Raw genomic sequence first — 57671 nt, 5'->3', positions numbered from 1 at the left:
TACGATAGACCATATCCCGTCGGGCACGATTACCGGAATCGAACAACGTGGTAAAAAAACGACCGGATACCAGAAATTGAAACGGTACCCGCCACAAATAGTTGACAGCCGGATTAGAAGTCGCGGTTGTTTCCTTCCAAGTGACCGTTGTCTCCAAACGACTGAATTTCACGTATGCTTTCTGCAAACTATAACTTACCGCCCGCAACAGGTTATCGTCCAAATCCTGCCCGGCGTATGATCGCATGAACAAAGACTTCTGCCCGATCAATACCGGAGAATCCGTGATTACCCGATCCCCTCTCCACAATGCCACATCCATAAAACCGAACCATAATTTCCGTTTTTGTCCCGACACGTAATACAAGTGATCTTTCCGGCATAACTTACGATATGCCTGCACAAAAGTTGACAAAGTATTTACCGCCACCCGGTCAAGATCGACCAACATGACCTCGTCAGCATCCACGTTCTGAAGTGTCTTCAAGAACTCTTCATGACTACATCCCGACCTCAACAAAACAAAGTTACTCCGAAAGTCATTACCCGAATCCAAGGGGGATTCAAGAAAATCTGTATTTCCGCTAAAACCAATCACTTGGATAGCTTTGTTCACGTTCTCTTCCACTATAATTTCTTTTACACAACAAGTTATATTATCTTCTAGCCTGATTGAATCTCTTCTAAGGGGATAAATATAATAAAAAACTTTATAGCAAACATCATTCTTAAAAAGTATTTAATATGCATATTTTTATCACCTTCCAAAAACATGACAAGCATCTAATACCTAGGCATTTCCGATATACTGCCCATGTATAAGTATCTCTATTTCAATGCATCTTCAGATTAAAGACGTTTCAAAGACGTTCGTGAACGTCTTTGAAACGTCTTTGTATCGAAGGTGTAACGTCTTTGATCCCTTATTACATCGGAACTACATCGAATATTGTATTGGGATTCAACACAATAACATTTTAAGGGAATGACAAAAAACCGAGAAAGTTTACTTTCCGGTAAGAAAACAGCTTCCCGCAAGCCTCAGATTGCATCGTCATAAAGATAACATGACAAACCGGACAGAACGTTACAAGGATCAATTCTATATCCAAGCCTCATCTATGACAAATCGTGACGTTCTGTCAGTAATCATGTCATTAAATATTCCAATTTTCCGGCTGGCACACCGTTTGATAAAAGATTAATGTTCTTGAAACTATTCGAGGACAAAGAACGAAAAACAAGTATTGAAAATAATAACATTATAATATTAAACAATATGGGAAAGATAATTGGTATAGATTTGGGAACCACGAACTCTTGCGTTGCCGTAATGGAAGGTAACGAACCCGTGGTGATCCCTAACAGTGAGGGAAGGAGAACGACACCGTCTATCGTCGCTTTCGTTGACAATGGCGAAAGAAAAGTAGGTGACCCCGCGAAACGTCAGGCGATCACGAACCCGACGAGAACAATATATTCTATCAAACGGTTCATGGGTGAAACCTATGATCAAGTAGCAAAAGAAATTAACCGGGTAGCTTACAAAGTGGTACGCGGTGACAATAACACCCCGCGTGTCGAAATCGGTGACCGGAAATATTCTCCGCAAGAGATTTCCGCGATGATTCTTCAGAAAATGAAGAAAACCGCCGAGGACTATTTGGGGCAGGAAGTTACGGAAGCGGTAATCACCGTACCCGCGTATTTCAATGACGCTCAACGTCAAGCCACAAAAGAAGCCGGAGAGATTGCCGGATTAACGGTTAAGCGTATTATCAACGAGCCGACGGCTGCCGCTTTGGCCTACGGGTTGGATAAACAAGACAAAGACATGAAAATCGCTGTCTTCGACTTGGGTGGTGGTACTTTCGATATTTCTATCCTTGAATTGGGTGACGGAGTATTTGAAGTAAAATCAACCGACGGTGATACTCACTTGGGTGGTGATGACTTCGACGACGTAATCATCAACTGGCTTGCCGACGAATTCAAGAAAGACGAAGGCGTGGATATCCGGAAAGACCCGATGGCTCACCAACGCCTGAAAGAAGCGGCAGAAAAAGCGAAAATAGAGTTGTCAAGTTCCACGTCAACGGAAATCAACTTGCCGTATATTTTCCCGGTAGACGGAATGCCCAAACACTTGGTAAGAACATTGACAAGAGCTCAATTCGAGCAACTGACCGACCAACTGGTGCAAAACACGATCGAACCATGTCGCCGTGCCTTGAAAAACGCTAACATCAGCGCTTCCGAGATTAGCGAAGTGATTCTGGTAGGTGGTTCTACCCGTATCCCGGCTGTCCAGAAAAAGGTACAGGAGTTCTTCGGCAAAGCCCCGTCAAAGGGTGTAAACCCGGACGAAGTGGTGGCAGTAGGTGCCGCTATCCAAGGTGGTGTATTGACCGGAGAGGTAAAAGACGTGCTGTTACTTGACGTAACCCCGCTTTCTTTGGGTATCGAAACGTTAGGTGGCGTGATGACCAAATTGATCGAGTCCAACACGACCATTCCGACCAAGAAATCAGAGGTATTCTCAACGGCTGCCGATAACCAACCGTCAGTAGAGATCCACGTATTGCAGGGAGAGCGTCCCATGGCAAAAGACAACAAGACAATCGGACGTTTCCACTTGGACGGTCTACCACCAGCCCCGCGCGGTGTACCACAGATCGAGGTAAGTTTCGATATCGACGCCAACGGTATATTGAAAGTATCTGCCAAGGATAAAGCTACCGGAAAAGAACAATCTATCCGTATCGAAGCATCATCCGGTCTTTCGGACGCTGATATCAAGAGAATGAAAGACGAGGCTTCCGCTAATGCCGAAGCTGACCGGATTGAAAAGGAACGTATCGACACGATCAATAAAGCCGACAGTATGATCTTCCAAACCGAAAAGCAATTGAAAGAGTTTGGAGATAAATTGCCCGCGGACAAGAAACAACCGATTGAAGCCGCTTTGCAGAAACTGAAAGACGCTCACAAGGCTCAAGACGTTGCCGCAATCAACTCGTCAATCGATGAATTGAACAACGTGTTCCAAGCTGCATCACAAGAGATGTATAACGCCCAACAACAAGCCGGCGGACAACAACAAGGTGCACCTCACGCGGAACAACAACCGAACAATGGTGGTAAAGATCAAGAAGTAACCGACGTTGATTTCGAGGAAGTGAAATAAGAAAAAAGGGGCTGAAAAACAGTCCCTTTTTTAGTCCATAAAATTCGTAAGATTTATAAAGTCTATAAGGTAATAATGCCACTTTATAAACCTTACGAATTTTATGGACTATTTATTTAAGATATTTCGCTATCGTTTCTTTTAACAAGTTAGCTGATAATGGTTTTGTCAGATAATCATTACATCCGGCTTCCAATGCTTTCACCCGGTCGTCATCAAAAGCGAAAGCGGTTAAGGCTATGATTGGTACCTCTTTAGATTCCGCCCGAATCACACGGGTTGCAGCCAAACCATCCAGTACCGGCATTTTTATATCCATGAGGATAAGGTCGGGGTTTGATTGTTTGAATAAATCTATTGCTTCTTGCCCATCCCACGCGTGAACCAATGTGTAAATTTTTCCGATAATAGCTTTCAATAAAAGGTAATTACTCTCAACATCTTCCGCGACCAGAATTGTTCTACCGGCACTTACGCTTTCTTTTGTTTCATTATTTTCCATATCGTTCATTCCTGTTTCGATTGCAATTTCTTGATAAGGAATTGTAAATTTAAAAATAGAACCTTTATCCTCTTCGGATTCGACAGATATATCTCCGCCCATTTTTTCAACCAGCATCTTACATATCGCCAATCCTAATCCCGAACCTTGGACAAAGGTATTCAATTTTGTGAAACGATCAAAGATTGTGGTTACTTTTATCTTTCTACCGTTCAAGTGTAAAAACTTTATAAGAATATAGCAAAAAACTTTTGCAGAACATTCAATTTTTATACTTTTGCGCCATATTTAGCATGTGTGCTAAACGTGGAATAATATTCATTCAAACTATAAATGTTTAATTAAAAATTCAAAATTATGGTCGGATTAATTTATCTGCTTATTGTCGTTTTGATGTTGGTTTCCATGTGGAAAATCTTCGAAAAAGCCGGCAGACAAGGTTGGGAAGGTATTATCCCTATTTACAACATTTACGTGATGCTTCAAATTATCAACAGACCGTAGTGGTGGCTTTTGATCATCATTTTCGTGCCGATTGCAAACCTCGTGTTTTCTATCATCATGTTACACGAGTTCCTTGCCAAATTCGGTAAAGGCGTCGGATTCACGATTGCAACCATTTTCTTCGGTTTCATCACGTTACCGATGTTGGCGTTCGGAGATGCCACTTTCAAAAACGAATAAACGAATTTATAAAGTTCATAAGGTGCATGCATCTTATGAACTTTACTAACTGTTTGCCAGTTCTCGCAAAAAATCCCGTATAGTTTCTTGAATTTTCACCGAGTCTCCCGTGTAGTTATTCACGAATATGGTGAATGCCAATGTTTCTCCATTCCGTGTTGACAAATATCCGGCCAAGGCACGCACTCCAAACATAGAACCCGTTTTCGCTCTTAAATTACCGCCTAATACCGGATCGGCTGAATATACACGCAGCCCCCTGTCAATACCGCCTCGGGGTAAGGAAGCAAAAAAAGAATCTCCCAAATGACTTTTCGCCCATAATAGCAAATCCGTGATTACCTCTGCAGGCAAGGCATTGGACGGAGAAAGCCCGCAAGCATCCTTTATCGTGATTCCCGTTGAATCAATGCCGATAACACTTAATTCTTGTTTCACCGTAGTTTCAAAATCCGAAGGGTTTACCAGCGCACCCAATGCTTCGGCAAAGAGATTCACGCTATTTTTATTCGTGTAGAAAACGATTTCTTTTAGTAACGGAGATTCAACAGTAAACCATTCGCGACATTCGGTAGAAACACCTTTTTTCTTTTCCACGATAATGTTTTTCGCTTTCAATTCTTTCTCTATCTCTGCCCGAAAAACCGATGCCGGTTTATGCATAGCTCCTTTCACGGCAAAAGAAGAACGGTTGGCAGGTATAGTTCCTCGCACCAACAGCACGGAAGCCTCCGGACCACCATATATCCACGCGTCATCCTGTTGCTTCACGGAGGCTAAAACCTCATTTTGTAATTTCACTCCCGGTACTGACGGGATGACAGATACGACACGGGTACGTGTTCCCGGTTTCCCGGATGCCAAAGTGACCGTGTACGTGTTATCCCGATAATTGAACGGGTGATACAAAGCCCCGTAGTAATTGGCAATATCCTCCCAAGGCCACGAACCCGGAATATAGGGTTGTTCCCCCTCGCCCTGAATAATAACGGCTCCTTCGATACGTCTTATACCCAGTCCGACGATCGAATCCACCAAACGTTTCGTAAAGACAGCATCTTTGAAATACTTCGAATCAAGACAGGGATCACCCCCGGCTTCTATAACGATATTTCCTTGAAGGAGCCCTTCTTTTATCTCTCCCGTGTAAAATACTTTAGTTTGATAGGTCAACGAGTCACCTTTCAACTTCAAAGCCAACGAGGTGGGCAATAGCTTCAACACGGAAGCCGGACGCAAAGCCATTCCGGGGTTATGTTCATACACGACTTCGCCGCCAGCGACATTCTTCACGCTCACGCCGATCGCCGCATGTTTCAGTCCCTCCTGCTGCCACAAGGCTTGCAATTTATCGGGATTCTGCGCTATTCCTTGACCAAGTGTCAACAAGAGAACAATAACGGTTCCCCAGAAGTTCATCATTCGGCAATGGATTTCAACACCTTGTTTACTTCTTCCTCCGTACTGTGTAATTTCTCTTTACAAAATTCGACAAGCACGGCTATCCGCTTTACTTTTTCTCGTAACTCGTCTACATCCAACTTATTTTCTTCCAAGAGTTTTACCAAGTTCTCAATCTCCTCCATCGCTGATTTATAGGTCAAATTCTCTTCCATAATAATTCCTTTATTTATCTATATCTTTAACTTCACTTCGTATCACACCCTTAAACAATTCCGTTTCCAGAATATCTCCATCCCGCACGAGAACACTGTCCCGCACGGCTTTCCCGTTTACACGGGTAATAGAGAATCCCTTCTCCAGTATATTTTTCGGATCGGCGTATTTCATCTTGGTTTCCGCCAGTTCCAGAAAATAACGGTTTGCTGTCAGTATCTCCGCGACTTTCACCCCGAATTGTGTTTTCAATCGTTCCAAATAATTCATTTGATTCCCCAGAAACAATTCCGAGGCATGATTGGCACGTCGGGAGCCCAGAATCAAACGGTTTTCCTGTCCCTCCAAAAATAAACGGGTGAACTGTTTTAATTCGGTAATCTTTACCACTTGCCGAGTTTTCTCGTCCTGCAACAATCGTTTAGCTCCCCGCATCAAACTCTCTTTGGCTATTTCCAAGCGTCCCTCCGCTTCATTGAATCGTTCGATCAGGAATGCTGCTGCCGCCGTGGGAGTCTTTACACTACGGTACGCCACCCGATCGACAATAGTTTCATCCCGTTCATGCCCGATGCCCGCAAGTACAGGAATCGGGAATTGTGCTACATTTGCCGCCAAGTCATACGAATCAAAACTTCCCAAATCCGTTTGAGAACCACCACCGCGAATAATAACCACCACGTCGAAAAGCGACTCGTACTCATATATCCTTTCCAGAGCGGCAATCACCGATTCCGTTGTTTTCTCCCCTTGCATAACGGCAGGGAATAACTTGGTATGAAAGGCGTAACCGTACACGTTCCGATGCAATTGATCCGTGAAATCCCCGTACCCCGCCGCTGTCGGAGAGGATATCACTGCTATCGTTTTCGGAAGCATGGGTAACTCCAACTCCCGATTCATGTCAATCACACCCTCTTGTGTCAAGCGGTCGATAATTTCTTTTCGCTTACGCTCCAAATCACCTACCGTGAAAGTAGGATCAATATTTTTTATATTCAGTGAATAGCCGTACAGCTCGTGAAAAACGATCTCCACGCTGACAAGGACTTTTATCCCTCTTTGCAGGGATTTGCCTGTCGTTGTTTCGAAATACGGTTTCAACATCCGATAGGTGAAAGCCCATATCGTTGCTCTTGCCGTGGCAATAACGGCATCATCCCCCTCCCGCTTCTCCACGAGTTCTAGGTAACAATGCCCCGAACGATTCTCTTTCACGTCCGCGATCTCGGCAATCACCAAGAAAGTATCCGGGAAACGGTTTTTCAACTCTTGTTTCACCAGACTGTTTAATTGATATAAACCGATAGGAGTCATTGAAATTTTAGAGTTTAGATTGTCGATTTTAGATTTCTACCCGCTTATTTACGCTTCTTTTCTTCTAAATTAAATCTCACTCCATTGGTTCCAGCTCCAACTGATTCAGCTCATCAATATAAGATAACAATTCTACCCGTCCCAACTTGGTTTCGGCAGAAGTCATAAAGGTTATAGGCATACTCTCCCACGTGTCCTTCATCCCCTCGTGATATTTGGCGATGCAATTCATACGTTCCGTGGTGGATAATTTGTCTGCTTTCGTGAATACCATCACGAAAGGTACTCCGTTTTCCCCCAACCATTCCATAAATTCCAAATCGATTTTTAACGGTTCATGGCGGCTGTCTATCAACACGAATAGACAAACCATATTTTCCCGTTTCAAAATATAATTCTTGATCATGGCACTAAATTGCGACCTTTGTGTTTTTGATGTACGGGCATACCCGTATCCCGGTAAATCGACCAAATACCATTTGTCATCAATCAAAAAATGGTTTATTAACTGTGTCTTTCCGGGACTGGCGGATGTTTTGGCCAGTTTACTGTGGTTCGTCAGCATATTAATCAACGAGGATTTTCCCACGTTTGATCGCCCGATAAACGCGTACTCGTGTCTGTCAGGTTCCGGACATTTACTCACATCCGTGTTACTTGTCACAAATTTTGCACTGTAAACTTCCATAATGTCTTATTTAAAAATGAAGAAAATTGAAGATGTAGTTTATGTCTCTACATCTTCAAATTTACAAATTATTTAGCTCCGAGAAGAAGATCTGTTGAAATTTCTAGGCTTTTTCGGGTCACTTCCCGGTCTGCCTCTACGTTTTCCGCCGTTACCGCTTCCGCCGCGGTCTTCACGGCGTCCGCCACGGTCACGAGAATCACCGCCACGGTCATTGGAACGCCGATCTCTTCTACCGGAGAAATTACCTCTACCCCGATCATCCCGACGACGTCCGCGGTCACGGGTAGGAATAGCCTTGATTTCCAATGGTATTCCGTTGAAAAGCACCTTACTGAAATCAACTTCAAAATCAGATGCACTTTCCTCATCAATCTCGAACTTCGTGTCCGTATCGAAAATGCGGATTCCTCCGACACCGATACCCCGACGACGGGAATATTTGTTAATCAAGGACATCAGATCTTTCGGCGTCAAACCGTCTTCCCGACCGACATTCAACGTGAAAGTGCTGTACACGGTATCCCCGTCACGTCCTCTACGATCACGGCGATCTCCTCTTTCCGAACGTCCTCCGCGATCATCATCCTCGATATTCAGATCATTGGTATTCTTGTATTTCTGCAACAACCGTCCGAACTCGTAAGACACCAGATGGCGGAGTAATTCTTCTTTCGTAAATTCGGCAAATTTATCATATACATCCTGTGCATACACATCCATATCCTCGTATTCCTCTGAAGTAAGGATCTTATCGGCATAGAACGCCAACTGTGCCCGACAAATCTCTTCTCCACCCGGCACGGACATGTATTTAAATTCTTTTTTAAGCATATTCTCTACCCGACGCAATTTTCCTTTCTCTTTCGAGTGGATGATCGCTATCGAAATTCCCTCTTTTCCGGCACGCCCGGTTCTACCGCTACGATGTGTATAACTCTCTACATCTTCCGGCAAATTATAGTTGATCACATGTGTCAATGTATCCACGTCCAATCCGCGTGCCGCCACATCCGTGGCTACCAGCACTTTCAAACGTTTTGCCCGGAAAGCATTCATCACGCTGTCGCGTTGTGCCTGACTCAAATCACCATGCAATGCATCGCAATCAATCCCGTCCCGTTGCAAGTGCTTGGCAATTTCTTGCGCGTCATTTTTCGTGCGGGTAAAGATAATGGCATACATACTCGGCGCACAGTCTATGATACGACGCAATGTTTCGTAACAATCCTTGGCACGCACCATATAATACTGATGTGATACGGTGTCGGCTCCCTGATTCTTTTTACCGACAGATATCTCCTGTTGGTTTACCAGATAATTGCGGGCAATCCGTTCCACCTCTTTTGGCATGGTTGCCGAGAAAAGATACGTGTTCTTTTCCTTGGGCGTATTACTCAAGATAAAATCCAAATCTTCTTGGAATCCCATGTTCAGCATCTCGTCTGCCTCGTCCAGCACGACGGCAAACACGCTCTCGATGTTAATAGCCTTACGATTCAGCAAATCGACCAAACGCCCCGGTGTAGCCACGACCACGTGTACACCTCTCTGCAAATCTTTGATTTGTCTTTTAATATCCGTACCTCCATACACACACGTCACACGGATATCTTTACGATACTTGGAGTAGTTTTTCAAGTCATTCCCAATCTGCACGCACAATTCACGCGTGGGGCTTAAAATCAAGACTTGAACATTATTCCACTCCGGCTCAATTTTCTGTAACAGCGGCAACCCGAATGCGGCCGTTTTTCCCGTCCCGGTCTGAGCCAATACTACTAAATCGTTCTCTTCTCCTAAAATAACGGGGATTGCTTTTTCCTGTACCGGACTCGGTGTTTCAAACCCTAAATCCGCGATTCCTTTAAGCATCTCCTCGCTTACTCCTAATTCTCTAAATTTTTCCATTAAACTGTTTTAATTTACCCTCTCGATTCTCGATTTTCGATTACAATTAAAAGTTGACGGGCAACTTTTCCAAAGCTTCTTCAATTTTCACTGAAACCATCGTGTGGTTTCCAATCTAAAATCTAAAATCTAAAATCGTAAAATCCGAAATCGCTAGGTTCTGTCTATTTTAATATGTCTCCGCGTATAGGCCGGAGTTTCCTCTAATTCTTTTATCTGTTCCCGCGACAAATCAGCCCGAAGCACCACGTCTGTTTCTTTTAGCAGTTCCTCCACGTAATTGATCGCTCCTTTCTCCAATTCTTTTTTCCTGCCGGGTTCCGTCACTTCCTCTGTCGCCACCGCATTCTTCGGACCGGGAATCGGTATCGTATCCACGTCGTCCATGGGGAATCCCGTGGCTATAATCGTCACGGATATGGCATCACCCAACGATTCGTCGGTTCCCACACCCCATATTATAGCAGCATTATCCCCGACCTCCCGTATGACATACGAGGTGATCTCGTTCATCTCGTCCATCGTGATCTCGTCCGTACCCGACGTGATGTTCAACAATATATCCTTTGCTCCTGCCAAATCATTCTTGTTCAACAAGGGGCTATTCAAAGCATCCGCTATAACCCGGTGCGCCCGTTCTTCTCCGGCTGCCTGCGCCGCCCCCATGATAGCGATACCGCTATCGGTCATCACGGTACGCACATCCGCGAAGTCCACGTTAATGTATCCCGGCAAAGTAATAATCTCGGCAATACCTTTTGCCGCAATATTCAATACATCGTTCGCCTTGCCAAAAGCACAGGACAAAGGTTGCGGTCCGTATATTCTCTGTATTTTCTCGTTATCGATAATGATAAGAGAATCCACGTAATCTTTCATTTTACTCACCCCGACACGGGCTTGTTCCAACCGTTTCGGTCCCTCGAAACGTGCCGGTATCGTCACGATCCCTACCGTCAGGATACCCATTTCCTTGGCAAGTTTGGCTATCACGGGAGCCGCTCCCGTTCCGGTTCCGCCTCCCATGGCTGCCGTGATGAATACCATTTTCGTGTTCACGCTCAACAACCCCCGAATTTCATCCACACTTTCGAGAGCTGCCGCTTCACCGACTTCCGCACGGTTGCCCGCACCCAGTCCGGTTCCCAATTGAATGCGAGTTTTTATCGGGCTCTGGTTCAATGCCTGCGAATCCGTGTTACAAAGCACGAAGTCCACATCACATATTCCTTGCCGGTACATGTATTCGACAGCATTACCGCCACCTCCCCCGACACCGATCACTTTAATAATTGGTGTCGTTATCTCGTACTGATTAAAATTGATCAATCCATCTACCATGACAATACATTTTACATTTCAGAATCCCTGCTCATATCTTCATTGAACATATTTCCTAACTTACGCTTGAACCAGCTATCCACGTCGGGCACCTCGTTCAATCCTCTCTTACGTCCTCTCTCCCGCTCGAACTCCCGGTCATATTCCTCGTTATGCTCACGTATATTCCGTTTCCGTTTGAACAACGGTTCATCATCCGAATCTTCAAATTCCCTCATCTCTTCATCATCCCGCCACGTCTTTCGCTCCCGTTCCTCTCGCTCTCGTGCGGCACGACGTTGTTGGTCTTCCTGTTCCCGACGCATGCGACGATTTTCTTCTACCTGTTGTTTCCGGCGACGTTGTTCTTCCTCGACCTCTTTCGCACTCTCCAATTTCATCTCCAGATCATCTACCCGTTCCACCTTGAATGTAGGCGCCTTCCGTCTAGTGTCCACCGGAGAATTATTAAACCCGGTAGCGATAACCGCCACGTGCAGCTCCTCGTTCAACGACTCGTCTTTTCCGGCTCCCCAGATGACATCTACATCCCGTCCGACCAGTTCTTTCACGTAATCGGTGATTAACGTGATCTCGTCCATCGTGATTTCTTTCGAGCCGTACAACATATTCAGCAATATATTGGAAGCTCCCCGGATATCGTTACTATTCAGCAGAGGGGATTCCAAAGCCATCTGCACGGCTTCCATGGCACGATTCTCTCCTGCCGATTCCCCGGCTCCCATCAGCGCCACCCCGCTATTCCGCATCACGACTTCCACGTCTGCAAAGTCGACGTTCACGAACCCTTTCAAGGTAATGATCTCCGCGATACTCTTTGCCGCTATGGTCAACACGTTATCCGCCATCTCGAAAGCCTTTGACAGCTTCAAGTTACCGTACATATCCCGTAATTTCTCGTTACAGATGATTAACAAGGCATCCACGTATTCCGACAGTTCGTCAACTCCTTCCATGGCTTGTTCCACACGCCTGCGTCCCTCGAAACTAAAAGGAATGGTCACGATACCTATCGTCAGTATCCCCAACTCTCTAGCCTGTTTGGCTATCACCGGGGCTGCCCCCGTTCCGGTTCCTCCCCCCATACCTGCCGTGATGAATACCATTTTCGTGTTCCGTTCGAGTATGGTCTTGATATAATCCAGACTCTCTATCGCCGACTGTTTACCGCGTTCCGGCAAACTGCCCGCTCCACGTCCCTCAGTAAGTTCCTTTCCGATCTGTATTCTATTCTTCACGGGACTGATCCGCAGAGCTTGTATATCCGTGTTGCACACGACGAACTCCACCCCCCGGATACCCTGTCGGCACATGTGATTGACGGCATTGCTTCCGCCTCCCCCGACACCGATTACTTTGATAATCGACTCATCCTGCTCCGGAATCCTCAAATCCAATAACGCATCTTCATTCCACATAGCTGAAACGTGTTATATCATTATTCTTTAAAAAAACTATCAAACCAACCTCTTTTCTTCGTTTCCTTGCGTTCGCAACGCAACAACCCCAGAACTGTCAGATTCTCCGGTGCTTTCAAGGGTGTTTCTTTGGCAGATTTTACCGTCACCACGCTTGCCATACTTATCGGATGTTTTGACAAACGATTCAACAGAGTATCAATTCCTTGCACCCGACTACCTCCTCCTGTCAACAATATACCGTCTTCCAATTCCTTGTAGTAACCGCTTTTCAATATCTGCCAGATCGCCCCTTCCAACAACTCCTCCAAACGGCATTGCTCCACGTGTACCATATCCTGCAAATCAATACAATATTTTGTATCCGGTATCATTATCTTACGACTTTTACACTCGGCTTGTAATGCCATTCCGTATTCGTGTTTCAATTTCTTGGCACTCGCCATGCTCTCGATTGAAAAAGCCGTATTTATATCCCGCTCCACGGTATTGCACCCCAATGGCAATACTTCGTCGTACGCGATCATTCCATCCCGGAACACGTGTATTTTCACGCTTTCAGCACCCAGATCGATCAAGGCGAAATCTCTCGCGCCTTTCCGCCCCCGTACTACCAGTGCTTTCTGGGCTGCAGTCGCCGCCGAGTAAAAATTAATTTTCTCTATCCCGGACTCGTTCAATGCTTGGCGTAATCCTTCCAGCATACGCTTTCTCGCCACGTAAACATGAAAATCTATCTCCAACCGCCGCGCTTCGCAACCGATCGGGTCGCTCTCCGCCTCCCCGTCCAACCAATAACCGAAGGGTACCACGTCCACGATCTCTTCCATATCCAAATTGACATTACCGCGGCATTTCTTTTCCAGCTCCAGTAAATCACTCTCTTCTATTCTTCTCATCCGAGAGAATTTCGACACTTCCCGCTCCTCTACCTGTTGCACCCATTCCCCCGCCAAGGCGATATTCAACGCATCGATATGCATCTCGTGTTCCTGCTTGAATTTATCAAGTAAACGTTGTACACAAGACTTCACCCGAAGCCTATCGACCACCATTCCCCGGTGGATACCTTGAGAAGCAACACTCTCTATTCCGACCAAACGGCATTCTCCCCCGGATGTTTCCCCGAGAGCCATTACCATTTTTTCAGAGCCCATATCTAAAGAAGCTACAAATCCCATAATATCTATTTTTTATTTTCTAACACAAACTACTTGGTTATCAAATTTTAAATTGACTTCCTTGTAATGATTCCAACCTTTTTTAGCGATACCGTTCTTCAAGAACAATATCAGTTTATCCAAGCGCTCCCGGCTATTTTCGACCTTACCGAGTATGATTCTGAAATCACCTACTTTGGGAATCATCACAATATCCTCGTTCGATCTCACGATCAATTGCTCGATGTAGGCATCCAAAAACGAATCGTCCCTCAAGGACATCACGAACGGAGCTAACTTCTCGCACGCGTATTTCTTACTAATATCACCGGTTGCAACAACAACCCTGGAAGTAAACTTAGAAGACAACGGCATTACTTTCCCGTCACTATCAACGTAGTAACCCTCACCCGTCATTACTCTCAAAACAGGTTCACGTTGCTTGATACTCACATGGATATAGCCGTCTAAACTGTAGTAAACCTGAGCCGATTTTATCATCGGATTTTTGACAAGTATCCTTTCCAAACTATCTTTATTTACTGCCATAATACTTTTGTTCATTATGTCCCCATACCCCTTCTTTATCGCTTTCATGATATCCTCCTCGTCCACGAACATATTAACATCCGTATTCTTGACAGCAATCCGCACCCCTCTACATGTTACCTCCCCCAATTTTGTCGCCACAAAGGTAAGCACAATTATCAGGTAAACAAGCAAAATGCAAGATAATATGTATGGTAGTACGCGTTTCATTCAATAATTTCAGTTACAAGTTACAGGTTACAAGTTACAAGTTATTATTCTCATTCCGCAAATCAAACCTGTAACCTGCAACTTGCAGAGCCACAGGCTCAACTTGCAACAGCAAATCAATGATTTGCTGTATTAAACATATCAGTAAATACCGGAATAAAGCGGTCTATATCCCCGGCTCCCATGGTCACGAAGAGTCCGTCCGTCACGTGTTCTCTCACGTATGCCGGAAAGTCTTCTTTCGTCACCCGAACACAAGGCACGGACAAACGATCGGCTATCAGAGCCGAAGTTACCCCCGGTATAGGTTGTTCCCGTGCCGGATATATATCCAACAATATCACTAAATCCGCCAGACTCAAACTCTTCGCGAAATCCGGATAGAAATCGTTCGTCCGCGAATACAGGTGAGGCTGAAAAGCAACAATCAACTTCTTCTCCGGCCACATCTCCCGTACAGACGAAAGCGATGCCTCAATCTCCCGCGGGTGATGGGCATAATCATCCATGTACAGAACTCGATTCGTTTTCGCGTGTATATCAAATCGTCTTGACACTCCTTTGAACAAAGGTAAAGCATCCCGAATTTCCTCGGCAGTCACCCCCGCGTGCAAAGCCACCGTGATTGCCGCCGTAGCGTTCTCCACGTTCACACGTCCCGGGAAACACAATCGCAAATCCCGAATTTCGATATCTTTCCCGATATAATCAAATAAAAAACTACCGTTATCTACCCGTAAACGGTCGGCATAATAATCCGTTTTCTCTCCTGCCGCGTAGTGTCCGGTAATTTCCCGCCTTTTCAATTCCAAACCTTTTCTCAAGAAAAGTTGCCCCCGAGTTTGTAAGGCAAACTCCTCGAAGGCTTTCAACAATTCCTCGTGAGTCCCGTATATATCCAGATGATCGGCATCCATGGCTGTAATCACCGCTATTTCCGGATGCAGATGCAAAAACGACCGATCATACTCGTCCGCCTCGATCACCACGTAATCCGATTCCTTGTCAATCAACAAGTTCGTTCCATAATTAGAAGATATTCCCCCTAAAAAAGCACTACATCCGACATGTGAATTTTTCAGCAAAAACGCCAACATCGTCGTCGTCGTCGTTTTCCCGTGCGTCCCCGCTATACAAAGAGCTTTTTTGCTTCGGGAAAGAAACCCCAACACCTCCGCACGTTTGTGCAAAGCGTAGCCATTATCCCGGAAGAAACTCAATATTCGGTTCTCTTTCGGCACGGCAGGCGTGTACACCACAAGCGTGTGCGTCTTATCCCGAAATACCTCCTCGATTCTTGCCTCATCATCCTCGTACGTGATATCAAATTCCTCCTCATCGGTCATCTTTCTCGTCAGAGGCGATTCTGTCTTATCGTACCCGGCCACGTGATATCCCATAATCTTGAAATAACGCGCCAAAGCACTCATACCTATCCCCCCGATTCCCACGAAATATATTGCTTTTACATTATCAATATCCATAATTTTAGATTTTAGCTTGCCCACTATTTATAATCTTCAAGATTTCGTTCGCGATAATCTCATCCGAATCTTTCATTGCTAACGCCGAGATATGATCGGACAAAGCCTTGCGTTCGGTATCGTTCTTTAATAAATCTTCCATCACATCACCCAGACGTTCGACGACCTCGTTATCTTTTACCATAACGGCAGCTTGTTTATGTACCAGAGCCATCGCATTCTTGGTTTGGTGATCTTCCGCCACGTTCGGCGAAGGCACCAGAACAACAGCTTTTCCCAGCAAACACAATTCTGAAATCGTTCCGGCTCCCGCCCTTGCCACCACAAGATCAGCGCAAGCATACGCCAAATCCATACGTTTCAAGAAAGGCATAAACTTCACGTTCTCCGGCAAACGCTCTTTTAACTCCGCTTCCAGTTGCTTGTGGTAATAACTACCGCACTGCCAGATTACCTGCACGTCTTCCCATCCGGCAATACGTTCCAACCATCGCACCATAGCCTTATTAATCGATCCGGCACCAAGGCTACCCCCGGTTACAAGCACAGTCTTTTTCTTCGGGTTCAAACCGTAAAAAACAATACCTTCTTCCCGTTCTCCCAAGGCATTCAACAAATCCTTCCGCACGGGATTACCCGTGAATATAATTTTCTCTTTCGGGAAAAAACGTTCCATCCCCTCGTAAGCCACACAAATCTTCTCGGCTTTCTTCGCCAATAGTTTATTGGTCACCCCGGCATAAGAGTTTTGTTCCTGCAATACCAAAGGCACTCCCGCATTCGCCGCCACCCGACCGATAGGCCCACTGGCATATCCCCCGACTCCTACCACGACATCCGGCTTGAATTCTTTCACGATTCGTTTGGCTTTCCGCAGACTTCGCCAAAGGTTCCACGCCACTTTCAAGTTATTCAACGTCAATTTCCGTTGCAACCCGCGAACAGGCAAACCCACAATTCGGTATCCCGCCTCAGGTACTTTCTCCATCTCCATCTTACCCTCTGCCCCCACGAACAGAATATCAATATCTTTATCCAAACGCCTTAAAGCATTTGCTATCGAGAGTGCCGGGAATATATGCCCTCCTGTTCCTCCTCCGCTGATAATCACCTTTTTCATAATATTCTATTTCTTTATATTTCTTCTTCCGTCGTTGCCACTTTCAGCTTCTCTTTCGCTTCCCGCTCCCCCTCTTCAGAGAAGGTATGACTGACACTCAATATCATCCCGAATGCCGCACTCGTGAATAACAGGGAAGTTCCCCCCATACTTACCAGCGGCAAAGGCTGTCCGGTCACGGGGAACAAGCCCACGCAAACCCCCATGTTTATTAAGGCCTGCAACACAATACACAAACCCAACCCGGTCACCAGCATTGCCGGGAACATTCTCGTGCATCGTCGCACGATCACCCCCACACGATAGAGTATGATCAAGTATAATAGCATAACCACCCCGGCACCCCCCAATCCGTATTCTTCTACAATTATCGCGAAAATAAAATCAGAATAGGGATGCGGCAGAAAATTACGCTGTACACTGGTTCCCGGAGCCACCTTGAACAATCCGCCTCGTGCCACGGCTATTTTCGCTTGATCCGATTGGTAAGAATCATCTTTATTCGCTTTCGAGGGAACAAAAAATGCCTCCAATCGGCTTTTCACCGTCAACAGACGCCCGACCTTGCCCAATTGTTTCTCCGGCACAATAAAAAGTGCCGCCACAAGCAATACGACAAGCAATACAAGTCCCCCGATAATCTTACTGAATGTCTTCAAACTCAACCGTCCCACGAATAGCATAAACAAACAGACTCCTCCCAACAATGCCGAAGTAGAAAAGTTCTCCATAAAAATCAAGAAAAGTATCGGGACTACCCACAACATCCGCAATAACACATTGTCATCGCATCCTTTTTCGGTCTGTTCAAACGCGATTGCACGGGCACAAAATATGATTACCGCCAATTTCGCGAACTCCGACGGCTGGAATGAAATTCCGAATATCTTTATCCACCGCTCCGTGTCGTTCAACGTGGCTCCCATTACTTTTGCCAATACCAAAAAACCAAAAGAAGCCAATAGAATAAACGTGGCAAAAGACAATAAATATTTATAATGGCAAGATTGCGTGAGCAAGATAACCCCATAACAGCCCACCAACAAGAAAAGCTGTTTTAACAGGTAAAAGCTGGTATCTCCCCCGCGCACACGGAAAGCAAGACTTCCCGTGGAAGAATACACGACCAATAACGAGATCAGCATTAAAGCTATAACCACGATTCCCAATATCCTGTCGCCCTTCAAACTCAGCTTGTTAATTATCCTGCCCATTACAATTTACGATTTATGATTCACAACTTCTTCAATCACAGAACTCCTTGAGTTCTCTCACTTTTTCTTTAAACAGTTCCCCCCGGTTCTCGTAATTCTTGAATAAATCAAAACTAGCACAACAAGGAGAAAGTAACACGACATCGCCACTCACGGCACGGGTTGATGCTACTTTCATGGTATCCTCCAAGCTATGCGTATCCACCACCTCACAAATCGGAGAAAAGGAGTCTATCAATTTCTTATTATCTACCCCCATGCAGATTAATAATTTTACTTTTTCCCGTACAAGGTCAAACAACACGCTATAATCATTTCCTTTATCCGTTCCCCCGGCAATCCATACCACGGGGGCATGCATACTATCCAACGCGTACCACGTCGAATCCACGTTTGTTGCCTTCGAATCATTTATATAAGTCACCCCCTCGATGACTTCAACCGTTTCCAAACGGTGTTCCACCTGCGGGAATGTCGTCAATCCCTTTCTCAAATTCGCATCACAGACACCCGCCTTCAAGGCTGCCAATATAGCAGCCATCGCATTATACACGTTATGCCGTCCCTGTATCGTAATTTCTTTCTTGTCAATGCAGAAAGTCCGTTCCCCCCATCGGGCAATCACGGTATCCCCGTCCATATACGCGTTCAATCGATTATCTGCCGAATAAGTAAACCCAGCTGCCTCCGGTACGATGTTTTCCTGTTCGACACATTCCCGTACCACGTCACAGTCATACCCGTAGATAAACAAATCTTCCGCCCTCATGTTATTCAAGATACGGAATTTAGAACGAGCATAGTTCTCGAACTTATAATCATAACGGTCTAAATGATCGGGAGTAATATTCGTCAATATCGCTGTATCACACCGGAAGCGGAACATCCCGTCCAACTGGAAACTGGACAACTCCACCACGTACACGCGATGCAGATTATCCGCCACCTGTGCCGCCAGACTATTCCCGACATTCCCTGCCAACCCCACGTCATACCCGGCTTCTTTCAATATATGATACAACAACAACGTGGTCGTCGTCTTTCCGTTGCTTCCCGTGATGCAATACATTTTTGCATCCGTGTGCCGTCCGGCAAACTCGATTTCCGAGATCACCTCGATCCCCCGTTCCCGCAAACCGACTATCATCGGTAATTTATCCGGTATCCCCGGACTCTTTACCACGATATCGGCAGTAAATATCTTTGTTTCGGTATGTTGCCCCTCCTCGTACTCTACACCCAACTCTTCCAACACTTTCTTGTACTTGTCAGCCAATTTCCCTTTATCTGATAAGAAAACCTCGTATCCCAACTTTTTCCCTAACCGGGCAGCCCCCGCTCCGCTTTCTCCTCCCCCTAAAATAACCAAGCGTTTCATATATTTATGATTTACGATTTATGATTTACGATTCTTCAATCTAAAATCATAAATCCGAAATTATTAAACTTACCGAATCTTTAATGTCACTATTGTTATCACAGCCAACGCTATTCCCACTATCCAGAAACGAGTCACGATCTTCGGCTCCGGAATACCCTTCTTCTGGAAATGATGATGCAGAGGCGACATCAGAAATATTCTCCGTCCCTCTCCGAACTTTCTCTTCGTGTACTTGAAATAACTTACCTGCATGGCTACCGACAAATTCTCCACGAGGAATATACCACAAAGGATCGGAATCAATAATTCTTTATGAATCATGATAGCGAATACCGCGATAATACCTCCCAATGACAAACTTCCCGTGTCGCCCATAAAGACTTGTGCCGGATACGAATTGTACCACAAGAATCCGATCGTGGCACCGATAAAGGCAGCAATAAATACCACCAGTTCCCCGGAATGTGGGATATACATGATATTCAGGTAATCGGCATACACCATGTTACCCGAAACATACGCCAGTATCCCCAACGTGGCTCCGACTATCGCGGACGTTCCCGTCGCAAGCCCGTCAAGCCCGTCCGTCAAGTTTGCCCCGTTCGATACGGCTGTCACGATAAATATCGTGATCAAGATAAACACGATCCATCCGATCGGTTCGGCATATTTCCCGAAAAGAGCCCCGAACCAAGCGTAATCGAACTCGTTATTCTTGAAGAATGGAATAGTTGTTCTGGTCGATTTCACGTCTTTCGTCAACAAGGTTTTACTATTCTCCTCGGAGAATCCCTCATCTACCGTACTTGTCACTACACCCACTTCCGACAACATAGCTTTCTCGCGAATCACCACGTCATCGCTCACGTACAAGGTCACCCCCACGATCAATCCCAAACCGACCTGCCCGATCACCTTGAAACGTCCTTTCAATCCCTCCTTGTGCTTTCTAAATACTTTGATATAATCATCCAGAAAACCGATCAACCCGAGCCACACCGTAGCCACAAGCATCAATTGGATATACACGTTATCCAACCGCGCAAACAAAATCACGGGTATTAATATCGCCAACAGGATAATAATCCCTCCCATCGTCGGGGTTCCTTTCTTCTGCATCTGCCCTTCCAGTCCGAGATCGCGAATCTCCTCTCCAACCTGCTGTTTTTGCAAAATACGGATAATCCGCTTTCCAACCACCGTGGCTATCAACAAAGACAAAATCACGGCACAAGCCGATCGGAATGTGATATACTGGAACATTCCGGCCCCGGGAAAATCAAACTGCTCTAAATAATCGAAAATGTGGTAAAACATGACACTACAACTTAAATATTTCCTTTATAATCTCTTTATCATCAAAATGATGTTTCACTCCTTTTATTTCCTGATAATCCTCATGTCCTTTACCGGCAACCAGCACAATATCGTCCGGTTTTGCCAGCATCAGTGCCGTACGTATCGCCTCCTTCCGGTCGGTTATCGCCAACACCCAATCACGGGCATCCTCCGGTACTCCCGCACGCATATCCTCTATAATCGCCGTGGGTTCCTCGCTTCGAGGATTGTCGGAAGTCAACACAACCCGGTCGCTCAATCGACAAGCCACCTCCGCCATCTCCGGACGCTTCGTCCGGTCACGGTCACCACCGGCACCGACCACGGTAATCACCTTACCGTCTTTTTTCAACCCGCTGATTGTCGATAACACATTCTCCAAAGCATCCGGCGTGTGGGCATAATCCACGATCGCCATAATTCCATCCCGGGACAGAATTGTTTCAAATCGTCCCGACACCGGAACCAACATACTCATCACGGGCAACAACTCTTCTTTCTCGAAGCCTAACAAGCGAGCCGCAGAATACACGGCAAGCAAATTATATGCGTTAAAATCTCCCGTAAACTTTGTCCAAACCTCACTCCCGTCCAGCAATAATAACATGCTGTCCAAATGGCGTTCCAATATTTTACAATTAAAATCCGCCATACGCTTGCAGGAGTAAGTATATTTACATGCTTTCGTGTTCTGCAACATGACCATACCATTCTTGTCATCCGCATTCGTCAACGCGAAAGCCTTCGCGGACAAACGATCGAAAAATCCCTTCTTCGCCTCGATATACGCCCGAAACGTTTTGTGGTAATCTAAATGATCGTGTGTAATATTTGAAAATATAGCACCGTCAAAATCCAAACCGCTAACACGTCGCTGATCTGCCGCATGGGAACTCACCTCCATAAAACAATATTCGCACCCCTCGTCCACCATACGCCGCATCAGTGAATTAATCTCCAATGCATCTGGTGTCGTATGTGTAGCATGTACTTTCTCGTCCCCCACGTAATTACAAACCGTCGATAACAAACCGGCTTGTTTGCCCGCCAACCGTGCCACCTCGTACAGCAATGTCGCCGTTGTCGTCTTCCCGTTCGTTCCGGTCACCCCGACAAGTTTCATTTCCCGCGACGGATGCCCGTAATAAGCGGATGCCATCCATCCCAACGCATCCGATGAATTCGCCACCTTTACCACGGTTACCCCGTCCGGTAGGCTTTCCGGCACATCTTCACAAATCACGCCAACCGCACCCAAGGCAACCGCCTTGCCGATAAATGCATGCCCGTCAACACTAACACCCCGCTGGGCAACAAATACATCCCCTTTACCAACCTTCCGGGAATCGAAATGAATCGCATGTATCTCTACACCCGAATCCCCTTGCACAATCTCACAAGCTATCCCTTCTAACAAATCCCTTAATTTCATTGCTCTAAATTATTATCTTTTCAATCTAAAATCTAAAATTTTAAATCTAAAATTACTTCAGTACTATCCCTACATAACTTCCCTTCTGCACCCGCTGCCCCGGTGTCAACGATTGACTGCTTACGGTACCCGCTCCGCTCACCCCGACTTTCAGCCCGCTATTCTCCAGCAAGTATAACGCATCCCGTAAACCCATCCCTTTCACGTTCGGCACCACGGAGAAATCCACGCTCCGGGCTTTCAGTTCAAACTCCTTCCCCTCTTTATCCCGTGACGTCATCACCCAATCGGCATTCCCCGCCTCGTCCGTCACGTCAATACCCAACTCGTCATATATAGCCAAAAAATCATCCTTCAACCCGTTCTGACTGATAGGCAGAGTCCGGTCTATTTCTTCCTCCTGCTCATCGTGCCTCATCAATGACGCCATTGAATATACCTTGTCGGCAATCTCCCGGAACACATTTCCCGAAACCACATTACCGTAATATCCCACCGACGTGGAAGGATTATCCACCACGACAATACACGAGTACAGAGGTTTGTCAGCCGGAAAATATCCCACGAAACTTGCCCGATACTTCGGCTCCGCCTTGTACCCCTTTTTCCCTGCCGCCACTTTTGCCGTTCCTGTTTTACCCGCTATCTTACAAGCTGCATTTTTCAGATTTTTGGCAGTTCCGTTCTCCACGACACCCTCCATCATCTGTCGCATATAAGCCAGCGTCTGCTTGCTGCATATTTTATTCATAGCCACCTCAGGCTCAAAACGCTCTATCACCCGGCTACCCTCCCGGATTTCTTTCACGATACGGGGTTTCATTTTCTTGCCGTCATTTGCCAAAGCATTGTAAAACGCCAACACTTGCAACGGAGTCACCTGCAACTCGTACCCGAAACTCATCCACCGCAAAGAAGTACCGCTCCACGACTTATCCGTGGGATACTTGATATAAGGCTCCGCTTCCCCCACGATATCAATACCCACCTTTCGGTTCAACCCCATCGCGTACAAACGGTTCACGAATTTTTCCGGTTGCTCGCGATAATGTTCATATACCAGTTCCGTAATTCCATTCAGAGAACGCTCGAAAATAGACTGTACGGTTACTTTCCCGATAGGAGTTCTGGACTCCCGTAAAGTTACCCCGTTATGCGTGTATATCCCTTTACCCAAATCTATCGTGTCCGTGGGCAGTACGTACCCGTCCTCCAACAGGGCTACCATAGTAGCCGCCTTGATTACCGACCCCGGTTCGGCAGCATCACCGATCGCGTTATTCAACACCTCACGGTAACCCGTTGCCGTTTTCGACACATTTGCGATTGCTTTGATATCCCCCGTCTTCACGTCCATTAAAATAGCCGTACCGGCATTCGCCTTATAATATTCCAACTGGCGAGTCAATGCCCCTTGCACGATATCTTGACAATCCACGTTTATAGTCGTCACCACGTCATTCCCGTCTATCGGTTCATCTACCGTCACGGAAATCCACCTTCCGGACATCATTTGCCGGTAACTCCTTCCCGGCACCCCGCGCAATTGTTTCTCGAAAGCTCCCTCAAGCCCCACGCGCCCCTCGAAAGTTCCATCTTCCGCCTCATTCAGATATCCCACGGTACGATACGCCAAATCTCTATGCGGCTGCAACCGCACATTCTCCCGCTCGAGAATCAAACCGCTTCGGGTACCTCTCTCCCGAAAAATAGGAAATTTCTTAACCTTCATCAATTCGGTGTAAGAAATTTTCTTCTTGTTAATCAACAGATAACGATTAGCCTTCGCCCCGTATTTCCCTTTCCACAACTTTTGCCTGTATTCTGAAGCGGGAGCATCCCCGAAAAACCGCGACAGGCAAATTGCCAGACTATCCACTTTTCTTTTAAACAATGTATCCGCCACCGCCACGCAATCAAACCTTAACGAATAATACGGCACAGAACTCGCCAGAATACGTCCGTCATCGGCATATATATTTCCCCGAATCGGGGCTACCGTAAAATCTTTCCTTGAAACATTCTGCACCTGCTTCCTCAACTCATCCCCTTTCCACACCTGAACGTACAAAGCCTGCACCACGATCAACACCGCAATCCCGATCACCACCAGGTAAACAAGCCCCAGTCGTCCAGCCAACTCATGTTTCATCGAAGATGCCATATTCCTAAATTAGTCTATAAAGTTCATAAAGTCTATAAGGTCAAAGGTCCATACCTTCCTATCAATCACTTTAACCACGGCAGTTCTGCCGCCGATACATTCCGTCCGAAGGACACCCGTGACCTTACAGACTTTACTGACCTTATGGACTTTATGGACTCTTTTCATTTCTCTATCTTTATTGGCGGTTCCTTACTCTGCACCAGATCCAACCCGGCTTCTTTCACCCGTCTTTCCACTTCCGACGGCACACTGATGCGCATCAATTCCGACGAGGTTGTTACCGATTCAAAGCGCAGGTCGCTCAACTCTTTCTCCAACGCCACCTTTTTCATAAACAATTTCTCTGTATTATACCCGTTCGCTATGTATAAAATACCAAGCAATGTCAGAAAAAGAATAAAAACCATATTTCGGCGCAACACGGTATCGGCAAGCAACCGTCCGTCCAACACCTCTTTCATGGACTCGGCAAGTACCTCCTTCTGTTCCTGCGAAGGAGATACAAAATCCTTTACTTTCTTCTTCTTGAACCACTTCATACCCTTACTATATTTTTTCCGCGATTCTCAATTTAGCACTTCTGGCCCTCGGATTACGTTCGATCTCTTCATCCGATGGCACGATCACTTTACGGTTCACCAACTCGAAATTCCGTTTCACGTGTCCGTAAAAATCTTTCTCGATCTTTCCCTCGAAATTCCCACTCTTCAAGAAATTTTTCACGATCCGGTCTTCCAGTGAATGATAGGTAATCACTACCAATCGTCCCCCCGGACGCAATGCCAACTCCGCTTGCTGCAACATCTCTTTCAATGCATCCAATTCCCCGTTTACCTCTATACGCAACGCTTGATACACTTGTGCCAAATACTTCTTTTCCTTTTGTTTCGGGACACGAGGCGCAATCACTTGCAAAAACTCTTCCGAACGTCCAATCGGCCTCTCCTCCCGTGCTTTGATTATCAAACTGACCAACCCGCGGGCATTATCTACTTCACCATACTCCCGGAATACCCGAATCAAATCTTCCTCGCTGTACGAATTTAATATATCCGTTGCTTTCAATCGTCCTCTCCGGTTCATGCGCATATCCAGTTCCGCGTCAAAACGAAACGAGAATCCCCGCCCCGCCTCGTCAAACTCGTGTGACGATACCCCCAGATCGGCTAATATACCATCCGCATTATCATATCCGCAATACCGCAAAAAATTCCGCAGATACCGGAAATTATGATTCACGAAAATAAACCGACTATCATCCGGCACGTTTGCCAATGCATCAGAATCCTGATCAAATCCTATCAGGCAACCGCCACCCAAGTGTCTTAATATCTCCCTCGAATGACCACCTCCTCCGAAAGTCAAATCAAGATATACCCCCTCCGGGTCTATATTCAACCCGGAAACGGACTCTTCCAACAAAACCGGCACATGATACAACGATTCCATATCTTTTAAATTTAATTTCTTACCCTTGAACCCTCATTTTCAATACATCACAATCCTAAATTCCCGAAATTCAATTTATCCGTCAAAAGTACAAATTCCTCCGTACTCATCGCCCCCTCTTCGTACTTTATTTTATCCCAAATTTCAATCTTCGAATCCAAACCCACCAACACGATCTCGTCACCCTCTATCGCTACCTGCTCAAGCATCTTGCGAGGAATCAGAATACGTCCGTTAGCATCCAGTTCCACCTCCAGCGCTCCATGAAAAAAACCTCTCCGGAACCTCATATGCTCTTGATTGAACGGGCTCAATTTAGCCCGCAATTCTTCGACCAGCCGCAACCATTCGCCCTTGGGATAAACATCTATACATGTCTCGAAAATATTCCGCTGCAACACGAAAGAACCCTCCTGCCCGGCCTGCATTTCCTTGCGAAAAACAGCCGGAACAACCAAGCGTCCTTTACTATCCAACTTACATGTATAATCTCCTATAAACGACAACATATTCTTCATCCAATTTAGTGATGTAAAGTTATTAAAATATTTCCCACTTCAAACCACTTTCTCCCACTTTTTTATTGTTAAAATTATAACAATTTAAAATACAAGCATTTAAATACACAAAGATACAAAACAGAGGGTTATAAGGGGCAAAACGAAAAGTATAAAAATGGACTTCGAGAGAAAAACTCGCTAAAGCCCGCCATTACTAGGGGTTTCAACGTTTTTCCAAAAAGTGTCCGACAAAACGAAAAGTATAATTTAGTGTGATTTTGATTAAAATTACGGGAGATGCAATTTAAATTCCACTATAAAAGCCTATAATTTAAAGAGTGATTAAATACCATATAAACAGCGATTAAACGATGATTAAACACCCTCACACTATTCTAGTTACCCAAATCCAAAGATACAAAACAAAAATTTAGGTGACCATCTAGGTGACCATTTAGGTATACATTTAGGTATACATTTAGGTATACATCAAAATTACTATTTCCCCTAACAAAAGAACATCAATTTCCCGCTCCAAGTTGGCGGTGAATCATTCTTAATTCATTTTTTATTTCTGCAATATCATCCTCCAAAGTCGTTACTTTATTATAGTAGGATTGATGAATATTAGGCATCTTTGCCGAAATATACCATTCAGCGTGCCAAATAGTATTTATTTCATTCTCTTGAAGATTAAAATTTGGATAATAAGCCTTATCCGGATTATCTGACATACACACAATGAATCCCCTCTTAAAACGATTTTTTACACGTTTAACGTAAGCTTTTCCTTCCATGTCTGACAACACGTATATTTGCTCATCTGCTAAATGCGCCCATTCCGCCCGAGCCAACATCCGAATAACAAGAAAAGAACTATCCAACAACGTCGGAGCCATACTCTCCCCCTTCACTCGAACACAAAGATACTGTACACCGGGCTTAATCATTGAATCCGGCAACGAAATACAATCTACTACTTCTATATTATTAGGATTGTAACAACCAGTTCCCGCCGCAACCGCAATATCAACGATCGGGATTTGAATTATACCAGAGTCTTCCCTACCTGTTACTATCACTTGTATATCTTCATTTATTGAAGAATTTTCTTTTTCTTCAAACTCTATTTTTTCAGGAACAAACATATCACCCTGTCCCGTTATGAGCCATAAAGGATTTACACAGGAATATGTTGATATTATTCTTTCAATAACATCAAAAGATGGTTTTGTTCGTCTACCCGCTACAATATGATGCAATGTTTGCGGCTGTATTCCGATGGATACACTAAATGAATTCTTATTCATTCCCAAACCATCTATCAGCATTAAAATACGATCCTGTACTTCCATATAAGAAATTTCCTATTATTAGTAAAATATATAGGAATTTGTTTGGATGTTATATAAACAATATCCTATATTTGTATCGAATTAATGAAACAAAACTACGAAAATAAATGGAAATACAAGAAATACTCGAAAAATTAAGACCAAAGGACTATGAACTAATAGCCACAAAGCTAAAAGGTCGCTACACGGCAAACACAGTTAGAGCCCAACTGAAAGGAAGGCGCACCCTAAAGCAAGCCGTGAAGAAAGCAGCCGAGGAACTGATCCAAATGCGAGAAAATTTCATTAACGCTTAAAGTATTCCGCCATGAAAAAAAACAGTTCTAAAATAGAAATAATATATAACAGTTATCTAGGTGAACACACAACACACACATACTTTACACCTGTAACATATTTTGAACGAATTGTTCTAGTCGACGGAGAAGAGATTTACAGGGACAAACAAAAACCGACACAATATTTACGAGATAAATCTCTTCTCAGTCAACTGGAAGCGTGGTCGCATGAATTCTTAACGCTCCAAGAAACCAACAACGGACAAAATATTGTTTGCAATGGTCATTATCGTGGATGCCTTCTCCGCAAACTTTGGTTCAAGTTCTTTAGAAAGCGATTCAAGTTCAAGACCTAGTTTGTTGATATTAGCTTTCAATATTTCTTCTTGGGCTGTAAAACCTCCCCGTGACAGAAAATCATGAGCCTCAACATTAACAACAACCGAAATTGAATTTGAACTTACAACTCCTTTTGACAATAAACCAAGCCGACAAAATTGATTAAAGATAGCCTGAAGGTTATTACGACTTCCTGCTATATCTAATAAAGGTTTTGGATGATTAGAAGATAAATAAGTATTTAATTCACAATTAGCAACAAGCAAAGAAAGAAGTTCATCTTTCATCACGGGGGTTATCAAATTTTCCATAATGATTACAATTTAGAATTAGCACCCAAAAGTAATCATTTTTCCCGGATGGTCGCCGTGGCGGTTCGACTCCGCCACCGGGAACTAAAAAAATAAAAGTAATAACAGGTAAACTAAAAGCAGAACTAATGAAGAAACTAAACTTATTAACCCCCATTTCTCGCATAGTGACGTTCTTTCACGCTTCAAAAGAGTCCGAAAAGAAGGAACCCTCTCATCTAACAGAGCATTTTTATATTCGTCAAGATGGACTTCCAACCTCTTTTTATGAATCATTGCATGATCATATACAGCTAAGCCAACAAGTAGGATTCCCAGCAGCAATATTCCCATTGACAGCGCAAATACCAAACGAATATATAGGGATTCTGGAAGTTTGGAATGAAGGGAGATTATTATACCGAAGATACTTACAGATACAAACAGAATATGTCGAAAAAAATCATCTGTACTCTTATCCGATAACGCCAAATCGCGGACCAGTTCTTCGACTCTTTTAAGATGTTCTTCTCTAACCATAATGATTACTATTCAGAATTAACACCCAAAAGTAATCATTTTTCCCGGATGGTCGCCGTGGCGGTTCGACTCCGCCACCGGGAACTAAAAAATAAAGACTATGCCTTGTATTAGTGAAAATATTATTTGTGTCACAGTCCCGGAACTTGAAAAATGTGGTATTACAATATCCACAATAAAAATAGGACTAAGCAGACAACGCCAAAACCAAGTTTTCTGTTGGGAACACCACAAGATTGGCAATGTCGTTTATATTCACTACAACAGTCTAAAAGACAAGTACAAGAATTTAATACAAAAAGAACTTTGCGGGGGATTATCAATCGAGGAATGGATAAGATTAAACACGATTCGAGAATTACTTCCCCCCGTTCGACAAGATGAAAAAGAAGAACTAGCAAGTTTCATTATAACCCGGGAAAAAGTGGACGTAACGAGCGGTGAAATAAACAGCGAGGAACGAACAAAATTGCCGGATGATTACATCTGCTTGTTGTTATACCAATCCCGTTGGTTACGCTTAATGCACAAGGATGTTTACAAGTATAACAACAAGACTCTAAAACGTTTTCACGTCAAAACCGTGAAAGAATTTCGTTGCATTTGCATAACCCTTGCCAACAGTCCATCACCAGAATTTCCCAACGGGGCAAAATTGCCAAAGAATTACAACGCTTGTTACCGACGGCAACAAGAATACGAGCAGGAAGGCATTCAAGCCTTAATTTCCCGAAAATTCGGGAACACCTCATCCCGGAAGGTTGATGATGAACGCATACAAATATTAATTGACTTGTATAGTGATCCACATAAACCGGATTACGTTCGAGTAACAAAACTATACAACGAGATCGTGTTACAAAACGGGTGGATGGTAAAAGATAGCCCTGCCGTAATTAGTGAAAGTTGCGTGAAATACAACTTGAACATTCCCGAGGTAATGCAAGTATGGTACTTGGCACGCCACGGGGCGCAAGCATGGAAAAACCTTTTCGGTTACACCATCCTCCGCTACAAACCGAGCACGAGGGATGCAGTGTGGTGCGGCGATGGTACAAAAGTCAACCTTTTCTACATAACCCCAAGCGGCAAAGCGGCAAAATTGAATGTCTACGCCATCGTGGACGCTCATTCCGGCTATTGGCTCGGGTGGGACATATCCGAGGAAGCTGACAACATGGGAAGCGTGCAACGTGCGTTCCGCATGGCAGTAACTCGTTCCGGGTATTGTTTGCCTTTCCAAATGCAGTATGATAACGACGGATCAAACAACTATTTCAAACGGTTGACAACTTTACATTTCCCTGCCATGCCGAACAACGGGCAAAGTAAAATTATCGAACGTTGTTTCAAAAACTTGCAGGATCAGCACATGAGATACGCTGACGGTTTTACCGGGATGAATATAAAATCGAAAAACATAAACAATCAAATAAACGAGGATTTCATTGCCACTCTTGACAAAACGAAGTCCTTGAAAAACAAGAAAGAAACTATCAAATTACAAGAATGGTTCTTCCACGTGGTGAATAACACCCCGGGAAAAGACGGCAAAACGCCAAAAGAGAAGTATTTCGGTAGCCAAAATCCCGACACGCAACAACTCGTTGCCTTGGACTGGATAAATATGTTTTGGGAATGGAACGAAAAGGAATGCGTCTACGCAAAAGAAGGGATTTCATGGGTAGAAAACAAGATCAAGCGGGTCTACGAGGTCGCGGAGGGATACGAGTTTGATTTCAGAAACGACGTCCTCCCCGAAAGATACACTCCTTCTGCCGATTTCGCTTGCAAGTACATCCGGCAAAAGTTTTATATCCGCTTTGACCCGCTTAACAGTTCACGGGTTGCCCTCTACAAGGAAGAAGCTGACAAATCCCGCCGTTTCGTGGCGTGGGCTATCGAGAAAGACCGCATGGCGTATGCCGTTCAGGATTACAAGGAAGACGAGAAAACAGAAATAAACAAACGGCTAAATATCAAGAAAGAACAACAAAAACGAGCAAAACAAAAGCGGGAAGCCGCTGCCTCCTTGATGAATTCCGAAGAAATCATGAAACTCGGGTACAAGTTCTTTGACAAGGCAATATTATCCGCAGCAGAAGCAGACCTCTACGGGGAAAAGACCGAACCAATAGAGGAAAAAACTTCAACACCCAAGAAATCACGCAAAGAATACTTGAAAGAACGCCGGGACAAACTGAATAATAAATTATAAAAATAAAAATATGAAACTAACAGAGGATCAAAAAGCAACTATCGTGGAGCGTATGCAAGAATACGTCGCACACATGGACATCACCGGTGACAGCAAAACTTACAGTCGCAACAAACTAGCGAAAGACGCAAAAGTGAATATCGCTTACATTGACGCAATGATTACCGGGCTGATAACAGGAAAGTTTGTTTTCAACAACACCGTGATAAAAGACTTGTACTTTAACAGGATCGCAAAATTTATCGGTTACGAACTAGACAACAAGTACTGGCGAGCCTTTGAAACCGAGCAATACCTTGATATTGAAAATGATTTTATAGAAGCCAAAAGTGGCAGCACGGCAAAATCAATCATAGGAGCAACGGGATCAGGCAAAACTTACGCGATTCAAAAAATGCGAGATAAATACCCGATGGGGTCATTCATAATAACTTGCGCGAATGACTTCAATTTACGTGACTTCATAAGATATATTGCCATCGAAATCGGCGTTCCCGTTAGTGAGGAGATGTCACAAAGCCGCATCAGGAGAGCCATTGAAACGAAATTAAAATTCTTGGCAGAATGTAACGTGAAACCAATCCTTGTTTTTGACGAGGCAGAGAATTTAAAACTTGCCGCATGGGGACGAATAAAAGCATTGTATGATAGTTTAAAAGGTCAATGCGCTTTTATGGTGCTCGGGACTCCTAACTGGCATAGGAAAATTAAAAACATGAATGATACCGAGAAAGGGATTGCCCCACAAATATATTCCCGGTTTCTAGCCGGAAGCAAAACGAAGTTCCTCGGGGAGATAGACAGTAGTGAAATAAGTAATATATGCAAAGAAATTGGCGTGAACAACCAGTACGTGATCAATCGCATCTGCAAAACGGTAACGAATTATCGTGATTTAAATGACACTCTCGTTAGCCTCCAAAGAGCCGCCGAGATACAAGGATGCGAAATCGACCTAGACTTATACAAGCGAGAATTCGAGAATTTAAACACCATTTAAACGGCATTTAAAACGTGATTATGGAGATCAAAAAGATTCTAGAAGTAAATGACTACGAGTATAACATGATTATACTCGAAATCGGCTGCAAAGCCGCGGAGAACCGATACCCGGGAGATAAAGCAAATATTTTCAAATCAGACCGGAGATACTGGAATTGGGTACGACAACAAATCGACATCAGAAACATAGATTTTACTTCCGTTTTGGAAAAACATCCTTCCGTGTGGGGTACTCGACAAGTTGTCGATATGTACAAGGATTACACGTTGGAGAAACTTAACGCGACCTCTTTCCCCGCTCGTTTTGCCGTGAAGCTATTAACCGGAACAACTGAAACAATATGAAAAAGGAGATAACAAAAGACATCATTAGCGTTACCCGGTCACAAATGGGACAAAACGGTATCGAGGAAGTCTACGTCGAATTTGACCGGGTGAAACAAAGCACATTAATGAAAATAAACGGAGCCTTGGTTTGGGGTGTACGTGGCAAATGGGCAGAGAAGTTCTTTTACAAGTATGGACTATTAAATAAATAAAGCATCATGACACAAAACATTTTAAGAAAAGAAACCGCTACTTCCATTTGGAGAAGTGTAAAAATTGACATCTGCCGGAATTGCGGGGGAACGGGCAAAAAAGAAGTTTATATCGGTAAAAACCGGGATAACGAATACGATTCAGAACCTTGCAAGGTATGTAACGGATCGGGAATGGTAAAGAAAGTATTAACCGTGGACATCTATCCATATAACAATAACGAACAATGAATCTAAATGAATTAACACCGGAACAACGGGCACAACTGGCAAAGGAAGCCCTAGAGGCTGAAAAAGCCAAAGAAAAACAAAAAGAGAACGACAAACAAGCATATAAAGAGCTGGTAAGTAACAAGGTCGACGAATTATTCCCCACGCTTGAAAAAATAAGCACACGATTGGGAGAAGCGAAAAAGCAGGTTTACGAGGAATTCTCCACAGCTTTAAGTATGAAACGCGAACTCTATAAGGTGAAAGAAAGCCAAAATAGTCACGCCTTTATGAATGCCGAGGGAAACCGCCGGATCACGCTAGGGAATAACACCATCGACAATTACGACGACACGGTAGACGCGGGAATCAGTATCGTGAAAGAATACATATCAAGCCTCGCGAAAGACGACAACAGCCGTATTCTTGTTGATACAGTAATGCGTCTTCTCGCCAAAGATCAAAAAGGTACATTAAAACCTTCCCGGGTTATGCAACTACGTCAAATGGCGGACAAATCCGGAGATTCTCGCTTTATCGAGGGTGTTAGAACGATCGAGGCAGCTTACAAGCCAATAACCTCTAAAACTTACGTCCGGGCAGAGGTAAAGGACGAAAATGGAACATGGAGAAGCATCCCGCTAGGAATGACAGAAGCATAATCCCGGACGGTCACCGAGGCGGTTCGACTCCGCCCCCGGGAACAAATTAAATAATAAAGACAAGATGAACCACACGAACACGGCACACAAGACCCTATTTTCCACGTTATCCAAGCGTGGGTTAATGGAAATTCGTCACGAGATTTGCGAGAACCTCGTGCAACGCCGCCTTTCCTCTCTCTCTGATCTAACCGATAACGAAGTCGCAATAATTATAAGTGATCTCGGCACGGACGAGGACTACGGGCGTGTAGATTTTACTAACAATCGACACAGGTACATTCTTTCACTCTGTTATCAACTCGGGTGGGTACGTATGCATCCCCGCCTCGGGCGCATGGTAGCAGACAATGCCCGCCTCGGGCGTTTTGTCAAGCAACGAGGGAAGTACAAGAAACCGATTCTCCAATACACGGAACATGAACTCGGTGCGTTGATTAAAGCAATGGAATTAATGCTAGAAAACCGGATGAAATAAACTTACAGAGCCAATTTAGCTTTTCGTCGTTTACGATTCCACGAGTCTATTGCAACATTAAATAATCCCATAAAATAACTAAATGGAAACCAAATCAAGTAACTACCACAAATGAAATACAAATACAAAAAAGCTATCATGACAATAATTGCAAAATATAATAATAACCTACATACATCTCCTTTTGTTGTATCTATGAAAGGAAGATATGCACCCATCATCATAGCCATACAAACAGAAAAACCTCCCGCAAATGCAACTTGCTTGGCAAATTCGAATAATAGAAATTTATCCCAAACAAGAGATAATGACATATAAGTCACTAGAACATAAGCGAAATAGATTAAAATAGCAGAACCGACATTAATCTTGTAACAAGAAAAAGATTTTCGGAACAATGAAACAAAAAACTGCAATGAAGACATAACTAATAAATTTTAATCCCACATGATAATTCAAAATTTCATGCAAAGATCGTAATAAAAAAACTAATGGCATACAACAAGAAAGGATATTATTTAAGGGCTCGGGTTATTCAAGAAATTACCAAACAATATTACGAACCGGAGAACCATGCCAAATGTTACAAAATGGTATGGAGAAAATATATCTATCCCCGGTTCGGGATCTGTTATCATTCATACCTAAAGTACATGAAAGTACAAGCACCCGAGGTTACGGCAAATGAAGTTCAATTAAAAATTCAATTTTAAATAGAGTATTTCCAAAATTAAAACCTTCGCAAACTCTACACCTCACGACATACTATTGATTTTCAGTGCAATAAAATCAACAGGTATTATATTACAAAGAATACACATCACTCTTATAAATATTATTTATAAGATTTCAAAACAAACAACTTAATTAGTACCAATCTATGTGATTGATACTAATTTAAAATTTAATTCAAATCTCTTTTATTTCAAAATCGGTTTCTGAAACCTCATAATAATCATAATATTTAACAGCCTCTTCAATTGTATACTCACTTACATCTTCCCGTGAAGCTAAAGCTGTTATACCTTCAATTTCACCATTTGCTTTTTTCTTTTGAATATAACAAGCTATATCAGGGATAATAGATTTCCCAATTTGCGGCAAATCCTCAGTTGAAATATGGACAACTTCACCATTTCTCAGTTTAAAAAGATTAAGATGTTGCTGCCCATTAAATAATTTAAAAATAATCGTTTTCATAATTATATTACACACTTAATAAAGTATAAAGATTTCTTTTACAAAAGATAGAACTCAATTCATTTTAGATTAACAGTTCATATATCAGTTAATTATATCTATATTAACTTGTTTAAAATCATATAAAGACGATTTATTCACACGACACATTGGATAATTATATGTAGTAATCATTTTTATACAATCGTGCATGAAAACATCTTCAGCCCGAGGATCAAAAGTTACCTCTTCTAAAAAATCATTTATATCTATTGGATACATTTTTAACGTATTAGAACAATCTGAAGAATTACTAGCCGGTTGATAAATCACACGAACTTCTTTTTCATGACTAAAATTATATCTTTTTAAAAAAAGTGATTCTATCATGATTTTTGAAAGATTTGATACAGACACACGGTTATTTTCTTTTATCCATTCATCTAATAGCTTAGGACTTTTATATTCTACTGCACCTATATATGTTGATGCCATACAATTATCATCTAAATATACAGTATCATATAATTTGCCAATTGTTGTTTTTATTCTCACGCTTCTTTTATCATGTGAATAGATTCTCCACATAGCATCTGAATCACGAAAAAGACTCCAACATTGACCAAAAATTTTATTACCTAGATGCTCCATTGTAATCCTAGTACCTTGCGTAAAAAATTTCTCTTTAAAGAAAAAATTTTCATAAACATCTTCCCATGAACTCGTTTTTGCTAATGCTAAAGTTCTCTCCTGTAACATAAGTTCTAAATGGGCTATCGGTATTATTCGATAAATAGATTTTGACAAATCACTTAAACCTATATTTCTCAAATTTCGCTCTTTATAATATTGATTCACAGACATACTATTGATAATTAAATTTAAACAAACAGCTATTATCTAGCCTCTATATTGCAAATTAGATTTTGATATTTTAACATGAGGATATCCATTATTAGCTAAAAAAAAACGTAATGATGATTCGATCAATTCAGAATTATTAGCAGGCCCTATCACTATTTCTTCCAAAGCATTTTTAGGCATATATATATCAACATAAGGAATAATGACATCACCACGAACTCGAAACTTTATATTAGAGGAAGAGTCTGCAATAACCCAAAAACGTTCCTCTTTCTCATAACAATACCCCCCATCTTTTGCTCCACATAATAAACCAATATAACTAAGTTCGCCTATAAAATACTTTAAAAAAGTTGCAACTAATTTTGTACTAGCATCCTTAGATAGTTCTAATGGATAACAATGACTTTTACGATAAAAATTAGCAAATTGTTTAAAGCTTTCTTTTGCCTCTTCTCCATAAAAACATTTAGAAAAATTTGCTATATTAGGAGATAATACATTTTTATTGATTTTTAAGGCTACACCACGTGCTTTGTTTGCATAAGAACTCCACATCGGAATGGAATTTATATCCTGCGATAATGATAATATAAAAGCATCTGGCATTAATAAAGATGAATATTCAGGAAAAAATTCATCAAGCAATCTCTTACCAAATACCCCTTCATTAGGATCATTTAAAAATCGATGATGAGTTGCCCAAAAACACAAATTTTCTCGATTAACAATACTAGGAACAGCTTCCATACTTGTGTAATGATATACAAAATTATCCATTCATGATATATTTTAGACAGTGTAAATATATCAACAAAATTTACAATCATAAAGTTTTCATTAAAAAAAAGCACGTTTATCTTATACTTTTCTCTACATATATTTTAATTTTTGGAGAAACAGGATACTTCGTTAGATTGGATTCACCAGTCATGTCCGTGTAGGCAAATTTGTAAGTCATAACAAACTCCCGAACAGCATCTTCCCGAAGCATATTTTTCAAACTTATCCTCATTAAACGAGAGTATGTTTCTCCCCCGTGCCCGTGTAGTTTCTTGTTCACGTTCTCGATTAAAGAGAATATCTCAAACTCTCGTTCCTGTTGCTTTATCGGTAATCGAGCAGATACACCATTATAACGAATATCAGCTATTGTTACATTTAAGGTAGCAATAACTTGCTGTGTATTTTGTCCTGCCTGGGAAAACTCCGCCTCACCCAAATCAATCAGAACACAGGGGAAATCAACCGGGGGTTGAGAGAAATTAAGTTGTCCCCAATCTTCCCCCACGTACCTAATCCCCGGTACTGTTTTTATCAATTCCTGAACGTCTATAAATACATTTTTCATATCATTAAATGAGTTTTAAAGCGTGTTTAAATGGTCTTTAAAATCTTGTCAATCTCTCGTTGTATGTCTTTATTGGCACTTTTTATAATATCGGGTGAATACCCTAAAAACTGTCGCCGGGGCATATTAAGCCGACGAACAAAACCTCGAACTTTTTGCCCCCCGACCAAAACACGCCGATGAGTCTTGATATTAGTCGCCTGCCTTCTTTTCCGGGTGAATGGTCGCACGTACTGAATGATACGTCCACCCTCGTTATGTGCTTTAGCGTAGGGCACTTTTGTAAGATCGACACCAACGGACACCCGCTCCGCCAAGGTTTTGGCCTTGACACTATTTTGTAACGTTCCTGTATCAAACAAAACACGTTTACCCCGAGAACGTGAAGTTTCCCTGTGACGTTTCTTCCATCTCGATCGAGTCACCCCGTTAGATATAAACCCCTCCGCTGAAAAATTGGCGTCTTTCATTTTTTCAGCAGCTCCAGCGATATACACGGTCACCTTTCTGGATAACCCGTTAAACTTTACCGCCCTAACTTTCATATCCCTGGCGAATTTTTGAATATCTCTCATTGCTTTTTAATTTTTTTGTCGTAATATTGTGATATAAAAGAAGGTAATAAAACCGGAAACCGCAGGGGCTTGAAAAGCCGGGGGTGCAACACAAGGTTTTATTACTTTCTTTGTTTTAATAACCCGGCTCTAAATTGTTCAACCTGTTCAACTGTTTTCAACTTGTAGAAACTATCAACCCGCCCATCCTCGTTCACGAGCAAAACAATAGGTTTATCCTCGTAATATTTAACGTACACGTCAAAAAACTCGGTCCCGTATCTTTCACTACTATTGTAGGTTCCCCATATCTCATCCGGGGAAGTAAACACCTCAATCACCTCGTCAAAGTACGAATATCTTTCACGACTTAAAATTTTAGCTTTTAAATCATTATCGAATGTCGCCAAAATCTTGTTTTTTTTATCCACAAGCCTAAATCCCTCTCCCGGCTTTCCATGATGCGATTCTAGGATATTCCAGTAATCCATGAAATCGATCTCGTTTTTTATCTCGCCCTTGTACCTTGAAAGATTCCGAACATCCCCGTAAATCTCTTTTACAGGTTTCATCCCGTAATTTTTCACGGCGGCAAGTTGTACCGCCTTCGCTTTAGCATTCGCTTTAAAATAAGGGTGTCCGTCTTTATCAAATATCTCCGAGGTTCCCACATTATGCCTAAACGGTTTAGCAACCACTTTTCCGGCTATTTTTTGAGCTTGCTCTGAATCCGGTAACGATTCCCGGTTCCGGCTCTCGTGACGTTGCTTCTTCTGCTCGTATTCCCTTTCTGAACGTTTACGGGTTGAACAACGACAACGCCAACCGTTCGGGGGATAATAATAATTCCAAAACGGATCATTTACAGGCAATATAATCCCGTGAAGCCTACGATGTTCCTCCCGCACGTGTTCATCGTTCGCGGTCACGTATTCTAAATACGGGTATTCATCAACAGTATCCTCTATATCTAACCATCTACTGCCTTGTGTCCCCGAGGATATTACTACTTGCCGTTCCGCTTCCAGGTAATTTTCATTATATGCCACGTTAATTTTACGAGCCCTACGCTTGTAATCGGTAAAAGAAAGACGGTTCCCGTTCTCGTGAACAGCATCCCGGAGTTCCTTCATCTCCGCGTAGGACTTTGCCCCGGAAAAAGCGAATATATTATTTTGCACCCTGGTAAGCAGGTTATTGTCCTTTACCGTCCAGTCCGGAGAAAAGAATCTCTTGTTATACCCCTTCTCGTAACCGTCCAACAACACTTTGGCGTTATGAAAGTAAACCTTTTCAAGTACTTCTTCCCCGTTCAATTCTCCCGAGTAAATACCTTCCAGGTAAGGTTCTATTAATGAATCCGCCTCGTTACTCTCGTCATTGATGGTAAGCTCGCACCCCGCTAAAGCGTAAAGCCTAGTAATCGCCCCGGTCATTCCCCCGGGGCTTAATCGAAAAAACCGGACGTGTCCACTTGCAAGGAGGCACTACCCGGTATTTCCTTCCTACCCGTCACCTCGATCCCAAACTTACTTTTCAGCCACTCGGGATTTATCTCCATGTACGGGAGGGCTTCTCGTGTCATGCTCCACAATTTTTCCAAGTCTTCCTCCTGTTGTAAACAATAGCTTAAACCTTTAGGAAGCACTCCGATCCGCACCAAAGCAGGAATAACTATCCCGTTCCAATAACTTTCAAGCATAGTCTTGTCAGCCTGCACGAGTTTATCAAGCAGTTTCATGCTACTTTCTTCTTTCGACCTATTCCCGTTTACCGTGTCCTGCCCGATAACCGCCCCCGTGACCAGTAATGAAATTTCGCTATTACAAAGTGAAATAAGATTATTATAGACATCCCCATCTGTATCAGCCCCTTTCGCGAATTGAAATTCCTCGGTACTGTCTATAATAAACCAAGCTGCCGATCCCATGTCACGGAGCATAGTTTCTGCCCGATCAAGCATTTCGGCATCTTGCGTGTCGGTCTTTATGTAACGGGGTGGTATCCCGTAAATCTCGCATAACTCGCTCCAACAACTTTGGGCGAAACGTTTAAACAAGACGTGCGGGACGGCTTTATTTAATAACCCGTAATCATGTTCATTCCCAAACTCTAAAATCCAAGTCCCGTATTCCCGAATATTCCGGTACTCTATTCCCCTGTCGGAATCTTCCGATAATAACAATATCCCTTTCTCCGGGATCACGTTATTACGAGGAAAAGCTATCACTTGCAAATCTTCTCCCTTCATTTCAAATTCGACAAGAGTAGTCCCGAAGTAGGTAGACCACAATATTTGTTTATTCAATTCTGTTACCCAACGAGAAGCCCTTAAACGCCGTGTTTCGTCCTCCGCCTCTTTCCCGTCTTCCCGTTTAAAAACAAAAGGAACCCCAAGGGTATGTTGCATCCTTAACTCTATTTGCGAGGTCAAGTGAGCATCTAGTAATATATCATTGTAAAGATTGTACAACTTCACCCGTCTAGGGTTCTCCACGTTATCAGCAGACCGGAGGGCGCTTTTCCATGAACTAATATCCGCACGAGTACGAGAAATAGTTTTAGGCACGATCTTTCGGACATATCCTTCCCTTTTGCCCTGCATTTTTCCATTTTTGTCATTTAAGGCTAAATTAGCCTTCTTTTTACCCCTGTCGGGTATTTTATCATTAAACTTTTTATTTCCCATTATATCGAATTTTAAACAGGTTTTAAACGGGTATTAATCCTCGAAATCATGTTTGAATTTTCTATTACTACCAAAACGTATCTTTAACACGACTTCCCCGTCTTTCTTTTTCACGGGTAAATCTGCCGCGATGCTTTTCCCGGAACTCCCCACCCCGGCAACTTGTTTAAACCAATCAATAGCGTTATCATAGTAAATTTTTGCCTTATCAAAGAGCAGGTCTGCGTTTGACAACCGTATGATATACCACACTGCCATACTTTTACAGTGTTCGAGAACCAAAGCGTTACGTTCTTCGCCTGTCGCGTTAAATATAACCACACAATCATAACGTCCGTTCAGGTAACTCGTCGCCTCCTGTATAGCCATTAAAATAGCAGAACGGATAACAACATCGTCTGTCGTTATCTGCCCCAACGTGTATTCATGTATTGCCGTTCTTAATTCCTCGGGTTCTATAAACATGGCTACAAGTTTTTATATTCTGTCGATGCGTCAAAACAAGGACAAGACTTTATCCACTCGGATGGCTCAATCACCCCGTTCCCGTTCAGGTCGGGAGAAAAATCCCGGTGTCCCTTTATCGTGGCACGGGGATACTTTTCTTTTAGTTGTTCCAACAGGAATACAAGAGAGGCTTTCTGTTCTTCCGTCCGGTTGTCAACAGCCTTTCCATTTCTATCAATCCCCCCGATGTAACACACGTTCACGGAAACGGAATTATACCCGGAAACCCCGTTACTCGATTTATCCTCGTCCAATAACGTGACAATATCCCCGTCCGGCTTAACGAGGTAGTGATAACCCGGGCTTTTCCAATTCAATTTTTCTTTCCAGTACCGTTTTATACTCTCGATACTGGTAGACTGTGCCGTTGCTGTACAATGTACAACGATGTACTTGATGTTTCTCATATCTAAAATTTTAAAATTAAAACTTGCGACTTTCCCGGTGTCCTGAACGATATTTTCCTTTCTGTTTCCGGGTTACAACGTTTAATTTACTGAATGCCCCCTCGGCCGCATCCGGTCCGTCAACCGGGGCATCCCCTCCCTTTTCAAACGCGAGGTATTGATCGATCAATTCAACTTGATCGGCAGATTCCTTCTCGTCTATATTGAAATAAACATTCCGGCGTTCAAAAAAACTTTGTGATGCCTCGATACGGTCATACTTGTTATCTTTCGGGCGTTTATCCGCCTTAACCGGGATATAATACCCCCTCTCGTCCCCCTCGGCATCAAAATCATTCACGAACTCGTCCATTGAAAATAACCCCTCGATCCAGTACCGGACTTTTTTACAGTCCTTTAGTTCCGTGCTCTCGTACAAGTCATACAACCATCGCACCAAAACAATCCGGGATGCCTGTCGCAAAAACACGTGTAATACATGGAATTCCCTGTCTTTCTTCCCGATCAAGATCATACCCTTGTGACACGCCGCCGCTTTATAGGAAAGGTCGCCATAAAATACAAGGGCATCATATTCTCTCAGTGGCAACATCTTTTTCCATTGCATATCCTCCATTCGAAACACCATCCCATCCTGAATATGCACGTGCATATATTCACGCATGAAAGAACGATAAGGAGTATTCGCGAATTTATTACGCCAATATTCAGAAGATGTCTTTTCCGGCCAATTCGGCACGAAGGTGTTCAAATCTTTAACTGCCGGAACACTCAATATTTTATATGTCGGTTTCTGTCCTCCCTCTCTAGCCTTGTTTATCTGAACTTTGAACTGCGTCTTAAGCCTATTGGTGATGCTATTCTTGTGAAAATTGTTATTCGCGAAAACAAACCGCTTAACGGAACCATCCGTTTCGTCAAAACAGCCCATTAAATCCTCAAAAATCCACTCCACACCTTCCCTCATCAAACGATCATTATTCACGTGTCGTTTATTATCCACGTCATCCACAACAATGTAATCCGGTCGTTGATCTTCCTCCCGAACACCACGGGGATTTTGCCCGAACCCCAGAGCCATGAATCGCACACCATCCGTGGTTAAAAATTCCCCGCTCGACCAATCTCCCAATTTAAACTTCAAACCGTAATCATTCACAAGTCGTTTATTAAACTGTAACTGAGCCTGGCAAGCCGACAGTAATTTTTGCGCTTTTCTCTCTGTTTCACCTATCAGGAGCATAAATTTCATTCTCCCGGTAAACATCAGGTAAAGCGGAATTCCCATGTCCGCGTGTACCGACTTCGCACCGGATCGATAAATTTCCAATAACTCGTATATTTCCCGGTTATTTATAATGTCCTTGGCAAACCGTTCGTGAAACCAAGCACACTTTACCCGGGCATAATTAGGGAAGTAGTATTCAAACCACTGGATATAATTCATTTCCAGTTCTCTAACACGTTTAACCTTATCGGTAGCGCGTTCATTTATATTTATAAATGTAGCCTTACTGATCCGACGACAATGCTCCTCGTACCTGGATAATTGTTTTTGAAATTTCTGATCTATCGCCATATTACCGTATCATTTTAACGAATCCTGTTCTGCACGATAATTTATAAACTGCTTGTGATACCCGGTCAACTTAACAGCTTCCACCGGGTCTACCTCTGCCATCCAATTATCAAACTCCATGAACACGGAAATAACCACGGAAAGAGAAACTTTCCCTTCCAAGTACACCAAAGCCTTGTTAATCTTTGATAGCGCGTCAGCGTCAATTTTTGCCTTGTTACCCTCGGAAACCGACTTCATTTCCTCAAGCAAGAGCTCCCGAATTTTAACCGGGGTTGATTGTATTTTATCCCGCTTGGAATCCCATTCCATAAGGTTGCGCCACTTGGATAAGGTCGTTTCCGTTATTCCTATTTTCTCGGCGATGGCTGTACAAGTCATCCCCTGTTCTATGAACAGGGTTTCCGCCACGGGATAAAGTTTGTGTTTGGGTGCTTTTACCATCTCTTTTTTCTGCAAAAGAAACTTATCATCTCTACTTGTTAAAAAATAGTGTAATACCTTGAAATTCTTTTTGATAAACAATTCACGACATCGCATTTTTGCATCGAAAAACAAAAGAAAGAATGGCAACATTTGTATTGAACGACGAAACGAAAAAGAACTCTCACGGTTTTTACCTGTTAAACGCCGGGGGCGATTTTTCCCGCTTTAACGAGAACCCAGTAATGTTAAACAACCATGACCTCACGCAATTGATCGGGAAATGGCTCAATTTACGTGTAGAAGACACCCGCTTACTTGCCGACCCCGAGTTTGACGAGGGCGACCCGGAAGCCGTTAAGTTAAGAGGCAAAGTAGACCGAGGCTACTTGCGCGGAGCCTCTCCTGGAATAATAATTCTCGCGGCAGAATACCGGGAAAACCCAACAACGAAAGACATGGATATTTACGTGACAAAATGGGAATTATTCGAGGGGTCAACCGTTAGCGTACCGAGTAATGCCGGAGCCATAACGTTAAAAGTGTACGATTCTAACCACTGTATCGTGAATGACACGAACGTTAAATGTCATGTCGAGAACATTATCAAGTTGTCACTTTCTACCAAAACAAATCCCATAATAAATGAGAAAATGAATGAAAAACAATTGACAGCCGAGGCTCTTGTCGCTCTCGGGATTACAGGAAATGCGGATGAAGCCACGATCAGTGCTGCCATCGTCAAGTTGAAAGCAAAGGCAGACACAGCCGAAAGTAATTTCCAGAAACTACAAAATGAAAGGCAGACAGAAAAAGAAAAGCAAGTAAATGAAATGGTAACCCTTGCCATAAAGGAAGGACGAATAACCGCCGACAAAAAGGATGCTTTCGTGAAACTCGCCCTGGCTGATTTTGAAACGACAAGGGTCACGATCGAGTCTATTCCCGCAAAACAAAGTTTAGCCGCCACTGTAACGCCTATACAAGGGCAAGGGGCTATCCCGGAAGATCGAAAGAATTGGACGCTTCTAACCTGGATGCAAAAGGATATGCCCGGGCTTAAACAATTACAAATCGACGCTCCCGATTTGTACGAGCAAATCAAAAAAAAATCATAAACCTTTAACACGCTAAAAATATGGCTATTGAAAGAGAACTTTGGCTCACCCTGATTAAAGAAGGACTTGTCCCAGATACATCATTTTTATCTCGTTCCGTCGACATGAGCGAATTTGTAGACGCGAATAAATTAAATCTAGCGGAAGCGGGAGTTGACCCGGAAGTCTTGATAGACAATGACGTTTTTCCGGTTCCATCGTCACAACGTGAAGATATACCGAAAGAATTGTTATTGCACACTTTCGACACGAAAAACACTATCGTGCGTAACATCGAGGAAAAAGAAAGTTCCTATTCCAAAATGGAAAGTGTTGTTCGTTCACACCGGAACGCACTCATCAAGAAAACGTCCGCTTTTGCCGCTCACAACTGGTGTCCAACAAAGGACGGGGAATTCACGCCCGTCATTGCCAGTTCCGGGGCTGTCAACGCCTCGGGAGTTAAAAAGGTTTCTTTTGAAGATTTTCTTCAAATGGAAGCGAAATTCAGGATGCTCGACGTGGACATGAACTCGCTCGTTGCCGTGTTGAATGCAGTTCACCTTGCCGATCTTATGGCCGAGGACATGAAACTTTACAAGGAAGTTTTAACTTCCGGCAAGTTATTCAGTTTCTCTTTATTCTCTTACAGCGGACTCCCCTTGTTTGACACTACAACCGGAAACAAAAAGGCTCTCGGGGCCGCCAAGGGAGAAAATGACACGCAAGCATCATTGTGCTACTGTGCCACGGAAGTTTGTCGAGCATCAGGTGATATGGATGTTTTCGTGAAATACAAAGACCCAGCAGAACGAGGTGACGTGATCGGTTACCAGCAACGGTTCACCGCTTTACCAATTCGAGGCAAGTATATCGGGGCTATTTACTCCGGGAAGTAACAATTACAAATTAATAAAGTATGTGGATAGATATACTACAATGGGCTCTGCCTTCCGGGCTTGCCGGGGCTATAACGTGGCTCTTTAACAAGCGACAAAGAAAAATTCAATCAGACAAGGCTGTTAACGAGGCTTACGAGAATCTATCCACGACTTTAAAAAATCAAAGTGATGACATCAAAAACTTGTACAAGGAACTCGGTTTTATCCGTCGTGCTGTCGAGATGCGTAATATTTGCCGTTATTACGCTGTATGCCCTGTCGATGCAGTGTTGCGGGGTCAAAAAAGTTCTAAGGGAAAACCAAATTGTAACGGACAGCGTGATCGAGAAAACGGAGATAACCCGGGAACTCGTTCAGATTCCCCCGGCACGAGTAGACCTCCGCCTTCCTGTTAAAGACGTGATGAAGCTACCGCCCGGGGCCGTATTCCAAAAAAAGGATAAACAAGCCGCCATTAAAATCGAGTACCGGGACAGTATCGTGTATATCACGTCAACTTGTGACAGTTTACAACTGATTATCGAGAACAAGAACCGAGAGATTGCCCGGCTTCGTGCCGCCACAAACGAGAAACAAAATATCGAGAAAATTTCCAACTGGGAACACTTAAAAAACAACTTGTTTTTTATTGTCGTGGGAATACTTCTAACATACATCACACGAGTATTAAAAAATAAACGATGAAAGAGAAAGAAACCAAAGAACCGGAGAAAGATGATATTACCCCGGTAGAACAACACGAAACCTCCAAAATAAAAGAGAAAGAAACAAAAACAAAAGAGGAAATCCTTATAGAGCAATACGCCAAGGCCTACCCGAAAGAAAAATTATTCCACGTGACTAGCGATATGCAAGTATTCCTGGCGAAAGATAAGAACCTTGCCGAGTTACATCAACGAGGTCTGGAGAACGAGGAAAAAATACGAACCATTAAAGTAAAATAGTATGCCATTACCAAATGTAATTATAACCCTCGGTAACGGGGGGCTCGGGCAAACAAGTGCAAGTGATGACGGGGTAGCCGGGTTGATTCTAACGGGAAAAGCCGTCGAGGGAAAACTGGAACTTAACAAGCATTACCAGGTAAGCTCAACAAGGGACTTGATCAGCCTAGGGATAACGGAAGAAAACAACCCTCTCGCTAGCAAGGAAATCAAGGCGTTTTACGCTCAAGCCGGGGACGGGGCGGAATTACACTTGCTTATTGTTAGCGAAGCAACGACACTAACACAAATGTGCTCCCCGGAAGCGAGTTCACCTCTATGCAAATTGATTGACGCGTCCGGTCGACGTGTCCGCCTGTTGGGCGTGAACAAACTGCCGCCCGAGGAATACACCCCGGACGTGGAACAAGGAATAGACGCGGATGCCATAAGCGCAGCAACGGCGGCGCAACAGGCGGCAGAGAGTTACGCGGCGAAAATCGCGCCTTTCCGGGTTTTGATCCCGGCGGGAGCGTGGACGGGGACGACCGAAAAACTGTACAAACCCTCCGAGGGTAGTTATAACCGGGTGGCTCTTGTACTGGCGTCGGACGCGCCTACCGGGGAAACCTACACGGCAGCGATCGGGATGATCCTTGGGCGAGCTTCCCGGGTTGAGGTACACCAGTCCATCGGCCGGGTGAAAAACGGGGCGTTGGCATCAACGGGATACTTCACCTCGGGGGATGACTACCTCGCCAAGTCCGGTTTAGCGGAAGCGTTAAACGATGCCGGGTACATCTTTTTCATCAACCTGGTATCGAAAAATGGTTGCTACCTGAATGGTGACCCGATGGCGGCCCCGGTAACGGACGATTATTCCTCGTTACATCTCGGGCGAGTGATCGACAAGGCAATGATAATAATTTATCAAACCTATATCGATGAAATCCTCGACAATATCAAGGTTGATGATGAGGGGAAAATGGCAATTGGAGCCTGTAAAAATTACGAGGGCATGATTGACAACGCCATCGCCGCCAACATGGGCGACCAGGTTAGCAGTTTCACGACCTACATAAACCCGGAACAAAACATCCTTAGCACGGGGAAGATGGACGTGTCTTGCAAACTCGTGCCTCTTGGCGTGTTGAGAGAGATTAACGTGACCCTGGCGTTCGAGAACCCGGCATTATAAATTTAAAAATTTAATAAGATGTTTAACAGTAAAGAGTACACGTACTGCGATATAAACGTTTTCGTCCTCGGGAGGAACATCGGGGGCCTGAGAGGTATCGAGTACAAGGCAAAAAAAGCGAAAGAAATTTTATTCGGGGCAGGTCGGAAAGGGCGTTCCGTGCAACACGGGAAGCGGGAATACGAGGGTACTCTCACGATCTTGCAATCCGAATTAATAGCCCTCGATCGGGCAGCGCAAGAGGCCGGTCACGAGGATATCCTGGACTTGGATTTCGACATCGTTATCACGTACCTGAGCGCGACCGGAATCGTGACCGTTGACAAGGTAACCGGGGCATCCATTACCGAGGCCCCGAAGGGCATGAAAGAGGGCGATTTGAACATGGAAGTTGCCTTGCCATTCATCGCCCTGGACGCGAAACAAAACGTGGCTTAACCGGGTGGGGTATCCCCCCTCCCTTTTCAACAGAATTTAAAGATCATTTAAAACCCATTTAAACAGTATCATGATGAAAACAGAAAACGAGGAATTAACCATCGAGCAAAAAATTGAAGCGTGGAAACAAAAGCATAAAACGATCTTCGCCTACGAGGTTGAAGGAAAAACCGTTTACTTGAAGCAACCGGATCGTAAAACCTTATCGGCCGCCACGATCGGTTCCAAGGGCGACCCGATCAAGTACAACGAGATCGTGTTGAAAAATTGCTGGCTCGGGGATAATATCGAGATGCTCGAGGACGACAGTATTTTCTACGGTCTTAGCCAAAAAATCGACGAGATCACGAACGCGAAGATCGGCGAGTTAAAAAAGCTCTAGCCGGGGCGGGTATCAACGAGAGTGTCGGCATTTTCCAGGCTGACGCCCTCGTTCGAGCCACGCTCCACCTTGACCCGGACGAGTTGACGGACGAGGAATGGGTTCACCAGACGGCAATGGCAACATGGGTAGAGGATTACAGGGTTAGCAGGATCGCCCGTTTATTCGATAGTGAAGATTAGCGGAAGACACGCTTTATAACACCGGGGTATTCACCCAGGCAACCACGAGGTTTGGACGATCCCACGACAGAGCGATACAGGTTCACGAGCGAGAGCCAAACCATGTTCAGGCACCAGATAACCCCGAGTAATAACGGGATGCCCACGATAATGCCGATGATAACGGTGATAATCATATCACAAATGTAATAAAAAAAAACGACATGAGCGAAACCACGTATAGTTTTACCATTAACGTCAACGGGGCATCCGCCACGGCGACGCTAAACGAGGTTACCCGATCGGCCGGGAAGACCTCGAACATGTTCGAGCAACTTTCCAGCTCGATCAAACGGATGGGGGAATGTGCTTTCGCTTTTAACAACATTAACCAGGGACTTCAATCCCTCGCCAGTAAACTCGACAACGCCATCACGCCCGGCGTGGGGTTAAATTCTAGCCTTGCCGACCTTTCGGCAATCGCGAACGTGACCGGGGATGGCTTGAAAGAAATCGAGAAACACGCCCGTTCTACCGCGAAAACGTTCGGCGGGGATGCGGCCACGGCGGTAGAATCTTACAAGTTATTGTTATCGCAATTATCCCCGGAACTCGCTAAAACACCCCGGGCGATGACCGAAATGGGGAAAAATATCGCTATCTTGTCCAAAACGATGGGCGGCAACACGACCGCCGCCGCCGAGGTTTTAACCACCGCGATGAACCAGTTCCAGGTATCCATGGCTGATCCCACCAAAGCGGCCCGTACCATGGCCGAGATGATGAATATCATGTCGGCGGCCGCCCGTGAAGGGTCCGCTGAACTCCCGGCGATAAAAGCCGCCCTGGAACAATCGGGAATGGCAGCCAAGGCCGCCGGGGTTTCTTTCGCGGAAACTAACGCCGCGATACAGGTTTTGGATAAGGCCGGGAAAAAAGGCAGCGAGGGCGGTGTTGCCCTGCGTAACGTCATGGCGACGTTAAGCCAGGGACGTTTCCTGCCGAAAGACGTGCAAGAGGAATTAACGGCTGCCGGGATTAATATAAACACGCTAGCCAACAAAAGCATCTCGCTCTCGGAACGATTAAAACCGCTTCGCTCCGTGATGAACGATACCGCGCTTATCACGAAATTATTCGGTAAAGAAAATAACAACGCCGCTATCGCGTTGCTTGCCGGGCTCGACGAGGTAGACCGTTATAAAACGGCGATACAGGGGACGAACACGGCGGTAGAACAAGCCGGGATAATCATGGACACTTACGCGGAGAAAATGTCCCGGCAAAAAGCGTGGACGGATGATTTAAAGATTACTCTTTTCAATTTTACGGGGGCGATAATGCCTTACGTGAAAGGAACCGTTACGTTCTTCCAGGGAACGGCGTCCGTGATGATGGGACTAAACGCAATGGCTTGTTTCTCGGAGAGTGCCTGGATGGTCGCCATCAAGGCAAGGACGAAGGCCCTTTTCTCCGGGACGAAAGCCATAATTTCCTCTGTTGGGTCCATGGGATTTTATAACGCGGTCACCGTGGCATCAGTGGCAACGACTTACGCTTTTTCCACGGCGATAAAGGCGGTTGGTCGGGCTATTTACGCGATCCCGATAATTGGATGGATCGCCGCCGGAATCACGCTCGTGGTGACCGCTTTTAAAATTCTCTGGGACAAGTGCGAGAATTTCCGGCGAGGGATGTTCGCCGTGTTCGAGGTCGTGAAAGCCGTGTTCCATAATATCGGGGTGGTAATAGCTTCCGCGTGGAACAATATAATAAAACCTTATTTTTCTTTTTGGTGGAATATCGCTAAAAGCGTCGCGAGTGGAATTGCCACGGCTTTTAACTGGTGTTGGAATGGGATCACGACCGGGATTAAAGCGGTGGGTAATTTTTTTGTTACCCTGTGGGAAGGAATAAAGAGTGGTGTTTCCGCCGTTGGAGAGTTTTTTTCCGGTATTTGGGATTGGCTTACGGAAACCTGTGGTTCCGTTACAACTTACATATCGATGGCTTTCTCCTGGCTCGTGGAACCAATAAAAAAGGTTTTCTCAGGTATTTGGGATTTCTTTTCCCGCGTTTGGAACAAGATAACGGGGGTACTCGGTAAATTCTTTGGGTGGGTCGGCAAGATATGGAATAAACTGTTCCCGAAAGAAAAATTCACGGACTTGGGAGAAGCCGCCAGGTTAGGTTTGGCGGAAGGGAGCGAAAGTTGGCGAAAAAGCCAAAACAAGAAAAAAACTGAACAGGTTCCGGGGAACACGTCCCCGGGAATAACTCCTGACGTGTTCAAGCAAAACGATTACACGTTAAAAACGACGGTCAGGAAAGGGAAAAAAGAAACGGTCGACCTGTCAAGCGCTAAAGGAACGACAGATTACGCGGCTATCGCCTCGAAACTTGCCCCAGTAAGATTTACCGGGCTTGGAACGGGCATGAATACCCCGAAACTTCCCCGGGAGAAAGCGGGGCAACCGGAAAAATATAACCCGTCAAAACAAGAATACAAGCGTCCGCTAACGGATAACTCGCGAGAGCTTGCCACCCACGTGCGAAAGATCGCCGCCGGGATTACCTTAATAGTTTCCGCGGTCACGGCTTCCGCCATACCCCCGGTATATTCTCCCGACATTCACGCGAATGTCAGCGTTCCGGCAATAAACCCGGTCGTGAATACCGAGAACCGGGTAATCATACCAGCCGTTCCCGGGCTCCCCGCGATTACAAGCGTGGCATCGGACGTGAACCGTATCGTTTCCATCCTGGAGGGATTTTCCTTGCCGAAAATCCCGGAACCGGGAGAAACGACATTCAACCCGACGTTTCACGCGAATGTCAGCGTTCCGGCGATTAACCCGGTCGTGAATACCGGGCAACAGGTAATCATACCAAGGGTTCCCGGGGCTTCCGCCGTTACAAGCGTGGCATCGGACGTGAACCGTATCGTTTCCATCCTGGAGGGATTTTCCTTGCTGAAAATCCCGGAACCGGGAAAAACGACACTCGACCCGACATTTCACGCGAATGTCAGCGTTCCGGCGATTAACCCGGTCGTGAATACCGGACAACAGGTAATCATGCCAAGGGTTCCCGGGGCTTCCGCCGTTACAAGCGTGGCTTCGGACATGAAACGTGTCGTTTCCATCCTGGAGGGATTTTCCTTGCCGAAAATCCCGGAACCGGGAGAAACGACATTTGACCCGACATTTCACGCGAATGTCAGCGTTCCGGCGATCAACCCGGTCGTGAATACCGGGCAACAGGTAATCATGCCAAGGGTTCCCGGGGCTTCCGCCATTACAAGCGTGGCATCGGACGTGAAACGTGTCGTTTCCATCCTGGAGAGATTTTCCTTGCCGGGGAAAATAAACACGGGAACTTCTCCAACGGGGAACGTCCCGGGGAAATTGGACACGAGTGAAATTAAAATTCCCGTGATAAAAGTACCGGAAAAACGAAGCGCCACACCTGACAGGAAGCAAATAACCCTCGAGAAATTTTGCGAGCAGGTTATCATTAACGTACCCGAGGGGACATCGAGGGAAAACGTCGACTATATAATAAAAGAGTTAATGAAGAAAATAAATAACGTTTATGACGAAATTTAATGTTTTGCGAATACTGGAGGATGTTGTTGGGTACAAGGGACTCCCTTTCCCGGGCGTGTGGTTTCCACGGAAGGAAACACCCGGGAGTTACACGGGCGAGGATCACGATCTTGTAACGAAACAAGAACCGGTGAAAACGCTCTCGAACAAGGGAACAACATTGTACAAGAAGGACAAGCAAGGGAATTATTATTTCATGCCTGTCGTGTTCATGTACAAGGGGAAGGAAGTCGAGATAGACTGCGCCCTGGTGAGCGTGACGGGTAGGAAGAATATTATAGAAACACCTCTCGTGGGGCGAAAAGGCTCCGTGAAAGAGTTAATAAATCTCTCCGATTATCAAATAAGCATTACCGGTGCCCTGATCGGTAACAACGGGGAATGGCCGGAAGAAAAGCTAGAACAAATAAACGAGTTATACAACATAAACGAGGCCATAGAGTTAAAATGCGCTTTAACCGATGTTTTTCTCGAGGAAAACGACCGGGTCGTGATCCAGGAATTAAACATTCCCGGGATGAACCAAACCGAACACGTGCAGGTCGTTGAAATCAGGTGCGTGACGGACAGGGCGTTTGAATTAATAATAAATTAGCCATGTATATTCTTGCAAGTGATATAAAAGTGGGTGACAAGCATTTTACCGGGGTAAACGAGGTCGAGATAAACCGTTCGATCCGGACCCCGGGAGCGACCGCCGTGATAAAAGTCCCGGTGACAGCGGTTTTGAAACAGAACAACGAGATCGCTACCGCGATCGAAACGGCCAAGGCGATAAGGACCGGGGATAAAGTAATAATCAAGCTCGGTTATGGAGATATGATGAGCGAGGAATTTAAAGGATACGTGCGCCGCTTGAATTACAAAACGCCCCTGGAGATCGAGTGCGAGGACGCGTTCTATCTTGCCAGGCAGAAAAGCGTTACCCTTTCCGGCTCCATGACATTACGGGAATGTTTGCAAAAGTGTGGTTTGAATATCCTGCACGTGATAAACCTGAATCTCCGGAATTTTGTCGTTGATGATAAATCCGTGTCATGGGTGCTAGGCAAACTAAAAACGGATTACGGGCTTAATGTTTTTTTCGACATGAACGAGAATATCATAGCCGGTCGCGCGTTCGACATCGCGAGTGATCCCGTGAAATACGTGTTGAGATATAATGTTATCCGGGATGATGAACTTAAATATCATCTCGCCTCGGACATGAAATTGAAAGTTAAAGCGATTTGTTTTAAAAAAGATGGAACGAGGGTCGAGGGAGAAATCGGTCCCGACGGGGGAACGGTAAAAACCTTACATTTTTACGACGTCGAGGACATGAACGAGTTGAAGGCTCTCGCCGAGCTGGAATTAAAACGGTATAGCCGGGACGGGTACGAGGGCACGATAGAAACTTTCTTGTTCCCTTATGCTGAACCTTGCATGATCGCGGAACTAAAGGATGAAACCTACCCGGATCGGGACGGGAATTACTATATCGAGGCGGTTAAAACGACTTTCGGGACTTCCGGGGCTCGTCGACAAGTAACGTTAGGCTTAAAAATGTAACATGGAAGATATCGCGAAATTTTGGGAGAATATCCGGGGAATCGTTAAAGGAATAAATAACACTATTATTCCGGGGACGGTGGCGAGCGTGAACGAAACGGACAGGACGTGCACGATCAATACCGGTTCCGTGCGATACGAGGATGTACGGTTATATAGCGTGGTTAAAGCCGATTTGCCGGGATTTTGTTTTATCCCGAGGGTCGGTAGTACCGTGATGGCTGCCAGGATAGACGGTTCCAACGAGTTGCTCGTGGTGATGTTTTCCGAGATAGACAAAATTTTGTTTACAGTGGCGGACATGACCCTGCAAGTGGATAAAAATGCTTGCCTGGCGAAGGCAAAAAACTCCACGGTTAGAATTACCCCGGCGGGGATAACGATAACACGCTCCGGGTCGGGATTGAAAAAAACACTTGACGATTTACTCGCGGCGATACAGAAACTCACGGTCCCGACCGCCGTCGGCCCTTCCGGTACCCCGGTTAATGTAACGGACTTTATAAAGATTCAACAGGATTTAAACAATTATCTGGAGGAATAGATATGGCACTAGTTAAAAACACGATTAAAAAAGGGATAAAAGACGCTTTTGCCGCCGTGATGGATCAAGCGGATGACGATCGAGATGGGGCCTTGGATAAGGTGGCGGACAAGATCGCGGACACGGTGATCGAGGCGATAAAAAGCGTGCAGATAACATACACGACCGGGTTGGTTGCCCCCCCGGCTGGCGGGGCAGTAACCGGTAAATTTACATACACGATATCGTGATGATTGACATTAAAAATACAAGAGATAACGACCTCGATCTCTCGGGGGGAGATATAAATTACTCCGAGAGTTCCGAACAACACCAGCAGGACATTCTACTGGCGGACAAGGGGCATTATAAAGAAGTCCCCGCCCGTGGGGTGGGAATAATAAATTTTCTCCACGAGACAGACCCGGAGAATCTTCTCCGGACGGTTCGAAAAGAATTCGCGCAGGACGGGATGAAAGTGGAAAAAGTAACTATACAAAACGGCGAAATAATAGCGAGTGCAGCCTATGAAGACGATAACAGTTGAACCGAATCAAACGGTTTTTGACCTGGCAATCCAGTATTACGGGACCACGGAAGGAATTAACGAAATCCTAGAGGACAACACGTTGGAAAACGACGACACCTCTAAAATAGCGACAGGGATCGATCCCGTTTCCGACAAAGACTTTTATATCGATCTACCTGTCAAACCGGGAACAACAATAATTATAAACACGGGTAGCAAGCTAGTAAAAAATAGCGTGACCCGGGATATAACAACAAGCGTGACAACATTTAATCTATAGATATATGGCGAGGCAAATCAACGAGATACAAAACGCGATAATTGTCACCATCCAGGAAAAAACGGGGGTAAAACTTTCCTCGTCAACGGTGGCGGAATGGAAGCTTTGGGCTTACATTTTCGCAGTGGCGATTCATGTTTTTGAAATTATTCTCGACAAGTTTAGAGCGGAAATCGACACTATCACGAACAAGATCACCCCGGGAACCGTGCGTTGGTACGCTGAAATGTGTTATCGTTTCCAAAACGGGCACGAGTTACTCTTCGACGAGAAAACGGCCATGCTGTATTATGCGGAAAATGCCCCGGATTGCCAAGTCGTGAAAGTCGTGGCTATCTCTGAAAATAATAATAAACTATTAATAAAAGCGGCCACGCTAGACAAGGATAACAAGATCGTGCCGTTGAGCCTGGAGGAAAAGTACAATTTCGCGGCTTATATAGACGCGATAAAGTTTGCCGGGGTGGAAACGGACGTGATTAGCGTTAGCGAGGATAAAATACGTTACAACATGAATGTGTGGTTCGAGCCGTCGATCCCGTTATCCCTCGTGCGAGAGAACGTATTGACTGCGCTTAACACGTTTAAAGCCGGAATCGGGTTTGATAGCATGATATACACCCAGAAGCTAATCGATGCCGTCATGGCGGCCGAGGGGGTTGTCACTTGCTCGCTAGTTTCGCTCTCTCGAAAAGGTGTTTCCGATCCTGACTTTGTTAGATTCGATGTCTACTCCGAGCTGGAATCCGGGTATTTCGAGTACGACGGGGAAAGCGTGTTAAACGTGATATCAATAAAAGAACTGAAATGAAAGTAAACTATTTAAATCTCGTCAGGCAACTGCTACCTCCACACAAGCGGAAACCCATCCGGTTAGCGTTCTTGCAATCGTGTATCACCCCCTTGCACGAGTTGTTTATCTCGTTCTCCGGGTGGCGGGACAACACCCGGATGATGGTGAACGTGAACTGCCAGGTGAAGGTGTTCGAGAGCTACCTCCGGAAGAAGTACAAGGAGCCGATCGCGATTAAGGTCGTGACGTTTGATGACGGGTTGTTGCTCGTCGGGTTGGAGGAAGAGGGAATGACAATGATGCCGGCCATAGGTCTTGAAGAAGAGAACACGTTTGCCGGGGTTCCCCTCGATGGAGAACTCAAGGAGCGTTTCGGGGATGCCGATTTCATCGTTTACATTCCCTCTTCCGTGGACAAAATCCTGATCGAGGCTGAAATAGAAAAATACAAGCAAGCGTTAACGAGATACAAAATCATTCAAAACTAACATGAAAAGACACACGCAAGTAACAGGAGTACGCCGTTGGGCTGGCGAGGACCTGATAGACTTACAGGCGGAATGCCTGAAAATCATTGATAGCTTTTTCGAGGAATACGGCCCATGCATTATCAAAGGGTGCGAGATCGGCGGGGAAAACCCGGGTATATCCCCGGGAATCGTTGCCTTGCAAGGGTTTGACCACGATAATAACCCGACGTTTAAAGTCGTGCCGTTCCCCGGGGCTAGTAATATAGTTTTTCCCGTTTATCTAACCCTATCATGCAACACGTTAGAAAGGGTGTACACGGACGGTAAAGTTAAGCCGGTAGCGTACGATTACCGGGCGGAAATCACGTCTATAAAACCCGAGGATACTCCTTACCTTGAAATAACAAGCGAAGGGGGGAAACGTTTTGTCGACGCGACGGGAATCACGAGCAAGTTAAATTATAATGGCAACGCCAAGGATGTAACGGTTACTTTCTCGGAGAGCACGAAAAGGGAGAACGTTACGTCCGGGGAGAAATTGTCCTCGTTGCTCGGGAAAATACGTAAGTTTTTCTCGGACCTGAAAGCGGTTGCCTTCTCGGGAAAGGCAGCAGACTTGACGGAAGACACCACGCACAGGTTCATGACCGACACGGAGAGGACCAAGCTAAACGGGATTGAAG

At 44.5% G+C, this 57671-nt stretch carries 66 protein-coding genes (1 of these 66 running past the window's edge); 27 read left to right on the top strand and 39 right to left on the bottom strand.

The annotated features are described in order from the left end of the window. Positions 1-628, bottom strand: partial view of a tetratricopeptide repeat protein gene (locus L0M98_RS08250; RefSeq protein WP_227215525.1) — the 5' portion only. It extends 2420 nt beyond the left edge of the window; only the first 628 of its 3048 coding nucleotides appear in the window; the start codon lies at positions 626-628; the stop codon falls past the left edge of the window. Positions 629-1279: 651 nt separating this feature from the next. On the opposite strand from L0M98_RS08250, the gene dnaK reads away from it, so the two are divergent. Next, positions 1280-3187, top strand: a complete 1908-nt coding sequence (dnaK, locus tag L0M98_RS08245; protein ID WP_186976571.1) for a molecular chaperone DnaK — start codon at positions 1280-1282, stop codon at positions 3185-3187. 112 nt (positions 3188-3299) lie between these two features. Here the strand turns inward: dnaK and L0M98_RS08240 are convergent, their stop codons facing one another. Next, on the bottom strand, positions 3300-3905 hold the full coding sequence (locus L0M98_RS08240) for an ATP-binding response regulator (RefSeq protein WP_227215524.1): 606 nt from the start codon (positions 3903-3905) through the stop codon (positions 3300-3302). Positions 3906-4046: 141 nt separating this feature from the next. On the opposite strand from L0M98_RS08240, the gene L0M98_RS08235 reads away from it, so the two are divergent. Next, the gene (locus tag L0M98_RS08235) at positions 4047-4193 is read left to right on the top strand and encodes a DUF5684 domain-containing protein (protein ID WP_227215523.1); all 147 of its coding nucleotides are present in this window, start codon (positions 4047-4049) and stop codon (positions 4191-4193) included. On the opposite strand, the gene L0M98_RS22760 is transcribed toward L0M98_RS08235, so the two are convergent. From L0M98_RS22760 to L0M98_RS08125, 22 genes are all read right to left on the bottom strand, one after another. Further along, complete coding sequence (locus L0M98_RS22760; protein ID WP_441301364.1) at positions 4172-4405, bottom strand: hypothetical protein; 234 nt, start codon at positions 4403-4405, stop codon at positions 4172-4174. The two genes, L0M98_RS08235 and L0M98_RS22760, sit on opposite strands and share 22 nt — an antisense overlap. 13 nt (positions 4406-4418) lie before the next feature. Continuing rightward, positions 4419-5795 carry a D-alanyl-D-alanine carboxypeptidase/D-alanyl-D-alanine endopeptidase gene (gene dacB, locus L0M98_RS08225; protein WP_227215521.1) on the bottom strand — a complete coding sequence of 459 codons (1377 nt, stop codon included), beginning with the start codon at positions 5793-5795 and terminating at the stop codon, positions 4419-4421. Further along, positions 5792-5989: an exodeoxyribonuclease VII small subunit gene (xseB, locus tag L0M98_RS08220; RefSeq protein ID WP_099293239.1), complete on the bottom strand. Its 198-nt coding sequence runs from the start codon at positions 5987-5989 to the stop codon at positions 5792-5794. The genes dacB and xseB overlap by 4 nt, the downstream gene beginning before the upstream one ends. 10 nt (positions 5990-5999) lie before the next feature. Further along, positions 6000-7307, bottom strand: a complete 1308-nt coding sequence (xseA, locus tag L0M98_RS08215; RefSeq protein ID WP_099293241.1) for an exodeoxyribonuclease VII large subunit — start codon at positions 7305-7307, stop codon at positions 6000-6002. A gap of 76 nt (positions 7308-7383) precedes the next feature. Continuing rightward, the gene (yihA, locus tag L0M98_RS08210; RefSeq protein ID WP_099293243.1) at positions 7384-7995 is read right to left on the bottom strand and encodes a ribosome biogenesis GTP-binding protein YihA/YsxC; all 612 of its coding nucleotides are present in this window, start codon (positions 7993-7995) and stop codon (positions 7384-7386) included. A gap of 72 nt (positions 7996-8067) precedes the next feature. After that, positions 8068-9906, bottom strand: a complete 1839-nt coding sequence (locus tag L0M98_RS08205; RefSeq protein WP_099293245.1) for a DEAD/DEAH box helicase — start codon at positions 9904-9906, stop codon at positions 8068-8070. A 153-nt stretch (positions 9907-10059) separates the two neighbouring features. Then, positions 10060-11247, bottom strand: a complete 1188-nt coding sequence (gene ftsZ / locus L0M98_RS08200) for a cell division protein FtsZ (RefSeq protein ID WP_186976563.1) — start codon at positions 11245-11247, stop codon at positions 10060-10062. 11 nt (positions 11248-11258) lie between these two features. Further along, a complete protein-coding gene (gene ftsZ, locus L0M98_RS08195; RefSeq protein ID WP_227215520.1) occupies positions 11259-12665 on the bottom strand; it encodes a cell division protein FtsZ in 1407 nt (468 codons plus the stop codon). Positions 12666-12685: 20 nt separating this feature from the next. Further along, positions 12686-13846, bottom strand: coding sequence for a cell division FtsA domain-containing protein (locus tag L0M98_RS08190; protein WP_227215519.1), 1161 nt, complete (start codon positions 13844-13846; stop codon positions 12686-12688). 12 nt (positions 13847-13858) lie between these two features. Then, the gene (locus L0M98_RS08185) at positions 13859-14515 is read right to left on the bottom strand and encodes a cell division protein FtsQ/DivIB (RefSeq protein WP_227215518.1); all 657 of its coding nucleotides are present in this window, start codon (positions 14513-14515) and stop codon (positions 13859-13861) included. A gap of 185 nt (positions 14516-14700) precedes the next feature. Beyond that, positions 14701-16068 carry a UDP-N-acetylmuramate--L-alanine ligase gene (gene murC / locus L0M98_RS08180; RefSeq protein WP_227215517.1) on the bottom strand — a complete coding sequence of 456 codons (1368 nt, stop codon included), beginning with the start codon at positions 16066-16068 and terminating at the stop codon, positions 14701-14703. A 4-nt stretch (positions 16069-16072) separates the two neighbouring features. After that, positions 16073-17188 (bottom strand): undecaprenyldiphospho-muramoylpentapeptide beta-N-acetylglucosaminyltransferase, encoded by a 1116-nt coding sequence (gene murG / locus L0M98_RS08175; protein ID WP_227215516.1) that lies wholly within the window; start codon positions 17186-17188, stop codon positions 16073-16075. Positions 17189-17202: 14 nt separating this feature from the next. Next, on the bottom strand, positions 17203-18402 hold the full coding sequence (locus L0M98_RS08170) for an FtsW/RodA/SpoVE family cell cycle protein (RefSeq protein WP_186976552.1): 1200 nt from the start codon (positions 18400-18402) through the stop codon (positions 17203-17205). 31 nt (positions 18403-18433) lie between these two features. Further along, on the bottom strand, positions 18434-19780 hold the full coding sequence (gene murD / locus L0M98_RS08165) for a UDP-N-acetylmuramoyl-L-alanine--D-glutamate ligase (RefSeq protein WP_227215515.1): 1347 nt from the start codon (positions 19778-19780) through the stop codon (positions 18434-18436). A gap of 69 nt (positions 19781-19849) precedes the next feature. Then, a complete protein-coding gene (mraY, locus tag L0M98_RS08160; RefSeq protein ID WP_099293263.1) occupies positions 19850-21100 on the bottom strand; it encodes a phospho-N-acetylmuramoyl-pentapeptide-transferase in 1251 nt (416 codons plus the stop codon). Positions 21101-21104: 4 nt separating this feature from the next. Then, on the bottom strand, positions 21105-22553 hold the full coding sequence (locus tag L0M98_RS08155) for a UDP-N-acetylmuramoyl-L-alanyl-D-glutamate--2,6-diaminopimelate ligase (protein WP_227215514.1): 1449 nt from the start codon (positions 22551-22553) through the stop codon (positions 21105-21107). Positions 22554-22605: 52 nt separating this feature from the next. Further along, positions 22606-24717: a penicillin-binding protein gene (locus tag L0M98_RS08150; protein ID WP_227215513.1), complete on the bottom strand. Its 2112-nt coding sequence runs from the start codon at positions 24715-24717 to the stop codon at positions 22606-22608. Positions 24718-24726: 9 nt separating this feature from the next. Continuing rightward, on the bottom strand, positions 24727-24885 hold the full coding sequence (locus L0M98_RS08145; RefSeq protein ID WP_186976546.1) for a hypothetical protein: 159 nt from the start codon (positions 24883-24885) through the stop codon (positions 24727-24729). After that, positions 24882-25259: an FtsL-like putative cell division protein gene (locus L0M98_RS08140; protein ID WP_186976544.1), complete on the bottom strand. Its 378-nt coding sequence runs from the start codon at positions 25257-25259 to the stop codon at positions 24882-24884. Before L0M98_RS08140 ends, L0M98_RS08145 begins: the two co-directional genes overlap by 4 nt. Before the next feature lie 7 nt (positions 25260-25266). Beyond that, the gene (gene rsmH, locus L0M98_RS08135) at positions 25267-26169 is read right to left on the bottom strand and encodes a 16S rRNA (cytosine(1402)-N(4))-methyltransferase RsmH (RefSeq protein ID WP_227215512.1); all 903 of its coding nucleotides are present in this window, start codon (positions 26167-26169) and stop codon (positions 25267-25269) included. 47 nt (positions 26170-26216) lie between these two features. Then, positions 26217-26687, bottom strand: coding sequence for a division/cell wall cluster transcriptional repressor MraZ (gene mraZ, locus L0M98_RS08130; protein WP_237961684.1), 471 nt, complete (start codon positions 26685-26687; stop codon positions 26217-26219). 503 nt (positions 26688-27190) lie between these two features. Beyond that, positions 27191-28024: a S24 family peptidase gene (locus tag L0M98_RS08125; RefSeq protein ID WP_227215511.1), complete on the bottom strand. Its 834-nt coding sequence runs from the start codon at positions 28022-28024 to the stop codon at positions 27191-27193. Positions 28025-28131: 107 nt separating this feature from the next. Between L0M98_RS08125 and L0M98_RS08120 the strand changes: the two genes are divergently transcribed. Beyond that, the gene (locus L0M98_RS08120; protein ID WP_227215510.1) at positions 28132-28320 is read left to right on the top strand and encodes a hypothetical protein; all 189 of its coding nucleotides are present in this window, start codon (positions 28132-28134) and stop codon (positions 28318-28320) included. Positions 28321-28538: 218 nt separating this feature from the next. Here L0M98_RS08120 and L0M98_RS08115 read toward each other — a convergent pair whose 3' ends face one another. Continuing rightward, positions 28539-28952, bottom strand: a complete 414-nt coding sequence (locus tag L0M98_RS08115; protein ID WP_227215509.1) for a hypothetical protein — start codon at positions 28950-28952, stop codon at positions 28539-28541. A gap of 84 nt (positions 28953-29036) precedes the next feature. Then, the gene (locus L0M98_RS08110; protein ID WP_227215508.1) at positions 29037-29471 is read right to left on the bottom strand and encodes a hypothetical protein; all 435 of its coding nucleotides are present in this window, start codon (positions 29469-29471) and stop codon (positions 29037-29039) included. A 100-nt stretch (positions 29472-29571) separates the two neighbouring features. Here L0M98_RS08110 and L0M98_RS08105 point away from each other — a divergent pair, with 100 nt between their 5' ends. The 7 genes from L0M98_RS08105 to L0M98_RS08075 all read left to right on the top strand — a co-directional run bounded on the left by L0M98_RS08105 (position 29572) and on the right by L0M98_RS08075 (position 34580). Then, the gene (locus tag L0M98_RS08105) at positions 29572-31689 is read left to right on the top strand and encodes a transposase family protein (protein ID WP_227215507.1); all 2118 of its coding nucleotides are present in this window, start codon (positions 29572-29574) and stop codon (positions 31687-31689) included. A 10-nt stretch (positions 31690-31699) separates the two neighbouring features. Beyond that, entirely contained in the window at positions 31700-32689 is a 990-nt protein-coding gene (locus tag L0M98_RS08100) for an ATP-binding protein (protein ID WP_227215506.1), read from the top strand. Positions 32690-32709: 20 nt separating this feature from the next. Further along, positions 32710-33036 (top strand): hypothetical protein, encoded by a 327-nt coding sequence (locus tag L0M98_RS08095; protein ID WP_227215505.1) that lies wholly within the window; start codon positions 32710-32712, stop codon positions 33034-33036. Further along, on the top strand, positions 33033-33230 hold the full coding sequence (locus L0M98_RS08090) for a hypothetical protein (RefSeq protein WP_227215504.1): 198 nt from the start codon (positions 33033-33035) through the stop codon (positions 33228-33230). Before L0M98_RS08095 ends, L0M98_RS08090 begins: the two co-directional genes overlap by 4 nt. A 6-nt stretch (positions 33231-33236) precedes the next feature. After that, positions 33237-33461, top strand: a complete 225-nt coding sequence (locus tag L0M98_RS08085) for a hypothetical protein (RefSeq protein ID WP_227215503.1) — start codon at positions 33237-33239, stop codon at positions 33459-33461. Beyond that, complete coding sequence (locus tag L0M98_RS08080) at positions 33458-34102, top strand: DUF3164 family protein (protein ID WP_227215502.1); 645 nt, start codon at positions 33458-33460, stop codon at positions 34100-34102. The genes L0M98_RS08085 and L0M98_RS08080 overlap by 4 nt, the downstream gene beginning before the upstream one ends. Before the next feature lie 64 nt (positions 34103-34166). Next, a complete protein-coding gene (locus tag L0M98_RS08075) occupies positions 34167-34580 on the top strand; it encodes a hypothetical protein (RefSeq protein WP_227215501.1) in 414 nt (137 codons plus the stop codon). Between the two features lie 2 nt (positions 34581-34582). Here L0M98_RS08075 and L0M98_RS08070 read toward each other — a convergent pair whose 3' ends face one another. From L0M98_RS08070 to L0M98_RS08015, 12 genes are all read right to left on the bottom strand, one after another. After that, positions 34583-35005, bottom strand: a complete 423-nt coding sequence (locus tag L0M98_RS08070) for a hypothetical protein (protein WP_227215500.1) — start codon at positions 35003-35005, stop codon at positions 34583-34585. Between the two features lie 484 nt (positions 35006-35489). After that, positions 35490-35780 (bottom strand): hypothetical protein, encoded by a 291-nt coding sequence (locus L0M98_RS08065; RefSeq protein WP_227215499.1) that lies wholly within the window; start codon positions 35778-35780, stop codon positions 35490-35492. A gap of 84 nt (positions 35781-35864) precedes the next feature. After that, on the bottom strand, positions 35865-36623 hold the full coding sequence (locus L0M98_RS08060; protein ID WP_227215498.1) for a DUF2971 domain-containing protein: 759 nt from the start codon (positions 36621-36623) through the stop codon (positions 35865-35867). Positions 36624-36659: 36 nt separating this feature from the next. Beyond that, on the bottom strand, positions 36660-37403 hold the full coding sequence (locus L0M98_RS08055; protein ID WP_227215497.1) for a DUF2971 domain-containing protein: 744 nt from the start codon (positions 37401-37403) through the stop codon (positions 36660-36662). A 76-nt stretch (positions 37404-37479) separates the two neighbouring features. Further along, positions 37480-37974: a hypothetical protein gene (locus L0M98_RS08050; protein WP_227215496.1), complete on the bottom strand. Its 495-nt coding sequence runs from the start codon at positions 37972-37974 to the stop codon at positions 37480-37482. Positions 37975-38000: 26 nt separating this feature from the next. Beyond that, positions 38001-38549, bottom strand: a complete 549-nt coding sequence (locus tag L0M98_RS08045) for a phage virion morphogenesis protein (RefSeq protein WP_227215495.1) — start codon at positions 38547-38549, stop codon at positions 38001-38003. A gap of 101 nt (positions 38550-38650) precedes the next feature. Then, complete coding sequence (locus L0M98_RS08040) at positions 38651-39964, bottom strand: phage head morphogenesis protein (RefSeq protein WP_227215494.1); 1314 nt, start codon at positions 39962-39964, stop codon at positions 38651-38653. Between the two features lie 11 nt (positions 39965-39975). Next, positions 39976-41217 (bottom strand): phage portal protein family protein, encoded by a 1242-nt coding sequence (locus L0M98_RS08035; protein WP_227215493.1) that lies wholly within the window; start codon positions 41215-41217, stop codon positions 39976-39978. Between the two features lie 33 nt (positions 41218-41250). After that, positions 41251-41682: a phage protein Gp36 family protein gene (locus tag L0M98_RS08030; RefSeq protein WP_227215492.1), complete on the bottom strand. Its 432-nt coding sequence runs from the start codon at positions 41680-41682 to the stop codon at positions 41251-41253. Between the two features lie 2 nt (positions 41683-41684). After that, entirely contained in the window at positions 41685-42131 is a 447-nt protein-coding gene (locus L0M98_RS08025) for an N-acetylmuramoyl-L-alanine amidase (protein WP_227215491.1), read from the bottom strand. Positions 42132-42147: 16 nt separating this feature from the next. Continuing rightward, positions 42148-43710, bottom strand: a complete 1563-nt coding sequence (locus L0M98_RS08020) for a hypothetical protein (protein WP_227215490.1) — start codon at positions 43708-43710, stop codon at positions 42148-42150. A 9-nt stretch (positions 43711-43719) separates the two neighbouring features. Beyond that, positions 43720-44169, bottom strand: a complete 450-nt coding sequence (locus L0M98_RS08015) for a helix-turn-helix domain-containing protein (RefSeq protein ID WP_227215489.1) — start codon at positions 44167-44169, stop codon at positions 43720-43722. Between the two features lie 107 nt (positions 44170-44276). Between L0M98_RS08015 and L0M98_RS08010 the strand changes: the two genes are divergently transcribed. From L0M98_RS08010 to L0M98_RS07980, 7 genes are all read left to right on the top strand, one after another. Next, complete coding sequence (locus L0M98_RS08010) at positions 44277-45251, top strand: phage protease (RefSeq protein ID WP_227215488.1); 975 nt, start codon at positions 44277-44279, stop codon at positions 45249-45251. A gap of 20 nt (positions 45252-45271) precedes the next feature. Continuing rightward, complete coding sequence (locus tag L0M98_RS08005) at positions 45272-46129, top strand: hypothetical protein (protein ID WP_227215487.1); 858 nt, start codon at positions 45272-45274, stop codon at positions 46127-46129. A 171-nt stretch (positions 46130-46300) separates the two neighbouring features. Next, positions 46301-46816 carry a hypothetical protein gene (locus tag L0M98_RS08000; protein ID WP_227215486.1) on the top strand — a complete coding sequence of 172 codons (516 nt, stop codon included), beginning with the start codon at positions 46301-46303 and terminating at the stop codon, positions 46814-46816. Continuing rightward, the gene (locus L0M98_RS07995) at positions 46813-47076 is read left to right on the top strand and encodes a hypothetical protein (protein ID WP_227215485.1); all 264 of its coding nucleotides are present in this window, start codon (positions 46813-46815) and stop codon (positions 47074-47076) included. The genes L0M98_RS08000 and L0M98_RS07995 overlap by 4 nt, the downstream gene beginning before the upstream one ends. Before the next feature lies 1 nt (position 47077). Further along, complete coding sequence (locus tag L0M98_RS07990) at positions 47078-48253, top strand: DUF2586 family protein (protein ID WP_227215484.1); 1176 nt, start codon at positions 47078-47080, stop codon at positions 48251-48253. A gap of 18 nt (positions 48254-48271) precedes the next feature. After that, positions 48272-48691 carry a hypothetical protein gene (locus L0M98_RS07985; protein ID WP_227215483.1) on the top strand — a complete coding sequence of 140 codons (420 nt, stop codon included), beginning with the start codon at positions 48272-48274 and terminating at the stop codon, positions 48689-48691. A gap of 70 nt (positions 48692-48761) precedes the next feature. Beyond that, a complete protein-coding gene (locus tag L0M98_RS07980; protein ID WP_227215482.1) occupies positions 48762-49073 on the top strand; it encodes a hypothetical protein in 312 nt (103 codons plus the stop codon). Between the two features lie 178 nt (positions 49074-49251). Here the strand turns inward: L0M98_RS07980 and L0M98_RS07975 are convergent, their stop codons facing one another. Further along, entirely contained in the window at positions 49252-49431 is a 180-nt protein-coding gene (locus L0M98_RS07975) for a hypothetical protein (protein WP_227215481.1), read from the bottom strand. Between the two features lie 27 nt (positions 49432-49458). On the opposite strand from L0M98_RS07975, the gene L0M98_RS07970 reads away from it, so the two are divergent. The 10 genes from L0M98_RS07970 to L0M98_RS07925 all read left to right on the top strand — a co-directional run. Further along, positions 49459-52842, top strand: a complete 3384-nt coding sequence (locus L0M98_RS07970) for a phage tail tape measure protein (protein WP_237961683.1) — start codon at positions 49459-49461, stop codon at positions 52840-52842. Then, positions 52829-53437 (top strand): DUF6046 domain-containing protein, encoded by a 609-nt coding sequence (locus L0M98_RS07965; RefSeq protein ID WP_227215479.1) that lies wholly within the window; start codon positions 52829-52831, stop codon positions 53435-53437. Before L0M98_RS07970 ends, L0M98_RS07965 begins: the two co-directional genes overlap by 14 nt. A 2-nt stretch (positions 53438-53439) precedes the next feature. Next, complete coding sequence (locus L0M98_RS07960; RefSeq protein WP_227215478.1) at positions 53440-54393, top strand: hypothetical protein; 954 nt, start codon at positions 53440-53442, stop codon at positions 54391-54393. 1 nt (position 54394) lies between these two features. Beyond that, positions 54395-54937 (top strand): hypothetical protein, encoded by a 543-nt coding sequence (locus tag L0M98_RS07955; protein ID WP_227215477.1) that lies wholly within the window; start codon positions 54395-54397, stop codon positions 54935-54937. A gap of 2 nt (positions 54938-54939) precedes the next feature. Beyond that, the gene (locus L0M98_RS07950) at positions 54940-55167 is read left to right on the top strand and encodes a hypothetical protein (RefSeq protein ID WP_227215476.1); all 228 of its coding nucleotides are present in this window, start codon (positions 54940-54942) and stop codon (positions 55165-55167) included. Next, a complete protein-coding gene (locus tag L0M98_RS07945; protein ID WP_227215475.1) occupies positions 55167-55463 on the top strand; it encodes a hypothetical protein in 297 nt (98 codons plus the stop codon). Before L0M98_RS07950 ends, L0M98_RS07945 begins: the two co-directional genes overlap by 1 nt. Next, complete coding sequence (locus tag L0M98_RS07940; protein WP_227215474.1) at positions 55444-55725, top strand: hypothetical protein; 282 nt, start codon at positions 55444-55446, stop codon at positions 55723-55725. The genes L0M98_RS07945 and L0M98_RS07940 overlap by 20 nt, the downstream gene beginning before the upstream one ends. Before the next feature lie 4 nt (positions 55726-55729). After that, positions 55730-56536, top strand: a complete 807-nt coding sequence (locus tag L0M98_RS07935) for a hypothetical protein (protein ID WP_227215473.1) — start codon at positions 55730-55732, stop codon at positions 56534-56536. After that, on the top strand, positions 56533-57006 hold the full coding sequence (locus L0M98_RS07930) for a hypothetical protein (protein WP_227215472.1): 474 nt from the start codon (positions 56533-56535) through the stop codon (positions 57004-57006). The genes L0M98_RS07935 and L0M98_RS07930 overlap by 4 nt, the downstream gene beginning before the upstream one ends. 1 nt (position 57007) lies before the next feature. After that, on the top strand, positions 57008-57671 hold a 664-nt coding region (locus tag L0M98_RS07925; protein ID WP_227215471.1), incomplete at its 3' end, for a hypothetical protein.

The sequence above is a fragment of the Butyricimonas sp. DFI.6.44 genome (assembly GCF_022132345.1).
In the GTDB taxonomy this organism is placed as follows: Bacteria; Bacteroidota; Bacteroidia; order Bacteroidales; family Marinifilaceae; genus Butyricimonas; species Butyricimonas muris.
Note: the sequence above shows the minus strand (reverse complement) of the source record. Positions and strands in the feature narration are given on the sequence as shown.

Bases quoted from the DNA above. Each gene is read 5' to 3' on its own strand.
- L0M98_RS07935 (WP_227215473.1), top strand. From the start codon at position 55,730: ATGGCGAGGCAAATCAACGAGATACAAAACGCGATAATTGTCACCATC.
- yihA (WP_099293243.1), bottom strand. From the start codon at position 7,995: ATGGAAGTTTACAGTGCAAAATTTGTGACAAGTAACACGGATGTGAGT.
- L0M98_RS08110 (WP_227215508.1), bottom strand. From the start codon at position 29,471: ATGGTTAGAGAAGAACATCTTAAAAGAGTCGAAGAACTGGTCCGCGAT.
- L0M98_RS08145 (WP_186976546.1), bottom strand. From the start codon at position 24,885: ATGAAAAGAGTCCATAAAGTCCATAAGGTCAGTAAAGTCTGTAAGGTC.
- L0M98_RS08045 (WP_227215495.1), bottom strand. From the start codon at position 38,549: ATGAGAGATATTCAAAAATTCGCCAGGGATATGAAAGTTAGGGCGGTA.
- dnaK (WP_186976571.1), top strand. From the start codon at position 1,280: ATGGGAAAGATAATTGGTATAGATTTGGGAACCACGAACTCTTGCGTT.
- L0M98_RS08085 (WP_227215503.1), top strand. From the start codon at position 33,237: ATGACACAAAACATTTTAAGAAAAGAAACCGCTACTTCCATTTGGAGA.
- L0M98_RS08040 (WP_227215494.1), bottom strand. From the start codon at position 39,964: ATGACCGGGGCGATTACTAGGCTTTACGCTTTAGCGGGGTGCGAGCTT.
- rsmH (WP_227215512.1), bottom strand. From the start codon at position 26,169: ATGGAATCGTTGTATCATGTGCCGGTTTTGTTGGAAGAGTCCGTTTCC.
- L0M98_RS08125 (WP_227215511.1), bottom strand. From the start codon at position 28,024: ATGGAAGTACAGGATCGTATTTTAATGCTGATAGATGGTTTGGGAATG.
- L0M98_RS08000 (WP_227215486.1), top strand. From the start codon at position 46,301: ATGACATCAAAAACTTGTACAAGGAACTCGGTTTTATCCGTCGTGCTG.
- L0M98_RS08080 (WP_227215502.1), top strand. From the start codon at position 33,458: ATGAATCTAAATGAATTAACACCGGAACAACGGGCACAACTGGCAAAG.
- L0M98_RS22760 (WP_441301364.1), bottom strand. From the start codon at position 4,405: ATGCATGCACCTTATGAACTTTATAAATTCGTTTATTCGTTTTTGAAA.
- L0M98_RS07930 (WP_227215472.1), top strand. From the start codon at position 56,533: ATGAAAGTAAACTATTTAAATCTCGTCAGGCAACTGCTACCTCCACAC.
- L0M98_RS07995 (WP_227215485.1), top strand. From the start codon at position 46,813: ATGAAAGAGAAAGAAACCAAAGAACCGGAGAAAGATGATATTACCCCG.
- mraZ (WP_237961684.1), bottom strand. From the start codon at position 26,687: ATGAAGAATATGTTGTCGTTTATAGGAGATTATACATGTAAGTTGGAT.
- L0M98_RS07955 (WP_227215477.1), top strand. From the start codon at position 54,395: ATGGAAGATATCGCGAAATTTTGGGAGAATATCCGGGGAATCGTTAAA.
- L0M98_RS07960 (WP_227215478.1), top strand. From the start codon at position 53,440: ATGTATATTCTTGCAAGTGATATAAAAGTGGGTGACAAGCATTTTACC.
- L0M98_RS08100 (WP_227215506.1), top strand. From the start codon at position 31,700: ATGAAACTAACAGAGGATCAAAAAGCAACTATCGTGGAGCGTATGCAA.
- ftsZ (WP_186976563.1), bottom strand. From the start codon at position 11,247: ATGGTAGATGGATTGATCAATTTTAATCAGTACGAGATAACGACACCA.
- L0M98_RS08025 (WP_227215491.1), bottom strand. From the start codon at position 42,131: ATGAGAAACATCAAGTACATCGTTGTACATTGTACAGCAACGGCACAG.
- L0M98_RS08115 (WP_227215509.1), bottom strand. From the start codon at position 28,952: ATGGAAAATTTGATAACCCCCGTGATGAAAGATGAACTTCTTTCTTTG.
- L0M98_RS07980 (WP_227215482.1), top strand. From the start codon at position 48,762: ATGATGAAAACAGAAAACGAGGAATTAACCATCGAGCAAAAAATTGAA.
- L0M98_RS08235 (WP_227215523.1), top strand. From the start codon at position 4,047: ATGGTCGGATTAATTTATCTGCTTATTGTCGTTTTGATGTTGGTTTCC.
- L0M98_RS08205 (WP_099293245.1), bottom strand. From the start codon at position 9,906: ATGGAAAAATTTAGAGAATTAGGAGTAAGCGAGGAGATGCTTAAAGGA.
- xseB (WP_099293239.1), bottom strand. From the start codon at position 5,989: ATGGAAGAGAATTTGACCTATAAATCAGCGATGGAGGAGATTGAGAAC.
- L0M98_RS08075 (WP_227215501.1), top strand. From the start codon at position 34,167: ATGAACCACACGAACACGGCACACAAGACCCTATTTTCCACGTTATCC.
- L0M98_RS08050 (WP_227215496.1), bottom strand. From the start codon at position 37,974: ATGAAAAATGTATTTATAGACGTTCAGGAATTGATAAAAACAGTACCG.
- L0M98_RS08020 (WP_227215490.1), bottom strand. From the start codon at position 43,710: ATGGCGATAGATCAGAAATTTCAAAAACAATTATCCAGGTACGAGGAG.
- murD (WP_227215515.1), bottom strand. From the start codon at position 19,780: ATGAAACGCTTGGTTATTTTAGGGGGAGGAGAAAGCGGAGCGGGGGCT.
- L0M98_RS08010 (WP_227215488.1), top strand. From the start codon at position 44,277: ATGGCAACATTTGTATTGAACGACGAAACGAAAAAGAACTCTCACGGT.
- L0M98_RS08150 (WP_227215513.1), bottom strand. From the start codon at position 24,717: ATGGCATCTTCGATGAAACATGAGTTGGCTGGACGACTGGGGCTTGTT.
- L0M98_RS08035 (WP_227215493.1), bottom strand. From the start codon at position 41,217: ATGGGAAATAAAAAGTTTAATGATAAAATACCCGACAGGGGTAAAAAG.
- L0M98_RS07990 (WP_227215484.1), top strand. From the start codon at position 47,078: ATGCCATTACCAAATGTAATTATAACCCTCGGTAACGGGGGGCTCGGG.
- L0M98_RS08190 (WP_227215519.1), bottom strand. From the start codon at position 13,846: ATGGGATTTGTAGCTTCTTTAGATATGGGCTCTGAAAAAATGGTAATG.
- L0M98_RS07985 (WP_227215483.1), top strand. From the start codon at position 48,272: ATGTTTAACAGTAAAGAGTACACGTACTGCGATATAAACGTTTTCGTC.
- L0M98_RS08105 (WP_227215507.1), top strand. From the start codon at position 29,572: ATGCCTTGTATTAGTGAAAATATTATTTGTGTCACAGTCCCGGAACTT.
- L0M98_RS07965 (WP_227215479.1), top strand. From the start codon at position 52,829: ATGACGAAATTTAATGTTTTGCGAATACTGGAGGATGTTGTTGGGTAC.
- L0M98_RS08155 (WP_227215514.1), bottom strand. From the start codon at position 22,553: ATGAAATTAAGGGATTTGTTAGAAGGGATAGCTTGTGAGATTGTGCAA.
- L0M98_RS08060 (WP_227215498.1), bottom strand. From the start codon at position 36,623: ATGTCTGTGAATCAATATTATAAAGAGCGAAATTTGAGAAATATAGGT.
- L0M98_RS07950 (WP_227215476.1), top strand. From the start codon at position 54,940: ATGGCACTAGTTAAAAACACGATTAAAAAAGGGATAAAAGACGCTTTT.
- murC (WP_227215517.1), bottom strand. From the start codon at position 16,068: ATGGATATTGATAATGTAAAAGCAATATATTTCGTGGGAATCGGGGGG.
- murG (WP_227215516.1), bottom strand. From the start codon at position 17,188: ATGAAAAAGGTGATTATCAGCGGAGGAGGAACAGGAGGGCATATATTC.
- L0M98_RS08170 (WP_186976552.1), bottom strand. From the start codon at position 18,402: ATGGGCAGGATAATTAACAAGCTGAGTTTGAAGGGCGACAGGATATTG.
- L0M98_RS07970 (WP_237961683.1), top strand. From the start codon at position 49,459: ATGAGCGAAACCACGTATAGTTTTACCATTAACGTCAACGGGGCATCC.
- L0M98_RS07945 (WP_227215475.1), top strand. From the start codon at position 55,167: ATGATTGACATTAAAAATACAAGAGATAACGACCTCGATCTCTCGGGG.
- L0M98_RS07940 (WP_227215474.1), top strand. From the start codon at position 55,444: ATGAAGACGATAACAGTTGAACCGAATCAAACGGTTTTTGACCTGGCA.
- L0M98_RS08070 (WP_227215500.1), bottom strand. From the start codon at position 35,005: ATGTCTTCATTGCAGTTTTTTGTTTCATTGTTCCGAAAATCTTTTTCT.
- L0M98_RS08055 (WP_227215497.1), bottom strand. From the start codon at position 37,403: ATGGATAATTTTGTATATCATTACACAAGTATGGAAGCTGTTCCTAGT.
- L0M98_RS08065 (WP_227215499.1), bottom strand. From the start codon at position 35,780: ATGAAAACGATTATTTTTAAATTATTTAATGGGCAGCAACATCTTAAT.
- L0M98_RS08140 (WP_186976544.1), bottom strand. From the start codon at position 25,259: ATGAAGTGGTTCAAGAAGAAGAAAGTAAAGGATTTTGTATCTCCTTCG.
- L0M98_RS08030 (WP_227215492.1), bottom strand. From the start codon at position 41,682: ATGTTTATAGAACCCGAGGAATTAAGAACGGCAATACATGAATACACG.
- xseA (WP_099293241.1), bottom strand. From the start codon at position 7,307: ATGACTCCTATCGGTTTATATCAATTAAACAGTCTGGTGAAACAAGAG.
- L0M98_RS08120 (WP_227215510.1), top strand. From the start codon at position 28,132: ATGGAAATACAAGAAATACTCGAAAAATTAAGACCAAAGGACTATGAA.
- L0M98_RS08095 (WP_227215505.1), top strand. From the start codon at position 32,710: ATGGAGATCAAAAAGATTCTAGAAGTAAATGACTACGAGTATAACATG.
- dacB (WP_227215521.1), bottom strand. From the start codon at position 5,795: ATGATGAACTTCTGGGGAACCGTTATTGTTCTCTTGTTGACACTTGGT.
- L0M98_RS08005 (WP_227215487.1), top strand. From the start codon at position 45,272: ATGGCTATTGAAAGAGAACTTTGGCTCACCCTGATTAAAGAAGGACTT.
- mraY (WP_099293263.1), bottom strand. From the start codon at position 21,100: ATGTTTTACCACATTTTCGATTATTTAGAGCAGTTTGATTTTCCCGGG.
- L0M98_RS07975 (WP_227215481.1), bottom strand. From the start codon at position 49,431: ATGATTATCACCGTTATCATCGGCATTATCGTGGGCATCCCGTTATTA.
- L0M98_RS08090 (WP_227215504.1), top strand. From the start codon at position 33,033: ATGAAAAAGGAGATAACAAAAGACATCATTAGCGTTACCCGGTCACAA.
- ftsZ (WP_227215520.1), bottom strand. From the start codon at position 12,665: ATGTGGAATGAAGATGCGTTATTGGATTTGAGGATTCCGGAGCAGGAT.